General features: G+C 73.4%; 42 protein-coding genes. 22 read left to right on the forward strand and 20 right to left on the reverse strand.

Annotated features, from left to right (window positions below):
* Window positions 1-297 precede the first annotated feature (297 nt).
* The 3 genes from FHS22_RS34735 to FHS22_RS34745 all read left to right on the forward strand — a co-directional run bounded on the left by FHS22_RS34735 (window position 298) and on the right by FHS22_RS34745 (window position 4,016).
* Window positions 298-1,761 (forward strand): GGDEF domain-containing protein, encoded by a 1,464-nt coding sequence (locus FHS22_RS34735; RefSeq protein WP_184948449.1) that lies wholly within the window; start codon window positions 298-300, stop codon window positions 1,759-1,761.
* Between the two features lie 109 nt (window positions 1,762-1,870).
* A complete protein-coding gene (locus FHS22_RS34740; protein ID WP_184948450.1) occupies window positions 1,871-3,442 on the forward strand; it encodes a methyl-accepting chemotaxis protein in 1,572 nt (523 codons plus the stop codon).
* A gap of 94 nt (window positions 3,443-3,536) precedes the next feature.
* Entirely contained in the window at window positions 3,537-4,016 is a 480-nt protein-coding gene (locus FHS22_RS34745) for a DUF1203 domain-containing protein (protein ID WP_184948451.1), read from the forward strand.
* 261 nt (window positions 4,017-4,277) lie between these two features.
* Here the strand turns inward: FHS22_RS34745 and FHS22_RS34750 are convergent, their stop codons facing one another.
* Both FHS22_RS34750 and FHS22_RS34755 read right to left on the reverse strand, forming a co-directional pair.
* Complete coding sequence (locus tag FHS22_RS34750) at window positions 4,278-4,835, reverse strand: dihydrofolate reductase family protein (RefSeq protein WP_184948452.1); 558 nt, start codon at window positions 4,833-4,835, stop codon at window positions 4,278-4,280.
* 67 nt (window positions 4,836-4,902) lie between these two features.
* Window positions 4,903-5,313: a VOC family protein gene (locus FHS22_RS34755; RefSeq protein WP_184948453.1), complete on the reverse strand. Its 411-nt coding sequence runs from the start codon at window positions 5,311-5,313 to the stop codon at window positions 4,903-4,905.
* 205 nt (window positions 5,314-5,518) lie between these two features.
* On the opposite strand from FHS22_RS34755, the gene FHS22_RS34760 reads away from it, so the two are divergent.
* Entirely contained in the window at window positions 5,519-6,208 is a 690-nt protein-coding gene (locus FHS22_RS34760) for a TetR/AcrR family transcriptional regulator (RefSeq protein ID WP_338048095.1), read from the forward strand.
* 113 nt (window positions 6,209-6,321) lie between these two features.
* On the opposite strand, the gene FHS22_RS34765 is transcribed toward FHS22_RS34760, so the two are convergent.
* From FHS22_RS34765 to FHS22_RS34805, 9 genes are all read right to left on the reverse strand, one after another.
* Window positions 6,322-7,242, reverse strand: coding sequence for a type II secretion system F family protein (locus FHS22_RS34765; RefSeq protein WP_184948455.1), 921 nt, complete (start codon window positions 7,240-7,242; stop codon window positions 6,322-6,324).
* Window positions 7,243-7,246: 4 nt separating this feature from the next.
* On the reverse strand, window positions 7,247-9,325 hold the full coding sequence (locus FHS22_RS39080) for a type II secretion system F family protein (RefSeq protein WP_184948456.1): 2,079 nt from the start codon (window positions 9,323-9,325) through the stop codon (window positions 7,247-7,249).
* Window positions 9,326-9,414: 89 nt separating this feature from the next.
* A complete protein-coding gene (locus FHS22_RS34775; RefSeq protein ID WP_184948457.1) occupies window positions 9,415-10,803 on the reverse strand; it encodes a TadA family conjugal transfer-associated ATPase in 1,389 nt (462 codons plus the stop codon).
* Window positions 10,804-10,912: 109 nt separating this feature from the next.
* Complete coding sequence (locus tag FHS22_RS34780; RefSeq protein WP_184948458.1) at window positions 10,913-12,142, reverse strand: CpaE/TadZ family protein; 1,230 nt, start codon at window positions 12,140-12,142, stop codon at window positions 10,913-10,915.
* Window positions 12,143-12,244: 102 nt separating this feature from the next.
* The gene (gene cpaB / locus FHS22_RS34785; protein WP_184948459.1) at window positions 12,245-13,018 is read right to left on the reverse strand and encodes a Flp pilus assembly protein CpaB; all 774 of its coding nucleotides are present in this window, start codon (window positions 13,016-13,018) and stop codon (window positions 12,245-12,247) included.
* Window positions 13,019-13,040: 22 nt separating this feature from the next.
* The gene (locus FHS22_RS34790; protein WP_184948460.1) at window positions 13,041-14,174 is read right to left on the reverse strand and encodes a pilus assembly protein TadG-related protein; all 1,134 of its coding nucleotides are present in this window, start codon (window positions 14,172-14,174) and stop codon (window positions 13,041-13,043) included.
* Window positions 14,175-14,233: 59 nt separating this feature from the next.
* Window positions 14,234-14,671 carry a TadE/TadG family type IV pilus assembly protein gene (locus FHS22_RS34795; RefSeq protein WP_184948461.1) on the reverse strand — a complete coding sequence of 146 codons (438 nt, stop codon included), beginning with the start codon at window positions 14,669-14,671 and terminating at the stop codon, window positions 14,234-14,236.
* Window positions 14,672-14,675: 4 nt separating this feature from the next.
* Window positions 14,676-14,858, reverse strand: a complete 183-nt coding sequence (locus FHS22_RS34800) for a Flp family type IVb pilin (protein ID WP_184948462.1) — start codon at window positions 14,856-14,858, stop codon at window positions 14,676-14,678.
* 187 nt (window positions 14,859-15,045) lie between these two features.
* A complete protein-coding gene (locus tag FHS22_RS34805; protein WP_184948463.1) occupies window positions 15,046-15,420 on the reverse strand; it encodes a response regulator transcription factor in 375 nt (124 codons plus the stop codon).
* A gap of 163 nt (window positions 15,421-15,583) precedes the next feature.
* Between FHS22_RS34805 and FHS22_RS34810 the strand changes: the two genes are divergently transcribed.
* From FHS22_RS34810 to FHS22_RS34830, 5 genes are all read left to right on the forward strand, one after another.
* Entirely contained in the window at window positions 15,584-17,482 is a 1,899-nt protein-coding gene (locus FHS22_RS34810; RefSeq protein ID WP_184948464.1) for a sensor histidine kinase, read from the forward strand.
* A 169-nt stretch (window positions 17,483-17,651) separates the two neighbouring features.
* On the forward strand, window positions 17,652-18,980 hold the full coding sequence (locus FHS22_RS34815) for a GAF domain-containing sensor histidine kinase (protein WP_184948465.1): 1,329 nt from the start codon (window positions 17,652-17,654) through the stop codon (window positions 18,978-18,980).
* A 142-nt stretch (window positions 18,981-19,122) separates the two neighbouring features.
* The gene (locus FHS22_RS34820) at window positions 19,123-19,344 is read left to right on the forward strand and encodes a hypothetical protein (protein WP_184948466.1); all 222 of its coding nucleotides are present in this window, start codon (window positions 19,123-19,125) and stop codon (window positions 19,342-19,344) included.
* Between the two features lie 449 nt (window positions 19,345-19,793).
* Entirely contained in the window at window positions 19,794-21,170 is a 1,377-nt protein-coding gene (locus FHS22_RS34825; RefSeq protein ID WP_184948467.1) for a hypothetical protein, read from the forward strand.
* A gap of 206 nt (window positions 21,171-21,376) precedes the next feature.
* Window positions 21,377-21,619 (forward strand): DUF7455 domain-containing protein, encoded by a 243-nt coding sequence (locus FHS22_RS34830; RefSeq protein WP_184948468.1) that lies wholly within the window; start codon window positions 21,377-21,379, stop codon window positions 21,617-21,619.
* A gap of 178 nt (window positions 21,620-21,797) precedes the next feature.
* Here FHS22_RS34830 and FHS22_RS34835 read toward each other — a convergent pair whose 3' ends face one another.
* Window positions 21,798-23,987, reverse strand: coding sequence for an ATP-binding protein (locus FHS22_RS34835; RefSeq protein ID WP_184948469.1), 2,190 nt, complete (start codon window positions 23,985-23,987; stop codon window positions 21,798-21,800).
* 223 nt (window positions 23,988-24,210) lie between these two features.
* On the opposite strand from FHS22_RS34835, the gene FHS22_RS34840 reads away from it, so the two are divergent.
* Window positions 24,211-25,476: an EAL and HDOD domain-containing protein gene (locus FHS22_RS34840; protein WP_184948470.1), complete on the forward strand. Its 1,266-nt coding sequence runs from the start codon at window positions 24,211-24,213 to the stop codon at window positions 25,474-25,476.
* 254 nt (window positions 25,477-25,730) lie between these two features.
* On the opposite strand, the gene FHS22_RS34845 is transcribed toward FHS22_RS34840, so the two are convergent.
* Window positions 25,731-26,141, reverse strand: coding sequence for a nuclear transport factor 2 family protein (locus tag FHS22_RS34845; RefSeq protein ID WP_184948471.1), 411 nt, complete (start codon window positions 26,139-26,141; stop codon window positions 25,731-25,733).
* Between the two features lie 43 nt (window positions 26,142-26,184).
* On the opposite strand from FHS22_RS34845, the gene FHS22_RS34850 reads away from it, so the two are divergent.
* Window positions 26,185-26,730 (forward strand): TetR/AcrR family transcriptional regulator, encoded by a 546-nt coding sequence (locus FHS22_RS34850; protein ID WP_184948472.1) that lies wholly within the window; start codon window positions 26,185-26,187, stop codon window positions 26,728-26,730.
* Window positions 26,731-26,818: 88 nt separating this feature from the next.
* On the opposite strand, the gene FHS22_RS34855 is transcribed toward FHS22_RS34850, so the two are convergent.
* Together FHS22_RS34855 and FHS22_RS34860 are read right to left on the reverse strand one after the other, a co-directional pair.
* The gene (locus tag FHS22_RS34855) at window positions 26,819-28,105 is read right to left on the reverse strand and encodes an RNA polymerase sigma factor (RefSeq protein ID WP_184948473.1); all 1,287 of its coding nucleotides are present in this window, start codon (window positions 28,103-28,105) and stop codon (window positions 26,819-26,821) included.
* Window positions 28,106-28,120: 15 nt separating this feature from the next.
* Window positions 28,121-28,540 (reverse strand): YciI family protein, encoded by a 420-nt coding sequence (locus tag FHS22_RS34860; protein ID WP_184937668.1) that lies wholly within the window; start codon window positions 28,538-28,540, stop codon window positions 28,121-28,123.
* Between the two features lie 294 nt (window positions 28,541-28,834).
* Between FHS22_RS34860 and FHS22_RS34865 the strand changes: the two genes are divergently transcribed.
* The 6 genes from FHS22_RS34865 (at window position 28,835) to FHS22_RS34890 (ending at window position 35,257) form a co-directional block, all read left to right on the forward strand.
* Entirely contained in the window at window positions 28,835-29,572 is a 738-nt protein-coding gene (locus FHS22_RS34865) for a response regulator transcription factor (RefSeq protein ID WP_184948474.1), read from the forward strand.
* Window positions 29,550-31,115, forward strand: coding sequence for a sensor histidine kinase (locus FHS22_RS34870; RefSeq protein WP_184948475.1), 1,566 nt, complete (start codon window positions 29,550-29,552; stop codon window positions 31,113-31,115). The genes FHS22_RS34865 and FHS22_RS34870 overlap by 23 nt, the downstream gene beginning before the upstream one ends.
* Window positions 31,116-31,219: 104 nt before the next feature.
* Window positions 31,220-31,819 (forward strand): DUF4956 domain-containing protein, encoded by a 600-nt coding sequence (locus FHS22_RS34875; RefSeq protein ID WP_184948476.1) that lies wholly within the window; start codon window positions 31,220-31,222, stop codon window positions 31,817-31,819.
* A complete protein-coding gene (locus FHS22_RS34880; RefSeq protein ID WP_184948477.1) occupies window positions 31,816-32,595 on the forward strand; it encodes a polyphosphate polymerase domain-containing protein in 780 nt (259 codons plus the stop codon). Before FHS22_RS34875 ends, FHS22_RS34880 begins: the two co-directional genes overlap by 4 nt.
* A complete protein-coding gene (locus FHS22_RS34885) occupies window positions 32,592-34,463 on the forward strand; it encodes a carbohydrate-binding domain-containing protein (protein ID WP_184948478.1) in 1,872 nt (623 codons plus the stop codon). Before FHS22_RS34880 ends, FHS22_RS34885 begins: the two co-directional genes overlap by 4 nt.
* 140 nt (window positions 34,464-34,603) lie before the next feature.
* Window positions 34,604-35,257, forward strand: a complete 654-nt coding sequence (locus FHS22_RS34890; RefSeq protein WP_184948479.1) for a class I SAM-dependent DNA methyltransferase — start codon at window positions 34,604-34,606, stop codon at window positions 35,255-35,257.
* 55 nt (window positions 35,258-35,312) lie between these two features.
* Here the strand turns inward: FHS22_RS34890 and FHS22_RS34895 are convergent, their stop codons facing one another.
* Window positions 35,313-35,777, reverse strand: coding sequence for a MarR family winged helix-turn-helix transcriptional regulator (locus tag FHS22_RS34895; protein ID WP_184948480.1), 465 nt, complete (start codon window positions 35,775-35,777; stop codon window positions 35,313-35,315).
* Window positions 35,778-35,897: 120 nt separating this feature from the next.
* Between FHS22_RS34895 and FHS22_RS34900 the strand changes: the two genes are divergently transcribed.
* Together FHS22_RS34900 and FHS22_RS34905 are read left to right on the forward strand one after the other, a co-directional pair.
* The gene (locus FHS22_RS34900) at window positions 35,898-36,458 is read left to right on the forward strand and encodes a YceI family protein (protein ID WP_184948481.1); all 561 of its coding nucleotides are present in this window, start codon (window positions 35,898-35,900) and stop codon (window positions 36,456-36,458) included.
* Between the two features lie 113 nt (window positions 36,459-36,571).
* Window positions 36,572-37,339: a pirin family protein gene (locus FHS22_RS34905; protein ID WP_184948482.1), complete on the forward strand. Its 768-nt coding sequence runs from the start codon at window positions 36,572-36,574 to the stop codon at window positions 37,337-37,339.
* 137 nt (window positions 37,340-37,476) lie between these two features.
* On the opposite strand, the gene FHS22_RS34910 is transcribed toward FHS22_RS34905, so the two are convergent.
* Both FHS22_RS34910 and FHS22_RS34915 read right to left on the reverse strand, forming a co-directional pair.
* Complete coding sequence (locus tag FHS22_RS34910) at window positions 37,477-38,538, reverse strand: BMP family lipoprotein (protein ID WP_184948483.1); 1,062 nt, start codon at window positions 38,536-38,538, stop codon at window positions 37,477-37,479.
* A gap of 148 nt (window positions 38,539-38,686) precedes the next feature.
* Window positions 38,687-40,291, reverse strand: a complete 1,605-nt coding sequence (locus tag FHS22_RS34915) for a methyl-accepting chemotaxis protein (protein WP_184948484.1) — start codon at window positions 40,289-40,291, stop codon at window positions 38,687-38,689.
* 262 nt (window positions 40,292-40,553) lie between these two features.
* Here FHS22_RS34915 and FHS22_RS34920 point away from each other — a divergent pair, with 262 nt between their 5' ends.
* The gene (locus FHS22_RS34920; RefSeq protein WP_184948485.1) at window positions 40,554-41,714 is read left to right on the forward strand and encodes a site-specific integrase; all 1,161 of its coding nucleotides are present in this window, start codon (window positions 40,554-40,556) and stop codon (window positions 41,712-41,714) included.
* A gap of 58 nt (window positions 41,715-41,772) precedes the next feature.
* Here FHS22_RS34920 and FHS22_RS34925 read toward each other — a convergent pair whose 3' ends face one another.
* Together FHS22_RS34925 and FHS22_RS34930 are read right to left on the reverse strand one after the other, a co-directional pair.
* Window positions 41,773-42,012 (reverse strand): type II toxin-antitoxin system RelE family toxin, encoded by a 240-nt coding sequence (locus tag FHS22_RS34925; RefSeq protein WP_184948486.1) that lies wholly within the window; start codon window positions 42,010-42,012, stop codon window positions 41,773-41,775.
* Window positions 42,009-42,305, reverse strand: coding sequence for a type II toxin-antitoxin system Phd/YefM family antitoxin (locus FHS22_RS34930; RefSeq protein WP_184948487.1), 297 nt, complete (start codon window positions 42,303-42,305; stop codon window positions 42,009-42,011). The genes FHS22_RS34925 and FHS22_RS34930 overlap by 4 nt, the downstream gene beginning before the upstream one ends.
* 250 nt (window positions 42,306-42,555) lie before the next feature.
* Between FHS22_RS34930 and FHS22_RS34935 the strand changes: the two genes are divergently transcribed.
* Window positions 42,556-43,275 (forward strand): nucleotide-binding protein, encoded by a 720-nt coding sequence (locus tag FHS22_RS34935; RefSeq protein WP_221474509.1) that lies wholly within the window; start codon window positions 42,556-42,558, stop codon window positions 43,273-43,275.
* The gene (locus tag FHS22_RS34940; RefSeq protein WP_184948488.1) at window positions 43,275-44,180 is read left to right on the forward strand and encodes a ParB/RepB/Spo0J family partition protein; all 906 of its coding nucleotides are present in this window, start codon (window positions 43,275-43,277) and stop codon (window positions 44,178-44,180) included. The genes FHS22_RS34935 and FHS22_RS34940 overlap by 1 nt, the downstream gene beginning before the upstream one ends.
* The last annotated feature ends 556 nt before the right edge of the window (window positions 44,181-44,736 follow it).

Consider the following 44,736-nt stretch of genomic DNA (forward strand, 5'->3'; position numbering starts at 1 on the left):
CGCCTCGCGCCGGGGGGCGCGCCCCCCCCCCCCCCCCCCCCCGCCCCCCCGGCCGCCCCCCCGCCCCCCCCCCCCCCCCCCCCCCGCGGGGGGGGGGGGGGGGGCCCCCCCCCCCCCGCCCCCCACCCCCCTTTCCCCTTCCTCCGGGCGGGGCGCTCCCGGGAAGGGAAAAGGGCCGGCCCGAGCAGGCGGCGCCGTGCTCCGCCCCTCCTTCCCGCCGTACCGCCCTGCCCGCGAGGAGGGCACCGGCAGGGAAAATCGCCTCATCTCCCTCGGTAGTCGGCCGATCACTCGGATATGAGCGCTCTCCGTACCTGGTGGCTGGTGGCGGCCGCGATGGCCGCCGGCGCCGTCATCGCGATGACCGCCGGCACCCTGATCGGCGAGATCGCCTACTTCGGCAGCTACGCCGCCGTGTGCGCCGCCGCCTGGTGGGCGGCGGCGCGTACCACCGGGACCCCGGGGTCGCGCGTCGACCGGCGGCCCTGGCGGCTGATCGCCCTGGGCCAGACGCTCCTGCTGGTCGGCGACGCGACGGCGTCGGCCTTCTGGTACATCTCCCCGGAGACCGACCCGACCGGCTGGATCGACGCGCCCTGGCTCGGCGGGTACGCCGCGATCGGCGCCGCCATCATGATGATGGCCCAGCGGCGGGCCCGCGGGCAGCTGCGCGAGGCGCTGCTGGACATGCTGACCCTGGCCACCGCCGCGACGCTCGGCATGTGGCGCTTCATCGCCGCCCCGGCGCTGGAGAAGAGCGACGGGCAGTACACCGCCGGCGTCCTGCTCGAGGCGTCCTTCATGGTCGCCGATGTGGTGATCATGTCGGCCGTGCTGCTGCTGGTGCTCTCCCCCGGAACGCGCGGCGTGCCCACCCGCCTGATGATCGCTGCGGGCGCCGGCCGGCTCGTCGCCGACATCGGGCGCATGATGTGGACCGTCATGGACCTGACGCCGCTGGTCAACGGGGTGATCCTGGTCGCCAACGCGCTGATGGTGATCGCCGTCATGCACCCGGGGCGGGAAGAGCTGGCCCGGCCCGGCCGCCGGACCCGCACCCTGCACCCGACCCGCATCCTCTTCCTCGGCCTGGCCCTGCTCACCGCCCCGGCCATCGCGGTGGCCGAGAGCTCCGGCTCCCTCGGGGAGCGCCTGACCCTGCTCGCCGCCACCGTCGCCGCCAGCTTCTTCGTGCTCGCCCGCTTCACCGCCGCGGTGCGCCAGCAGGAGCGCGCCGAGCGGCTGCTCACCTACCAGGCCTCCTACGACCCGCTGACCGGCCTGGCCAACCGGCGCACCCTCTTCGACCGCCTGGAGGACTGCGCTCCCGGCGACGCGCTGTTCTACCTGGACCTGGACGGCTTCAAGGCGGTCAACGACACCCACGGCCACGAGGCCGGCGACGCGCTGCTCGTCGAGATCGGCCGTCGGCTGGGCTCCGCCGTACGCGAGGACGACCTGGTGGTACGGCTCGGCGGCGACGAGTTCGCCCTGCTGTGCCCGCAGCCCCACCCCGGCACCGAGATCGCCGAACTCGCCGAGCGGCTGCTGCGGGTCGTCGCCGAGCCCGTCGGCTACCGCGGCCACGAGCTGCGCGTGGGCACCAGCGTCGGCATCGCCGTCTCCCACCGGGGCACCTCCCCCGGCGACCTGGTCCGCAACGCGGACGCCGCCATGTACGAGGCCAAGCGCGGCGGCCGCGGCCGCTGGGTGCTGGCCGACCCCGCCCCGGGCGGGACCGGCCTCGCCCTGGCCGGCTGACCTTCTCCGTACCGGTCCGCCCGCCGCCGCGCCCGCGGGAGTGTGTTCCTCAGCACAATCGTCGCGCTGCCGATGAAGGGGAGACATCCCGGGGAATTCTGGAGAGCACATGGCAGCACGGCTGGCGAACCTGAGCGTCACGCAGCGACTCGCACTGATCGTCGTGACAGGGGCGGTGACGGTCGGCGCCGTGATGGGCATCGGCATGCACTCCCAGAACCAGCTGGTCACCGAGGCCGGGCTGCTGCGCACCCTGGAGCAGGCCAAGGCCGCCCTCAACCACCTCGACACCCGTGAGTCGGAGCTGAAGGTCAACGCCTACCGCTCGGTGATCGAGGAGGACCTGAGCGACGTGGCCGCCGACATGCCCGACGACGTGGCGTCGGTGACCGAGGCCGTGGCGCAGCTGGACGCGCTCGCGCTGCCGCCGGAGGCCCGTACCCGCCTGGACGCGGTGCTCCCGGACATCGAGGAGTTCAGCGTCTTCGTGACGGCGTTCGTGGAGCAGGCCGGGCAGGACAAGGCCGCCGTGCGGGAGCGCCAGCCCGAGATCGCCGAGCGCAACGGCGCGGTCGACGACAAGCTGGAGGCGGTGCACGCCACCGTGGACTCCGCGATCGAGACCGCCCGCACCGGCATGGACGAGACCGTCGCGCAGACCCGGCTGGTCTCGCTGCTGGTCGGCCTGGGCGGCGCGGTGCTGCTGGTGGGGCTGTGCATCCCGCTGGGCCGCTCCATCACCCGGCCGGTCCGCCGGATCGGCCAGGCGCTGGCCGCGGTGGCCCAGGGCGACCTGACCCCGCGGACCGACATCACCACCGGCGACGACCTGGGCCGCATGGCCCAGGCGCTGAACCAGGCCCTCGAGCACATGCGTACGGCCGTGCGCACCATCGGCGCCTCCGCCGACGAGCTGGCCTCGGCCTCCGAGGAGCTGACCGTCACCAGCGGCCAGATCGCCGCCGGCGCCGAGGAGACCAGCACCCAGGTGGGCACGGTCGCCGCCGCCGCCCAGCAGGTCTCGGGCGACGTGCGCACGGTCGCGGCCGGCTCCGGGGAGATGGGCGCGGCGATCCACGAGATCGCCCAGAGCGCCAGCGAGGCGGCGAAGGTCGCCGCGCAGGCGGTCACCGCGGCCGGTACGACCAACGAGACCGTCGCCAAGCTGGGCGCCTCCAGCGCCGAGATCGGCTCGGTCATCAAGACGATCACGAGCATCGCCGAGCAGACCAACCTGCTGGCGCTCAACGCCACCATCGAGGCCGCCCGCGCCGGCGACGCCGGCAAGGGCTTCGCGGTCGTCGCCGGCGAGGTCAAGGACCTGGCCCAGGAGACCGCCAAGGCCACCGAGGACATCGCCAGGCGGGTCGAGGCCATCCAGGCCGACACCGAGAGCGCCGTCGCCGCGATCGCCGAGATCAGCGACATCATCGCGCGGATCAACGACTACCAGCTCACCATCGCCTCGGCGGTGGAGGAGCAGACCGCCACCACCAACGAGATGAACCGCAGCGTGGCCCAGGCGGCCTCCGGCACCGACCGGATCGCCGAGACCGTCTCCGGCGTGGCCGCCGCGGTCCAGCTCACCAGCAGCGGCGTCAGCCAGGCCCAGCAGGCCGCCGAGGACCTCGCCCGCATGTCCGCCGACCTGCAGACCATGGTCTCCAGGTTCCGCACCTGACGATCCCTCCGCCGGAGCCGCCGCGCGGCCCGGATCCCGGTGCCAGGTCCGATGCCCGCCGGTACCGGCGGGCGATCCCGCCGACCATGGGGGCATGGGTTACCAGATCCGGGCCATCGGCCCCGAAACCGTGAGATCCCTGCTGGAGACCGACGACGCGGGCCGCCCGCCCCGGCTGTCGGTCGACGAGGCCGGCGGCAGCCCGCTGCGCTGCTGCCTGTCCAGGGCCCGCCCGGGTGAGCGGATCGCGCTGGTGTCGTACGCGCCGCTGCGGCGCTGGGCGGCGGAGACGGGCGCCGACCCCGGCCCCTACGACGAGCTGGGCCCGATCTTCCTGCACGCCGGCGGCTGCCCCGGCCCCGGATCCGGGCCGGGCTGGCCGCAGGCGCACCGCGGGCCCCGCGTGCTCCGCGCCTACGCCGCCGCCGGGCACATCCTCGAAGGGCGCCACCTGGCCGCCGGGGCCGACGCCGAGACGGCGTTGAAGGAGCTGCTGGACGATCCGGAGGTGGCGGTGGTGCACGTGCGCGCCGTCGCGTTCGGCTGCTTCCAGTTCGAGGTGCGGCGCGCCTGACCGGCTCCGCCCGGCGGCCGGTCCCCCGGCCGGACGCACCCGCCGGGGGACCGGGAACATCGGGCGGCAGGCGGTGGTTACTTCTCTCCGTGGACGGTGTGCCCAGTGTCCCCGGGCCTCACCTATACGCCTTCGCGGACTACCGTACGGCTGGAGCCGCGTTGTGCCTTCCGCCGAGAGGCGACCGGCACACCGCCCACGCGTCGTCGGCCCCGCCGGGATCCCTCCCGGCGGGGCCGGCGGCGTTTCCGGCGGCTGTGCTCAGGGGCGCTGCGGCTCGAAGTGCATCGCGGTGATCCCGCAGCCGAACGGGCGGGCGGCCACGAGGCGGAGCTGCTGCCGGCCGTCGGGGAACACCGGCATCCCGGCACCGATCGCGACCGGGTTGACGAACAGGTGGAGCTCGTCGAGCAGGCCCTCGGCGATCAGGTTCGACACGAGCGTGCCGCCGCCGTAGGCGATCATGTCCCCGCCGGGCCGGGCCTTGAGCTCGCGGATGGTCGCGGCCAGGTCGCCGCCGGCGACGGTGGCGTTCTTCCAGGGCGACTCGGTGAGACTGTTGGAGATCACGACCTTGGGCGTGTTGTTCATCCAGTCGATGGACTCCTGGTCCTCACCCTCGGGGCCGGACTCCCAGGCCGGGATGAACCCCTCGGCGAGCTTGCGGCCCAGCACGATGCAGTCGACCGGTTTGGTGAGCGCGTCGATGTAGGCGCTCACGTCGTCGGTCCACGGGAACGTCATCCAGTCCATCCCGCCGCCCGGACCGGCCATGTAGCCGTCGACGGTGGTCTGGACCTGGAGCTTGAACGTGCGCATGCGGTGCTTCCTTCCAGCGTTCGGTGCGATGGCGGGACATCAGGGCGCGGAGGAGCCGCCCGGCGGCTCAAGCCTCCGGCACGGCCGCGTTCATGTCCATGGAGAACACGTCCCAGTGGTGGCCGTCGAGGTCCAGGAAGCCGCGGCTGTACATGAAGCCCTCGTCCATGGGCGTTCCGGCCGCCGAGCCGCCCGCGGCCAGCGCCGCGTCGGCCAGCTCGTCGACGCGCTCCCGGTTCTCCACGCCCAGCGCGAAGATCGCCTCGGCCGTCTTGTGCGAATCGGCGATCTCCTTGCTGGTGGCACCGGCGAAGAAGTCCTCGGTCAGCAGCATCGCGTAGATGTCGTCGCCGATGACCACGCAGGCGGCCCGCTCGTCGGAGAACCGCTCGTCCAGGGAGAAACCGAGCGCGGAGAAGAAGCCCTTGGACGCGTTCAGGTCCTTGACCGGCAGGTTGACGAACATCTGGGTAGGCATAGGGAGCCTTTCTGTAGGAGCCGGGCACTGCGGTAGTGTCCCTAGGACATGTCAGTTTCTGATGGACACTGTGTCCGTCGGACGCGTGATGTGTACGTTAGACACAATTAGGGGTGCCAGGCAAGCGTCCGATGCGGCGCAGGGTCGGAACGGAGGGTGGATGTCCACCTCGGGCGAAGAGATACGCGCAGCTCAGAAGGGCAGTGTGGAGTTGTTGTGGGGGGCGCGGACAAAATCGGCGCGCGGCCCCCGGCCCGCCCTGAGCCTGGAGTCCATCGCGCGGACCGCCACGGACATCGCCGACGCCGAAGGGCTGGCGGCCATCTCCATGCAGCGGGTCGCCGCCGATCTCGGCTTCACCAAGATGTCGCTGTACCGCTACGTCGCCAGCAAGAACGAGCTCCTCGCGGTCATGATCGACACCGCGGTGGGCGAGCCCCCGGACCTGTCCGCGGTGCCCGGCTGGCGGCCCAGGCTGGAGGAGTTCGCCCGGCAACTGGCCGAGGTGTGGACCCGGCATCCCTGGCTGCCCCAGATCACGCTGGGCGAGCGGTTCATGGGGCCCCGCGAGGTCGGCTGGATCGAGAGCGCCGTGGCGGCCCTGCACGGCACCGGGCTCACCGGCCGCGAGCGGCTGGACGCGGTCTTCCTGCTGTTCGGCCACATGCGCTACACGCAGTCGATGGCGACCGCCGGCACCCAGCCGTGGACGGCCGGCGAGGAGCCCGGCTCGGACATGACAGAGCTGATGACCCGGTACGCCGAGCGCTTCCCCGCCCTCACGGCGGCGATCGACGGCGCCCGCGGCGCGCCCCACGACAACGGGCGGGCATTCGGCCTGCGGTGCCTGCTCGACGGCCTGGGCACCCTCATCGAGGAGCGCGCGGCGCACTGAGACCGGCGGCTCCGGGAGCGTGCGTCCCCGTGGCGCCCGTGTCCTGGCGCCCGTGTCCTGGCGCCCGTGTCCTGGCGCCCGTGTCCTGGCGGCCTCGGACGCGGTGCCGGGCGTCAGGTGCCCAGGAGTTCCGCGATGCGCAGGGCGCCGGGGCCGATGATGATGACGAACAGCGCCGGGAACAGGCAGAACAGCAGCGGGAAGAGGATCTTGATGGGAACCTTCTGGGCCGCCTCCTCGGCGCGCTGGCGGCGGCGCAGCCGCATCTCCCTGGCCTGCTCGCGCAGCACGTTCGCGATCGGGATGCCCAGCTCGCCGGCCTGCACCACCGCCGAGGCGAAACCGCGCAGCTCCGTCACGGTCGTACGGTCGGACATGGCGCGCAGCGCGTCGGCGCGGGGCTTGCCGAGCTGCATCTCGCGCAGCACCCGGGCGAACTCCCCCGCCATCGGCCCCTCGGCGTTGGCCCGGACCTGCGCCACGGCCGCGTCGAAGCCCAGCCCGGCCTCCACGCTGACGGTCAGCATGTCGAGGATGTCAGGCAGTGTCCGGGTGATCTCCTGCTGGCGGCGCACGCCCAGGTTGTAGACCAGCAGGTCCGGCAGGAAGAACCCGGCGGCGCCCATCGCGGCGGCGACGGCCACCAGCGCGCCGCCCAGGCCGGAGCCGTACAGCAGGCCGAGCAGCGCACCGCCCAGCAGCCCCAGGCCTTTCATCTGCATGACCCGCTCGACCGGCCACTTCGGCGGATTGCCCGCGTAGGTGAGCGAGCGGTTCATCCGGGTGACCATCCCGGCGGGGGTGAGCCTGCGCGCGAGCCGGCCGAACCGGCCGGCGAGCGGGCGCAGCACCCGGTCGGCGAACGGCTCGGCCGGCGGCCCGGATCCGGCCCCGCCCGCGCCGTAGACGCGCTCGACGGCCTCCAGCCGCCCCGGCTCCACCCGGGAGACGCGGCCCGGAGCCAGCGCCCGTACGGCGAGCACGGCGGCGCCGGTCAGCGCCCCGATCCCGGCCAGCATCAGCAGCAGTCCCACCGGCTCAGACCTCCACCTTGATCAACCGGCTCATCCAGAAGGATCCGGCGGCCACCAGCAGCACCGCGGCGCCCAGCATCGCGATGCCCAGCGGCTCGGTGTAGAGCGGGCGCACGTACTCGCCGCGGATGAGGAACATCCAGCCGCCGATGCCGATCGGCAGCGCGATCAGGACGTAGGCCGACAGCCGGCCCTCGGCGGTCAGCGCGCGCACGTGCCGGCGGAGCCGGGCGCGCTCGCGCATGGTGTCCACCGCGGTCGCCATGATCTCGGCCAGGTTCCCGCCGACCTCCCGCTGGATGCGGATCGCCATCACCAGCCAGGACAGGTCCCGGCACGCGGTGCGCTCGGCCGCCTTCTCCAGCGCGTCCTCCAGGTCCACGCCGAGCCGGGTCTCGGCCAGGGCCTTGCCGAACTCGGTGCTGACCGGCTCGGCCGACTCCCGCACCAGCGCGGCCAGCGCCTGTCCGAGGGAGAAGCCCGAGCGCAGTGAGCCGACGACGAGCTGCAGCGCGTCCGGGAGCTGCTCGGCGAAGCGGCGGGCCCGCGCCGCGGCACGGTGCCGGCGGTAGAGGCCGCAGCCCGCCCAGCCCAGGCCCGGGCCGAGCAGGATCCCGGCCACCGGCGGCAGCAGCAGGGCGAGCAGGACGGCGCAGGCGAACGCCACGCCCAGCCGCAGCAGCGTCCACTCGTGCGGCAGCAGCCGCATCCCGGCCTGCTCCAGCTCGACGGCGAGGCGCTCGTGGCGGCCCCGGGCGCGCACCACCCTCTCGGTCAGCGCCAGCGCCGCACCCGGCACTCCGAGGCCCCCGGCGATCCCGGCGCCCGCGGGCGCGCCCCCGTGCGCGACGAAGCGCTCCAGCTGGGCGAGCCGCCCGCCGTCCAGGCCGCGGCGGGGCCGTACCAGCGCCGCGGCGGCCAGCGCCACGGCGGCCAGCAGCGCGCCGCCGCCCGCAGGGTAGAGCCAGTCCGGCGGCCCGGCGACCGTGACGGCGGCCGGGGGCGCCCCCGGGCCGCCCGCCCGCGGATCGGCCGCGAAGGTCACCGCCATGGAGGTGCTCACCACCCCGCCCGCATCCGCCGGAGTGGAGGCGGGCCCCGGTGCGGGAACGTCCGCCGCGGGCCCGGCCGGCCGCGCCTCGACCGTCAGGCGCGCCGCCCTCCCGGCCAGCTCCCCCGGCACCCGTACGGTGACCCGCACCGGCGGGGAGAACGCCGCCGCGGCCGACAGGAACGCCGCGGCCAGCTCCCGGCCCCGGGTGGCGCGGCGGACCCGCCCCCCGCCGCCCTCGGCGATGCGCCGCAGCGCGGCGGCGTCGATCCCCTCCCCGAAGGCCACCACGTCGACCGCGGCCCCGGCGCCGCGCAGCCGTACGGCCAGCAGGTCCAGGGAGGTCCGCGAGGAGGTGTCGGCCCCGTCCGACAGCACCAGCAGCCGCCGGTCACCGGCCTCCTCCCCGGCCAGCAGCGCCGCCCCCGCCTCGACCCCGTCGTACAGGGCAGTGCTGCCCTGCGCCCGCACGCCGCGCACCGCCGCGGCGAAGGCCGCCCGGTCGGCGGTGGGCGCCAGCAGGGTCTCGGCCCGGTCGCCGACCCGGACCAGGCCGAGCCGCACGTCGGAGGGGACGGCGCGGGCGTAGTCCAGCGCGGCGTCCTGCGCCTGGGCGAGAGGCGGGCCGGACATCGAGGCGCTGGCGTCGAAGACGATCACGACGGACCGGTCCGGGCCGTCCCCGCCGCCCGCGCCGGCGGTCCCGGCGGGCTCGACGGTCACCGGCAGCACCGCGCCCTCACCCGCGCCCTCACCCGCGCCCGTCTCCCGGGCGCGCACGGTGACCCGCGCGGTCTCCAGGGACATGCCCGGCGGCAGGTTCCTGGCGGTCAGGTAGAACTGCGCCCGCCCCGGCGTCGTCCGCACGGCTCCCGCCGCCAGCGACGGCTCGCCGTCACCCCACGCCGCGGGCGCCGGGGCGCCGAGCAGCAGGGTGAGCAGCAGGGTGAGCAGGACGCCGGGCAGGCCGTGGCGCCCCGGGCGGGGCGGCGCGAGGAGGTCCCGGCCCGGCCCGGCCGGATACCGGAACACCCGGCCGCTCCGGCCGCTCCGGCCGCTCCGGCCGCTCCGGCCGCTCCGGCCGCTCCGGCCGCTCCGGCCGCTCCGGCCGCAGAAGCGTGTCACAACACGCCGCCGAACGTGCCCGGCGGGATGGTGACGCCCGCCTTGGCGATCTCGTCGAGGAAGCGCGGCCGCAGCCCGCTCGGCACCAGCGTGCCGCGGTAGCGGCCGGTCGCGTCCATTCCCGCCCGGTAGTCGAACACGAAGATGTCCTGGAGGGTGACCACGTCGCCCTCCATGCCGGTCACCTCGGTGACGTGGGTGATGCGCCGCACGCCGTCCTTCATCCGGGTGACCTGCACGATCACGTCGACGGCGGAGGCGATCTGCTCCCGGATGGCCCGCGCGGGCAGGTCCACCCCGGCCATCAGCACCATGGTCTCCAGGCGGGCCAGCGTGTCGCGCGGGGTGTTGGCGTGCACGGTGGTCAGCGAGCCGTCGTGGCCGGTGTTCATGGCCTGGAGCATGTCGAGGGCCGCGCCGTCGCGGACCTCGCCGACGACGATGCGGTCCGGGCGCATGCGCAGCGCGTTGCGGACCAGGTCGCGGATGGTGACCTCGCCCCGGCCCTCGGTGTTGGCCGGGCGCGACTCCAGGCGCAAGACGTGCTTCTGGCGCAGCTGCAGCTCGGCGGCGTCCTCGATGGTGACGATGCGGTCGCCGGCCGGCACGAAGCTCGACAGCACGTTGAGAGTGGTGGTCTTGCCGGAGCCGGTGCCGCCGCTGATCACCATGTCGAGGCGGCCGCGCACGCAGGCCGAGAGCACCTCGGCCACCGGACGGGTCAGCGTGCCGAACGCGATCAGGTCGTCGACGGTGTAGGGATCCTTGGAGAACTTGCGGATGGTCAGGATGGAGCCGTCCAGCGCGATGGGGCTGACCACGGCGTTGACCCGGCTGCCGTCGGGCAGGCGGGCGTCGACCATCGGGCTGGCCTCGTCGACGTGCCGGCCGACCCGCGAGACGATGCGGTCGATGACGCGCCGCAGGTGGGCGTCGTCGGCGAAGCGGGTCTCGACCTCCTCGATCCGCCCGGACCGCTCCACGAAGATCAGCTCGGGGCCGTTGACCATGATCTCGCTGACGTCGGGGTCGCGCAGCAGCGGCTCCAGCGGGCCGTGGCCGAGGATGTCGTCGGTGACCTCGTCGGCGATGCGGGCCCGGTCGGCGGCGGTCAGCGGCGTCTCCTCGGCGGCCAGCACCTCGCCGACGGTCTCGCGTACCCGCCGCCGCAGGTCGTCGTCCCCGCCGACGTCGGCGTACATCTGGGGGCCGAGCACGTCCAGCAGCGCCTGGTGCACCCGGCGGCGCACCCCGGCCAGCGGGTCGGCGGCCCGGACCGCGGCGGCCGCCGCGGTCCCGTCCCCGGCGGGGCCCGGCGCCCGTTCGGCGGCGTCCTGCGGTACGGCGGCCGCGCGCCGCCGGGCGATGCGGTCGTTGAGTCCCACCGGCGTCAGCCCTCCTCTCCACGCTCGAATCCCACGACCGGTCCCGCGACCGGTCCCGCGATCGGTCCCGCGTCCGGTGCCTGCCCCGTCCGGCCGCCGGATCGCACGGTCAGCCCCTCACCCGGCGCAGCAGCCCGCGCCGCCCGCGTTCGCGGCGCGGGGGGCCGGCCGGCGCGGCGTGCAGGTGCCGGGTCGCGATCTCGGCGATGGCCCGGCTGACCGGGTGGGCGGGGTCGCCGGCGGTCAGCGGCACCCCCCGGTTCAGCGAGAGCGGCACGTCGGCGCTGGAGGGGATGTGCGCGTGCGGCGGCACCCGCAGCACCCGCTCGACGTCCTGCGGGGTCAGCCCGACGGGTGAGCCGGAGCGGTTGAGCGCCACGATCCGCCGCTCGGCGAGGTGGCCGAGCAGATCGAGGGTCTCCAGCGCGATGCGGGTGTTCTTCAGCGTCAGCACGTCGGGTGCGGCCAGCACCAGGAAGTGGTCGGTGACGTCGAGCGCGGCCAGCAGCGGATCGGAGAAGTGCGGCGGCGTGTCGACGACGACGTAGTCGAACATGTCCCGGGCCAGGCGCAGCACCTCGCCCACCAGCGGCGCGCCGACCTGCTCGCCGTCGGTCGGCCGGACCGGGGCCAGCAGGGTGTCCAGGCCGGGCCGGTACGGCGTCAGCAGCGAGCGCAGCCCGGTCTCGTCGAGCCGGTCGGCCATCGCGACCGCGTCGGCGAGCCCGCGCTCGGGGGTCAGCTGCAGTGCGATCGCCACGTCGCCGAACTCCACGTCCAGGTCCACCAGCAGGACCCGGTGCCGGCCCCCGGCGGCCAGCGCCACCGCCAGGTTGGTGGCCACGGTGGTCTTGCCGCAGCCGCCCTTGGTGGCCAGCACCGTGACGATCCTTCCGGGGCGGGCGTCGGGAACGCCGGGGACGCCGTGGGTGTCGTGGGTGTCGTGGGTGTCGTGGGTGGCGGGCTGCGGGGCCGACATCCGCCGCGACAGCTCCAGCGAGCGCCCGCACGCCTCCAGCACGGCCCCCGCGTCGCGCGGGTCGGCGACCTCCCGGATACCGGCCCGCAGCGCCTCCCGCAGCAGGCCCGCGCCGGCGTGGGCGCACAGCAGCACCACGCCCGTCGCGGGCCCGCGCAGCCGCTGCTCGGCGGCGAAGGCCGCCGCCTCGGCGGATGCGGCGCCGGGGCCGAAGAGCACGAGCGGCTCGCCCGGATCCTCCGCCATCAGCGCGGCCAGCCCGGCGGGGTCCGCCGCGGTCCGTACGGCGTGCCCGGCCTGCCCGAGCAGTGCGGCGAGCTCCGCGGCCGCGGCGGGCTGCGGCTCGTACAGGATCGTCACCGCCCCCTCCCGCCGGTCGTCGCCCCGCCCCGTGCGGTCACGGGCGCGCCCTCCTCCGTCGCGGGCCCGCGGTCCCGTCCGGTCAACGTCGTCTCCTCGTGGTCAGCGGAACAGCGAATGGTTGTCGACGCCGGGGCCGGGGCCGACGTCGGCGGTGTCGGTGAGCAGGCCGAGGTAGAGGGTCCCGGTCTGGGCGGCGTGCACCAGCCGCTCGGCCTCGTCCTGGTTGACCGCCACGGTCACCAGCAGCGTCCGTTCCTGCTGCGGGTCCTGCTCGGCGGCGTCGGCGGGCTCGGCCGCGGAGGCGGCGGCGCGGCGCGGTCCCACGGCGAGCACCTGGACGCGGGGCAGCAGCACCCGGGTGGCCCGGTTGGTCTCGTGGCCCTCGGCGAGCCGGTCGCCCGAGGGCACCCCCGTCCTGCCCTTGAGCACGTTGAAGGTGTCGAAGACGACCACCTGCGTGTCGGGGCGCACGTACCCGGAGACGTCGGCGGCGGCGGTCATCTCCACCGAGACCGCCATCTTTCCCTCGGGGATCGGCAGTCCGCCGGTCGTCCTCTCCGGCGCGGCGAACATGCCGCGCAGCAGCAGCTGGCGCGGCTGGAGCCCGGCGGTGAGCGCCAGTGCGTCCAGGCCGGCGTCCACGGCGCCCAGCGCGTCGGCCGGGACGGTCTCGGCGGGCATGCGCACCTGCTCGACCAGCCCTCCGGCGCGGATCTGCTCGCCGGTGGTCCCGGCCGGGACGGCCTTCTTCGCCACCAGTACGGCGACCGCCTTCTTGCCCGCCAGCGCCCGCTCCTCGGCGCCGGAGACGTAGACCAGCACGGCGGCGGCGCCGGTCAGGGCCAGCGCCAGCGCGGCCAGCAGCGTGAGCATGCGCGACCTCAACCCGTTCCCCCTAACCGATCAGCGTCACGATGGCGGCGCCCAGGTCGGGGCCGCCGATCGTGCCCTTCGCCGGGACGAGGGCGCGGGTGAAGTAGCCGTAGACGCACTTGTCGGACCCCCCGCAGCGGCTCAGGCCGGTCAGCTTCGACGGCTCGGAGGCGCCGGGCAGGGCATAGCCGGTGATCACGAACGGGGCGAACCCCTCGATGGTGTAGCGGGTGTTCTGCCCGCTCCCCCCGACCTGGCGGAAGATCGGCAGGTAGGTGACGACCCGCTCGCCGCGGGCGTCGGCCAGGACCCGCTCGCACGCCTTGGACGGGGACACGCCCGGGTCGCCGCCGTAGGTGCCGTCGGCCTCGACCAGCACCGAGCAGGTGTCGTCGAGGTCGTCCAGCCAGCCGAACCCGCCGGGGCTGTCGCCGCCGGAGCCGCGGGTCGTGCACGTCCGGGCCGTGGTGGTGTGCAGGTGGAGCACGACCTCGGCCGAGCCGGGCACGGCCGCGGGCGGCGCGGGCGCGAACACCGTGCCGCCCGCGGTGGCCTCGCGCCACTCGCACAGCGAGACGGTCAGGCCCAGGCCGCGGGCCCGCAGCGGCGGACCCCAGGCGGCGCGGGCGCAGGCCCGCACCTCGGCCCCGGCGTAGCCGCCCCTGCCGAGCAGGGTCTGGGCGAGGACCGGCGGCAGCAGGGTGCTGCCGCCGGGCAGCCGGGAGCGGGTGCGCGCCTCCACGTACACCGCGGTGGCCGGCGGCTCGCCGATGCAGGCGGTCAGGTTGGCGGCCGGCGGCGGGCAGCCGGGCAGGCCGCCGTTGCCGGTCCGCCCGCACAGCGTCTCCACTCCCGAGGTGCCGTCCTTGGCGTTGGCGTCGGCGTAGCGCTGCGCGGTGGCGGCGGGGGCGGTGCCGCACCGTCCGGCGTCGCGGGCGCACTGCTCGGCCACGGCCATGGCGGCGGAGTCCGCGCCGCTCTGCAGTTCCTCGCGCTCGGCGTAGAGCCGGCCGACGTCGACGGCGAGGGCGCCCATGCCCAGCAGCACCCCGCCGGCGACCAGCACGCAGACGAGGACGGCGATGCCCCCCTCGTCGCCGCCGCGCCGCAGGAGCCCGCCGCGCCGCAGGAGCCCGGCGGGGCGCGGGGCCCGCACACGCCGCGGGGCCCGGGCCGGCGCCGGCGTGCGGGCCCCCGCCCGCGCCTTCGCGGGCCCTAGCCGAGACACGGCATGACCCCCCTGCCGGACAGGGTGATCGGCCCGTCCAGGCCGCCGCCGAACAGCGCCGCGAGCCCGGCCACCGGGGTGACGAACTCGAAGGGGTGCCTGACCTCGACGACGGCGTCGGCGCCGGGGTCAGGAGCCGCGGGGCAGGCGGTGACCGTGCTGGACAGGGGCGAGAGCCCCTGCGCGGCGGACTCCACCCGGGGTCCGGCCGGATGTCCGAGGGCGACGGCCCGCGCGCCTTCGCGGGCGGCCCCGGTGAGGATGATCTGTGCGTTGAACATGCGCCCGAAGTCGATGACCGCGAAGAGGAGGAAGAGGATCACGGGGAGCATGAGCGCCGTCTCCACGGAGGCGGCGCCCAGTTCCATGGGGCGCGCCGTACGGGCGGTGCGGCCCGGCTGCACGGGGACGCCCAGCCGGGGCACGCGATCAGCCGATCTTGTCGAGGACTTCGCTGAACTTCAGGTCCAGGCCCTGACCGAGCAGGATCACGGTGCCGACGATGACGGCCGCGATGAGCGCCACCATGAGGCCGTACTCCACGGCCGTGGCGCCGCGGTCACGACCGGAGTCGTCGAGCAGGGCCTGGAGCTTGAGGTAAAGACCGATCATGGTGCACTCCTCCGTGAGCTGCGCGCCACCGACGGTTTCCATCGGCGATGGCTTTCCGTAACGTGGCTGACACGCTAGGTGCCGATCGGTTGCCGGAAACGGTGCAGAACGGGTGCGAAATCGGTGCGAGTTACCTTTTGTGCTTACATATGCACTTTAAGTTACTCATTACTGACCGGAACAGTACTCAGGGGCGGGCCCGCGCCAGCAGCGCCCCGACGCGCACCGCGAGCTCCCGCGGGCTGAACGGCTTGACCATGTAGTCGTCCGCGCCCGCCCGGAACCCCTCCTCCACGTCGGCCTCCTGCGCCTTCGACGTGAGCATGAGGACCACCACACCCTCCAGTCCGGGCATCGCGCGCAGCCTGCGGCACACCTCCGGTCCCGAGAGCCCCGGCATCATCCAGTCCAGGATCACGATGTCGGGCCGCTGCTGCTCCAGCGCCGTCAGCGCCTCCATCCCGTCGCCCGCCGTACGCACCTCGTGGCCGGCCTGCTCCAGCCGGAACACGGTCAGATCCCGGATGTCGAGATCGTCCTCGACGATCAGAACGCTGCTCATGATCACCCCGTGACGTTTCCCCAGAAAAAGCCCCTTGGCCAGCGTTCATACCCGCTTCCCCGGTTCTAGGCCTCCAGAACGAGGACGGCCCCCGGCCGCCCCGCCGTTCCTCAACTCCGCGGCGCTCCTTCCGATGGGGACAAGGAAGTCCACTCGAGACGGCATGAGACGGGAGACACAGATGCGCAGGCTGGACGGTGACACCGCCGAGGCGGTGAGGACTGCCGCCCGTCCCCGGATGCCCCGGCAGCTCAGCCGTACCGGAGGACTGGCGCTGGCCTGCATCATGCTGGTGGTCGGGCTGATCGTGACCACGGTCGCGGCCGGCGCGCTGGCCGAAGCCCAGCGCAGGGAGGCCGCCGGGCGCATGGACCGCCACCTGGAGGTGGTACGCACCGTGATCGCCGCCGAGGCCCACCGGCGCGTGGAGCTCCTGGGCCACCTGGCGTCCGCGGTGGGCACCCAGGCGAACCTGACCGCGGAGGACTTCGACGCGCTCACCTTCCGGCTCGCCTACCGCGGGCTGGCCGGGGTCAGCGAGGTGGGATTCGTCGTCTCCGCCGACGACGAGAACGTGCAGGCCCTGCAGCAGCTGTGGCGCGACCGGGGAGCGACCGGCCTGACCCTGCGGCCCGTACGCGCCGACGAGCACCGGCTCGTCGTGCTCACCCGCAGCCTGGACGGCCTCTCGACCGCGCTGGGCCTGGACCTGGCGGCCGCCCCCGAACCCTCCCAGGCCATGGACGCCTCCCGGCGCAGCGGCCAGGTCACCGCCAGCCACGCCTACGTGCTGCTGCGGGACCGCGCACTGCCGATCGCCCGCCAGCGGGCCTCGTTCGTCCTGGCCGCGCCGGTCTACGGCTCCGCCGGCACCCCCGACTCGGGCCTCCTGCGCGGCTGGCTGCTGATGGGCGTGCGCGGCAGCGACTTCGTCAACGGCATCCTGCAGCAGGTCTCCCAGGGCCTCCTCAACGTGACGCTGACCGACGTGTCCGTGCCCGGCCAGGAACGGCGGCTCGCCGACATGCACACCGGCGAACCGCTCGCCGACACCCGCCTGCACCGGGAGACGACGATCGACGCCGCCGGCCGGCGCTGGAAACTGGAGATCCGGCCCACCACCCGGTTCGCCTCCGCCGGCGACGACCACCTCCACCAGGTGGTCCTGGGCTTCGGGGCGCTGGCCAGCGTGCTCCTGGCCGGCCTGATCCTGGTCCTGGTCACCTCGCGCAACCGGGCCCTGGCCCGTGTGGAGCAGGCGACCGCGGCGCTCCAGGCCGACATCGAGCAGCGGCGGCAGGTGGAGATCCGGCTGCGGGAGCGGGAGGCCGAGCTGGAGGGCTTCGCCGCGGTCGCGGCCCACGACCTGAAGTCCCCGCTCACCGTGGTGGCGGGATACTGCGAGCTCGTGGAGGACCACCTCTCCGAGCGCTCCGACCCTCAGGTGAACACCTGGCTGTCGCGGGTGCGGGCCGGGACCCGCAGGATGCAGCAGCTCATCGACGACCTGCTGAACTACGCCGCCGCCGGGGACGGCTCCCTGGACCTGGCCGAGATCGACCTCAACACGATGGTCGGCGACATCGTCGCCGAGCGGACCTCCCATCTCGACCACGACCGGCCGCACATCGAGTCAGGACGGCTCCCGGTGGTCGTCGCCGACCCGGCGCGGCTCCGGCAGGTGCTGGACAACCTCATCGGCAACGCGATCAAGTACGTGCGGCACGGCGTCGCCGCCCAGATCGACATCAGCGCCGAGCAGGACGGGCCGATGTGGCGGATCGCCGTCGCCGACCACGGCATCGGGATCGCCCCCGACCAGCGCGACGCCGTCTTCGGCGCCTTCAACCGGGCCCGCGGCAGCGAGGGCTACCCGGGCACCGGCCTCGGCCTCGCCATCTGCCGCCGGATCGTGAACCACCACGGCGGGGAGATCCACGCCGAGGACAACACCGGGGGCGGCTCCCGCTTCGTCTTCACCCTGCCCGTGGCGCCGGCCCCGGCCGGCGGGGCGGGAACCGCGCCGGCCGGGGAGAGGGCGGCGCTCCCGGTGCCGCGGTAGGACGGCGTCCCCGGACCGCCGTCCCGGTGGCGGCCCGTGCGGCGGTTACGCCTGCTCAGCGGGAGGGTAGGAAAGCAGATGGCCCGAAATCCGGACAGCTCGGCTGTAGCGGGACTGAAACCCACCACGACCGTTCCAGAACAACCATGAGCGTGAGTGGGAGGCTCCGATGGCTTCCATCCCCATACCAGCCGATGAGGCCGAGCGCGTGGCGGAACTGTCCACGCTGCAGTCGCTGACGAACGTGCCCGAGCCCGACTTCACCGGCATCGCCCGGCTGGCCGCGACCGTCTGCCAGGCGCCGCTCGCGCTGGTCACCCTCATCGACGCCGAGGGGCAGACCTACAAAGGCCGCTTCGGCGTCACCGTGACCCGCGGCGGCCGGGAGGCGACGGCGTGCTCGTACGTCATCTGCAGCCGTCAGGTGCTGGAGGTACCCGACGCGCTGGCCGACGAGCGCTTCACCGGCAACCCCTGGGTGACCGGTGAGCCGTACGTGCGCTTCTACTGCGGCGCGCCGATCGTCAGCAGCAACGACCACGCCCTGGGCGCGGTGTGCGTGATGGACCACATGCCGCGCCACCTGTCCGAGTCCCAGCACCAGGCGCTGACCACGCTGGCCGCCTCCGTCGCCGGTCAGATGGAGGCCCGCTACTACACCCAGCGGGCCGATGAGATCATCTCCCGGCTGCGGGAGGTGGAGGAGCTGAAGAACCAGTTCCTGCGGACCGTCAACCACGAGCTGCGCACCCCGCTGACCTCGATCTCCAGCTACCTGCAGCTGATCCAGGACGGCGGGCTGGACGAGGTGACCGAGCAGAAGTTCCTGCGGGTGATCGAGCGCAACAGCCACCGCATCCTGACGCTGATCGACGACCTGCTGCTGATGGCCAGCCTCAACGCCCGCACCGCCGCCCACCACCCGGTCGAGGTGGACCTGGCCGGGCTGGCCCGGCGCGCGGTGGACAAGGTCCAGCCCGTCGCCCGCAGCGGCCACCTGGTCGTGGCCGTGCACGCCCCCGTCCCGGTGATGGTGTGGGCCGACAGCGCCCGGCTGGAGCACGCGCTGGCGCAGGTGCTGGACAACGCCATCAAGTTCACCCCGCCCGGCGGGAGCGTCATCGTCGTCGTCGAGAGCGAGCCGGTCCCGACGATCGAGGTGCGCGACACCGGGATCGGCATCACCCCGGCGGATCTGGAGCACGTGCTGGAGGACTTCTACCGCGGCGGCGAGGCGGAGGACCGGGCGATCGGCGGCACCGGTGTGGGGCTGTCCATCACCAACAAGATCGTCCAGTTGCACAGCGGGCACGTGCACATCGACAGCCGGCCCGGCCGCGGCACCCGCGTGCGCATCAGCCTGCCCTCCGCGACCGATGACGCGGCGCCGGCGCAGACACCGGCACCGGCGCCCGACCTCGCGAAGCCGAACGGCCATCCCGTCCCGGCCCGGGCGGGCTCGAAGACCGGCCGTTCCCGGCCGGGACCCGCGCGGTAGACCGGACGGCAGGCGATACGGCAGGCGATTTCGCCTTCGATTACCGGTATGCCGGCAATGAGTGCCATGAATTGTCGGCGTGCGCGCGACACGCCGGGTGAGACGTGGCTTTCCGATTCGGGTTCCAATAGGGTCCTCCGTTATGAGTGGAGGTAAGCCTGGGCGCCCGTCCAAGGGGCCCCGAACCGCGCAGACCATCCGGTTCCCGAACGATCTGCACCAGGCGATGAAGCAGCGCGCCGTCGAACTGGGATATGACAACTTCCAGGACTACGTCGTCGACTTCCTCGTCGCAGCCCACGACCGTTCCGTGAAGGTGCCCGGCCCCCGGCGCAAGCAGGATCCGCTTCCGCTCGCGGGCTGAGCCCCGACCGCAGCCGCGCAGGCCGTACGGCGTGCGCCGAAAGGAGTGACCGAGGGGAAGGCAGACCGCCCAGGATGGCGGACCCTCACAAATAGAGAAGGCCCCCGCGCCGTTCTACCGCCAAGCAGAACGCAGGGGCCCCTCATTGAGGCGAACATCGACCCGGCTCGTGTCGGCTGAGGCTTTCGCGTGCCTGGCCGGTGTCCTGATGTCTGGAGTCCACGATAGACGATGGATCCCGGGCTCTGCCAGTCATGCCCGAAACCGGCGTGTCGCATTCGGGTGATAGTGGCCTAGCCCAACACGTACAACGCAATTGCCGCACATCCCCCGAGGAGCGGCCCGGCCGCCCGCGCCGCCGTCGCGCGCGCCGCCGTACCGCCTGCTACGAGGATCCCGACCGGCTGCCCGCGGTCCCTCCCCGGACCTGGTTCCGGGGGGTCCGCCTGATGCGGGCGCGCGGGACGGTCGTCCACGACTGCGTGCACCGCATGGCGCGTCACCTGTCCCACCACGCGCACGAGAGCGGCCGGCTCGACGACATGCCGGGCATCATCCGCGCCTACGCCGCCTACCACCACCTGAGCGAGCGGACCGGCTGGAAGGACCTGGGGCGGGTGATCGCGCTCGGCCTGGCCCGCCAGGTGCACGCCGCCGCCCCCGGCCGCCCCGCCCGCTACACGCTCTGCATGGACCTGGCCGGGCTGCCCGGAGACTTCCCCAAGAGCCTCGCCCGGGCGATCGGGAAGGTCGCCGACGACCCGGCCCGGCGGGCCGGGGGCAAGCCGACCCTCGCCTCGGCGCACGCCGTGCTCGCCGAGTGCGTGACGGTCCAGTACGGCGGTCCACATGCCCAGAGCAAGATCGTTGAACTCGGCTGTGGAAGAGTTCACACGTCTCCTTATATAGCAAAGGGCCCCACCCCTCCCCCGTCGCGATCTCTCCCGCTGCACGGCCGGGACGATCACCGGCCGGAGCTTTGGGGGGATGAATCCGGCGACGAGGACGAGCGGCCGAGCCCCGTCTGGCGGAAGCACGGCTACGACGAGCTCCGGCGGGCCCGTGACGCGCTGCGGCGGTGCCTGCCGCGCTGGCGAGCGCAGCGAGAGGGCGTCGTCATCCCCGGCACCGAGGTGCCGGGGGCTTCCGAGCTGGCCTCGCTTGAGCACCTCGTGGCGCTTCTGATGCGATATGTCCCGTTCGGTGAGACGGTGGAGCTGCTCACCGTCCAGGTCGCCTCCGCCCAGAGGATCGAGGGCGTCGTCCGCTACCGGATCGGCTCCTGGCTGCGCTCGTTCCGGCGCCGGCGTGACCTCCCCATCGACGAGGACGGGGCCGGTTACCGGAGGATGCAGGAGCGGCTGGCCGCCCGGCGCGCCCGGTCCAGCCCCGAGGTACGGCGGGCGGTGGTCGAGCTGGCGCACGAGCTCTCCGTCCGCCAGGTGTTCAGGGGCGGGCCGCAGTGCGCCCGGGCCCAGCGCATCGAGGAGGCAGCGGAGGAGGCGCTGCGGGCCGCGCGGGAGCGGGAGCGCACGCGGGGGGATGCGGAGCTCGCCCGGACGGAGGCGGTCGTGCTGGCCGAGGAGGCGGCCGAGCTCGCCATGAGGCGGCGGAAGGAGAGGGCGGAGATCCGCGAGCAGGCCATCCTGCGGGCCCGGCGGGAGAAGGCCCGGCGGGACCGCGGCGAGGCGCTTCCCGCCCTCCCCGCCGGTCCCGGGCCGCTCCCCCCGGTCGGGGGCCCGCACCGGTCTGACGGCTCCGGGCTCGTGCGCACCGCGGGGGACCTGCCCGCCGTACGGCCCGCAACCGGCCCGCACCGGTGGTGATCCTCTCCCGCTACGCCCGGTCGGCCCAATGGATACAGGCGGCCGGTTCGGAGGCCGCCGACCCGCGGGCAGGGTGCGCCGCAAGCGCCGCCCCGGAAGCACACGACGGTGTGAAAGCGGGCGGACCTTCTCAGCTGCCGCCCCGGACAGCCGATGGTGTGACGACCGACCGTGGGAACCGGATACGAGCGCATAGAGGTTGATATATGACGATCACGACGGAGAGAGTCCTGCAGAGCGATCCGCTGAAGATCGCCGACCGGTGCGACCAGTGCGGTGCCCAGGCGTTCGTCCGCGTCGTCTTCGGACCGAGCCGCGACCTGCTGTTCTGCGGCCACCACTACCACCGCAACGAGCTCACGCTGGTGACCCGGCACCCCTACATCACCGTGCGCGACGAGCGCCACAAGATCAACGAGAAGCCGAGCCTGTCCGCCAACGCCGACTGAGCACGCGGCTCCTCGGGCCCGTCCGTGCCGAGACGACGCCCGGCCGGCGGGCCGTCGGCCTCCGCCGCCGGTCCACCCGGACCCGCAGCGCACGTCCTTCGCGAGCCCCCGTCCCGGCGCCTCCCCCAGGTGCCGGGACGGGGGCTCACGCATGCCCGCCGCCGGGGGAGCAGGCGGGTCAGGGGTCGGAGGACTCTCCGCGTCCCGCTGGAGTCCTGCCGGTCACGGCGGGCAGGGTGAAGTGGAAGCGGGAGCCTCCGCCGGGATTGTCCTCGACGCCGATGGAGCCGCCGTGGCGCTCGACGATGCGCTTGCAGATGGCCAGGCCCAGCCCGCTGCCGGCGTAGCCGCTCTTGGCATGGGCGCGGTGGAAGTTCTCGAAGATCGCTTCGTGCTGTCCCGCAGGGACGCCGATGCCGCGGTCGGCCACCTCGACGCGGACCATGTCCGGTCCCTCGGGCGCCGAGGTGACGGTGACCTCGGGGGCGACCCCGGGCGCGGTGTACTTGACGGCGTTGCCGATCAGATTGTCCAGCAGCTGGCGCAGGAGCGCCGGGTCGGCGTGCACCTCGTGCAGGTCGCCGACGTGGAAGCGCGGCGTCCGCGTTCCGGTCAGGTGGGCCGGGAGGTCGCCGCGCGCGGTGACGACGTCCTGCACGACGTCCCGGAGGCTGACCCGGACGGGGGCGATGGCCGCGTCCCGGGCGGTGGTGTAGGCGAGCAGGTCCTGGATGAGGTTGCGCATCCGGGCGGTGGCGCGTTTGATCCGGACGATGCTCTGGCCGGCCATGTCCTGCCCGGCCATGTCCTGCCCGGCCATGTCCTGCCCGGCCATGTCCTGCCCGGCCATGTCCTGCCCGGCCATGTCCTGCCCGGCCGCGTCCTGCCCGGGGAGAGCGCCGGGGGCGCCGCCGGGCCGCGCCTCGATGGCCTCGCCGAGGACGTCGACCCAGCCTTCGACGGTGGTCAGCGGGTTGAGCAGGTCGTGGGAGACGATGCCGGCGAACGCGGCGAGCTCGTCGCGGTGCCGGCGTTCCGCGGTGACGTCGTGCAGGACCACGATGGCTCCGCCGCCGGCCGCGGGCAGGGGGATCGCGCCGACGTCGAGCACCCTGCCCTCGGGAACACCGGAGTTGCGCACCACCACGTCCATGCCGCGGATCTCCTGGCCGGCCAGGGCCCGCCGGTGCGGCATCTCCTCGTCGGGGAGCGGCCTGCCGTCGGGGCGGAACAGACCGTAGTGCTCGCTGCCGGCCATGGTGTCGGTGGAGCTGGTCACCCCGCCGAGCAGGCGCCGGGTGGCGGGGTTGCGCATCACGAACCGCCCGTCGGCGTCGATCACGGCCACCCCGTCGTGCATCGAGTCCATGATCGTGGTGAGGAGCCTGGCCTGGGCGGACGCCGACTCCTCGGCGGCGGTGAGCCGCCCCAGGAGCGCCTCGCGCTCGTCGCGGCTGAGCGCCAGCGCGAGCCCGATGATCGCCACCAGCCCGACGAAGATCTGCGCCACGAGAGCCCGGGCGGAGGGCGAGTCGACCGTGGCGAACGGGCCGTACCCGTTCAGCGTGAACAGGATGGCGGCGGCGCCCGCGAGCAGGTCGTGCAGGACCACGAAGGTCGTGCTGAACCGCAGGCCCGCCCAGACCGTCACGGCGAGCAGCGGGAACGCCAGGGGCAGCCCGTGCCGCAGGCCGAACGCCACGACGTAGGCGGTGACCGAGGCCAGCACCAGGGCGGAGCACTCGGCGACCCGCCACCTGCTCAGCCCGTGCACCCAGATCCGGAAGGCCTCCCAGCGGCGGGCCCCGCCGCGGGGGAGGGAGCCGAAGAAGCGGCCCAGGCGGATGCCGACCGCGCCGATCAGCACGATGCTCACGGTGTTGCGCGTCATCCACACCGCCGTGGTCATCCACGACCACTGACCGGTGACCACCCACACCGCGGTCGGGCCGAAGGCTGTGCCGCACAGCGTGCTGACGGCGGCGACGAACAGCAGCCGCCACAGATGGCGCACCCTGGCGAACCGTCCCCATCCCCCGGGATCCCACAGCTCTGGGCATAAACGTTTGAAAAGGTGCACGAAGACCCAGACCTGCACCAGGTTCGCCATGACGAAGCAGACCCCGAGGACCGTGGACGCGCCGGTCAGCACGTTGACGGCGAACGTGACCACCGTCAGCGCCACCACATCCGGCCACCAGGACCGCTCGTGGCGCTGCGCCATGAACCACAGCACCGCCACGCCCGCGGCGGGCCACACCAGACTCAGGCTCGCCCCCTCGATCACGGTCATCCGCCCGGCGACCACCGCGATCAGGTACAGCACGGTGAACATGAGGGTGCGGCGCAGCGCGGCCATTTTGGCCATCAGCGGGCCGTCCGCCGCGCCGTACCGGCGGCCGGGAGCGGTTCCGGCGCGACGGGAAGCGGCCGGGCGATCTCGAACAGGGTCACCGGGGTCTCATCCCCCACCGATGACCGACGGTAACGGTGTCGTCCGCCGGAGGGACGGGTTTTCCGGGTGTTTACCGGTAGCGTCGTCGCTGTCCGTGTGGGTGCAGAAACCGTGTCAGATCCTGGAGATTCCTCACATGCCGCCCTCGGCCGACGATAAATATCACATGTACCCCGCCGACAGGCCGACCGAGAACGGTTGGCACCGCATCCACATCGGCCGCCAGCCGATTCACGATGAGACCGGTGCCCTGGTGGCCTATGAGCTTCTCTTCCGGTCCAACTCGAAGGCCCAAGGGGCGACCGCGCGCGGTGCCGAGGCGACCAGCCAGGTCATCGTCAACGCGTTCAGCGAGTTCGGTTTGGAACGCCTGACCGGCTCGCGTCTGTGCTTCATCAACCTGACGCGTGAGTTCCTCGTCGGCGAGCTGCCGCTGCCGTTCGACTCCGGATCGGTCGTGCTGGAGGTGCTGGAGACCATCGACATCGACGAGCAGGTGGTCTCCGGCGTGCGGAAGCTGGCGGAGCAGGGCTTCGCCATCGCGCTCGACGACTTCGTGCTCGGAAACGACCACGAACGCCTGCTGGAGATCGCCTCCTACGTCAAGCTCGAGGTCTCCGGGGTGGACCCCGACGTCCTGCGGACGCGGGTCGAGGCCTGCCGCGCCTACGCGCACCTGCGCCTGGTGGCCGAACGGCTGGAGACCCAGGAGGACATGGACCTCGCCCGGGAACTCGGGTTCGAGCTGTTCCAGGGATACCTGCTGGGCAGGCCCCGGGTGCTGTCCCTGGACACGCTGGAGCCCAGCCGGCTGCGCCACCTGGAGCTGATCAGCAAACTCGCCGACGACGAGACCGACCTGGACGAGGTGGTGGCGATCGTCACCTCCGACCCCGCCCTGTCCTACCGCATCCTGCGCGCCACGAACTCCGCGGCGGTCGGCAGATGGCAGCGGGTCTCGTCGGTGAACGACGCGGTGGTGGTCCTGGGTACCGAGCGGTTGCGGCACTGGGTGACGCTGATGCTCCTCAGCGACGTGGTCGGCTCGGGCGACGGCGTCGACACCGAGCGCATGTCCCACGTCCTGGCCCGGGCCCGCCTCTGCCAGTTGTTGTCGAAGTCCCTGAGCCTGCCCAGCGACAAGGCGTTCACCGTGGGCCTGCTGACCGGCATCGCCGACCTGCTGGGCGTGCTCCCGGAGGAGCTGATCGCGCACCTGTCGCTCAGCCAGGACGTGTCAGCCGCGATCATCGACGAGCGCGGTCCGCTCGGCTCGGTCGTCATCGCCGCCAGGGCGTACGAGTCGGGCAGGATGCCCGACCAGGACGACGCGCACGGGAACCTGGCGCACGCCTTCCTGAGCGCCGTCGACTGGTCGATGAACATCGTCACCAGTGTCTGACCGGACGTGGGAACCCGCGAGGCCCGGTCAGGCGGTACGGCGCGCCCTGCGGCGACTGTAGCGTTACGCGTAACACGAAAATGAATCGAGCTACGCGTAATCATTTGCTGTCGCCTTCGTGGATTGCGATAACACCCGGTTAACGCAACTCAGGAATCGGATGGCGACGGCCGATCGCGCCCCTGTGTCCCGGTCCGGGAGGGATCGGCCACGCTGCTGCCGGTGCTCCGCCGCGGTCGTCCGCGGGCGGCGGCTCAGGACGCCGCGGTCTCCAGGGCGGAGGCGACCGCGAGCGGGTTCTGATACTCCCGCCAGCGGGCGATCCGCCCCTTGCGGACGGTCAGCACGCCGACGAACGGGGCCGCGGCGGACACTCCCGTCGCGGTCAGCGTCGCGGCCAGCTCGTACTCGACGACGATGGTGCCGGGGTCGGTGGTGTCGTGCACGGCCAGCGCTCGGCAGTCGTCGAAGCGGAAGGGCAGGCCGTCGTGCCCGGCACGGACGAAGGCCAGGACCGCGGCCCGGCCTTCGATCCGGCCGGGCCGTCCGGGTGCGGCGAACGGCATCTCCAGGATGACGTCCTCGGTGAGCGAGTCGTCGTCGAAGACGGTCTCGCCGGCCGTCCAGCGCTCGCGCATGCGGTCGAAGACCTCGCGTGGGGTCATGCCTGCCTCCGGGATAAGATGAGTGGTGACTCGACTTACCATAATGAGTCGAGACTCATTTTCCAAGGGGGTCGGCGTGCGGGCGGACGCGCAGCGCAACCGGGAACGCATCCTCGACGCGGCCGAGGAGGTGTTCACGCACCGCGGTACGGCGGCGTCCACCGAGGAGGTGGCCCGGCTGGCCGGCGTGGCGATCGGCACGGTCTTCCGGCACTTCCCGACCAAGGACGACCTGCTGGCGGCGATCCTGAAACGCCTGCTGGCACGGCTGGCGGGGGACGCGGCCACGCTCGGCGGGGCGGACGGCCTGCACGTCTTCTTCCGCCGGCTGGTCGAGCAGGCGGCGGCCAAGCGCACGGTGGTCGACCTGGCCGGCGTCAGCGTCCCGGCGGCGGTGGGTCAGCTGGGCGAGGCGGTGGGGGAACTGCTGCGCCAGGCACAGGCCGCGGGCACGGTGCGCGATGACGTCCGCCGGCCCGAGGTGATGGCGCTGCTGGTGAGCGTCTGCCAAGGCGCCCTGCAGGGCGGCTGGGACGTGGAGCTGCAGGAACGGACACTCGCCGTCATCTTCGCCGGTCTGGCCGCGTAGGCGTCGTTCGCCGGACCGGGGCGCCGGCGCTCGCAGGACGGGACGGGACACCGGAGGAGTCCGCGAGCGGTCGCCGCCTCCGCTCCGGTCACCCCAGGGCGGCGAGCTTGCGCTCCAGCACCGCCCGCTCGCGCCCGTTGCCGCACAGCCGTACGGCGCGCTCCAGCTCGGTGCGCGCCTCCTCGGCGCGGCCCAGGCGGGTGAGCAGCTCCCCGCGGACGCCCGGCAGCAGGTGCGAGCCCTGCAGCGCCCCGGCGTCCGCCAGCCCGTCCACGATCGGCAGTGCCGCGGCCGGTCCCCGGGCCATGGAGACCGCCACCGCCCGGTTGAGGTCGACCACGGGTGAGGGCGCGAGTCGGCCGAGCGCCTCGTAGACGAGGACGACGCGCTCCCAGTCCGTCGCCTCGACCGACGGGGCGACGGCGTGGCACTCGGCGATCGCGGCCTGCAGGCCGTACGCGCCGAGGCCCCGGCCGGCCCGCTCGGCGCGGGCCAGGGCGGCCCTGCCCCGGCGGATCGCGGCGCGGTCCCAGCGGCGGCGGTCCTGGTGCTCCAGCAGCACCGGCTCGCCGTCCGGCCCGGTGCGGGCGGGAAAACGCGCCGCGGTCAGCTCCAGCAGCGCCAGCAGGCCGTGGACCTCGGGCTCGTCCGGCACCAGCCGGGCCAGCACCCGGGCGAGGCGCTGCGCCTCGCCCGCCAGATCGGGCCGGATCAGATCGTCGCCGGAACTGGCCGAGGAGCCCTCGGTGAAGATCAGATAGATCACGTTGAGCACCGAGCCGAGCCGCTCGGCCCGCTCCCGGGCCGACGGCACCGCGAACGGCACCCGGGCCGCCCCGAGCGTCTTCTTCGCCCGGGTGATCCGGGCCTGCACGGTGGCGGTCGGGACGAGGAACGCCCGGGCGATCTCGTCGCTCGTCAGACCGCCGACCACCCGCAGGGTGAGCGCCACCCTCGCCTCCCGGGACAGGACGGGATGGCAGGAGACGAACATCAGCGCGAGCATGTCGTCGTCGATCTGGTCCGGATCCCACAGCACGTCCTCGGCCTCCCGAGCCGGATCGGCGGGTGCGTTCCCCGAGGAGATGCCGCCCTCCCCCAGCTCGTGGGCGAGGGCGGCGTACCTGTCGTCGAGGGCGGAGCGCCGGCGGAACGCGTCGATCGCGCGGCGCCGGCCGACGGTGAGCAACCACCCCGCGGGGTGGCGGGGAGCACCCTCGCGCGGCCAGGTCACCAGGGCCTCGGCCAGCGCCTCCTGGGCGAGGTCCTCGGCCAGTGCGAAGTCGCCGGTGTAGCGGGCGAGCGCGCCGACGATCCGCGCGGACTCGATCCGCCAGACGGCGGCGACGGCCTCACGGCCGGTGGGGTCTGCCATCTTCCGTCGGTCCGATCAGAGCTGGCCGGTAGCCTCGCGCCACGCCCGCTCCTTCTTGATCCACTCGTTGTCCTGCGGGAACTCGTCGATCGTGGTGACCCGGCGGATCTCGGTCTTGAAGCCCGGACCGGTGATCGGCGAGCGCCTGGCCCACTCCACGGCCTCCTCCCTGGAGGCGACGTTGAGGATGTAGAAGCCGCCGAACAGCTCCTTGGTCTCGCCGTACGGGCCGTCGGTGACCACGGGCGGTTCGCAGGAGTAGTCGACGACCACGCCCTCGGCGGCGTCGGCGAGGCCTTCGGCGGCGAGCAGCACGCCGGCCCGGATCAGCTCCTCGTTGTACCGGCCGACGGTCGCGAGCATCTCGGTGAAGTCGACGTCGCCCATCGCGGTGAAGGCCTCGTCGGTGGCGCGCCAGATCAGCATGTACTTCATGGTCTCTGTCTCCCTGTGTCGTCCGGGCCCTGCGGGCCTTTCTCACGCATAGGTCGAACGGGCGGCGCCGCGGATCGACACGACCGCCGGATTTCTTCTCCGGGGAATCGGCCGGCGTGGTTCCGGCCGCCTCCGGCGGGTGGACCCCGGATCACCTCAAGATCGTTCTTTAGCGTACACGGTCGTTCCCCGCGGGCCGGCGCGGGCGGGCGTGCGGGGAGCGTGCCGCCGTTGCACAGGCGATCCACAGGGTAGGGAAGGAGGACTCACAGTGTCTTTTCCGACGATCGGGCTATGACCGTGACGAATGCGGAGGTTCGTGGGCAGTTGCGTCGGCCGGACGGCGGTCCGCTGCGGGTGCTGGTGGTGGACGACGAGCCCACGCTGGCGGAACTGCTGACGATGGCGCTGCGCTACGAGGGCTGGGAGGCGCGCAGCGCCGGCGACGGCATGAGCGCCGTGCGGGCCGCGCGCGAGCTCCGCCCCGACGCCGTCGTGCTCGACATGATGCTGCCCGACATCGACGGCCTGGAGGTGCTGCGCAGGCTGCGCGGGGAGGCGCCGGACGTGCCGGTGCTGTTCCTGACCGCCAAGGACTCGGTGGAGGACCGGATCGCGGGGCTGACGGCCGGCGGCGACGACTACGTGACCAAGCCGTTCAGCCTGGAGGAGGTCGTGGCGCGGCTGCGCGGCCTGATGCGCCGGGCGGCCCGTTCGGAGCTGCGCCCGGACTCCCGGCTCGTCGTCGGCGATCTGGTCCTGGACGAGGACAGCCGCGAGGTCCGGCGGGACGACGAGCCGATCAGTCTGACGGCCACGGAGTTCGAGCTGCTGCGCTACCTGATGCGCAATCCGCGCCGGGTGCTCAGCAAGGCGCAGATCCTCGACCGGGTGTGGAACTACGACTTCGGCGGACAGGCGAACGTGGTGGAGCTGTACATCTCGTACCTGCGCAAGAAGATCGACGCCGGCCGGACGCCGATGATCCACACGCTGCGCGGCGCCGGTTATGTCCTCAGACCCGCTGACTAAGACGCCGCCGGGCGCGGCGGCCGGGGCGCCGGCTGGCCGGCGGACCGGGCCGCGCCGGTGGCGGGGATGGTCGCTGCGGGCCCGCCTGGTCGCCGCGATGCTCGCCCTGCTGACCCTGGCGTTCCTGGCCGTCGGCGTGACCACCGAGGTCACGCTGGCCGAGGTGCTGTACGGGCGTGTCGACGCCCAGCTGGCGGCGGCCGCGGGCCGGGCGCCGCACGGATACGGGCCCCCGCCCGCCCAGGAGCCGGACGGCCGGGCCCCGGACACCTCCGGACCGACCGGCTGCGCGCAGCCGCAGGACCGGGACTTCCCGCGGGGGCAGGCCATCGGCACGCTGTCGGCGCGGATCTGCGCGGGCGAGGTCGTCAGCGCCGACGTGCTGGTGGAGCAGGGGCAGGCGCAGCCGGAGGTCGGCGCGTCGCACGCGACGCTGCTGACGGTTCCGGTGGACGCCGCGCCGGCCACCTACGACCTCGGCGAGCTGGGCGACTACCGCCTCGTCGCGCGTCCCCTGCCCGACGGCGCGGTGCTGGTCACCGGGCTGCCGCTGGCGGAGACGCAGGAGACGCTCTACCTGGTGGCCGCCGTCGTGGCGGGGGTGACGGCGCTGGTGCTGCTGGCTGCGGGCTACGCCGGGACGGTGATCGTACGGCGGACGCTGCGTCCGCTGTCCCGGGTGGCCGCGACCGCCGCCCGGGTGTCGCAGCTGACCCTCCACCGCGGCGAGGTGGAGCTGCCGCAACGCGTCGCCGAGGCCGACGCCGACACGCGCACCGAGGTCGGGCAGGTCGGCGCGGCGCTGAACCGGATGCTGGACCACGTCGGCAGCGCGCTGGAGGCCCGGCACGCCAGCGAGACGCAGGTCCGCCAGTTCGTCGCCGACGCCAGCCACGAACTGCGCACCCCGCTCGCGGCGATCTGCGGTTACGCCGAGCTGAGCAGGCGCGGCCGTCAGCCCGTGCCGGACGAGGTCGCGCACGTGCTGCGCCGGGTGGAGGCGGAGGCGCGGCGGATGACCGTCCTGGTGGAGGACATGCTGCTGCTGGCCCGCCTGGACGCCGGTCGTCCCCTCGCGTGCGAACCGGTGGACCTGACGATGCTGACGGTGGACGCGGTCAGCGACGCGCACGCCGCCGGCCCGCGCCACGACTGGCACCTGGACGTGCCCGAGGAGCCGATCACCGTGGCCGGCGACGCGGCGCGGCTGCAGCAGGTCCTGGCCAACCTGCTGGCCAACGCCCGCAGCCACACCCCGGAGGGCACCCGTGTCACGGTCGGCGTGGAGGCCCGGGGCGGGCACGCCGTGCTGACCGTCACCGACACCGGCCCCGGCATCCCGCCCGAGCTGCTTCCGCACGTCTTCGAACGCTTCGCCCGCGGCGACACCTCACGCTCCCGGGCGGCCGGCAGCACCGGTCTCGGGCTCGCCATCGTGCACGCCGTGGTGACCGCGCACGGCGGGAGCGTGGAGGCCTGCAGCGTGCCGGGCCGTACGAGCTTCACCGTACGGCTGCCGCGGGCCGCCGACGACGGCGCGTGACGGCCCGCCGGCTCATTCCTCCGGCACAGACCTCTCACAGGCGGCTCATAGGCCCGCCCGGCTCAATGAAGTCGTCCCCGAACCTCCCGGACGAAGGAACAGCCGTGAACCAGCTGGCAATCATCGCCGCCGACCTCGTAGCCATCGCCGTCCTCACCTTCGGTGTCTACTTCCCCCGCCACCACCGCCGCGACCTGGTGGTCGCGTTCCTGGGCGTGAACATCGGCGTGCTGGCGGTCTCGATGGTGCTCGGCTCCTCGACCGTGGGAGCCGGACTGGGGCTCGGCCTGTTCGGCGTGCTGTCGATCATCAGGCTGCGTTCCGACGAGATCGCCCAGCACGAGGTCGCCTACTACTTCGCCGCCCTGGCGCTCGGTCTGCTGGCCGGGCTGAGCGGCTCCCTGGACGCGCTGAACGGCGGCCTGATGCTGCTGATGATCGCCGCGCTGTTCGTCGGCGACCACCCGCACCTGTTCCGCCGCTACCGGCAGCAGACCGTGAACCTGGACGTCGCGCACACCGACGAGGACGCGCTCCGCGCGCACCTGGAGGTACTGCTGGGGGGCCGGGTCGTCAACCTGTCGATCAAGCACGTCGACCTGGTCGACGACACCACGCTGGCCGAGGTCCGCTACCTCGCCGACCGCCGGCAACCCGCCCGCCGGGGACTCGTCGAGCGTGATCGGGCGACGGTGGCCGCATGACCACCGCGACCGCGCTGCTCGACCCCCTGCGCCCGATCACGCTCGACGAGCTCGTGGCGCGGGCGTCCCTGCTGACCCGGCTGGACCGGAAGTACATCCTGCCCGCCGCCGGCCTGCCCGCCGTCCTGGGCGCCCTGCCCGCCGACGTCCGGGTGCTGGAGATCGACCGGCGGCGCGCCTTCGGCTACCGGTCGGCCTACTTCGATACCCCGGACCTGGACGGCTACCTGGCCGCCGCCCACCGCCGGCGCCGCCGATTCAAGATCAGGATCCGCAGCTACGTCGACTCGGGCACGCACTTCGCGGAGGTCAAGACCCGCGGCCGGCGCGGCACGACCGTCAAGCAGCGCATCTCCTACACCGGCGACGGCCTGCACCTGGGCTCCGAGGCCCGCGCGTATGCCGGCGCGGTCCTCGCCGAGGCCGCCATCCCCGCCGACGGGCTGCACTTCGGGCACGTGCTGACCACGCGCTACCGGCGCACGACGCTGTTCGTCCCGTCCACCGGCAGCCGGGTCACCATCGACGCGGACCTGTCCTGGGCGCTGCCGGACGGGACCGCGATCCGCACTCCCGAGCGCGTCATCGTCGAGACGAAATCGGACCGGACGACCTCGCAGATCGACCGGCTGCTGTGGTCGCTGGGACACCGCCCCTGTTCGGTGTCGAAGTACGCCACCGGGCTGGCCGCGCTCCGGCCCGACCTGCCCGCCAACCGCTGGCGGCCCGTACTGCGGCGCCACTTCCCCACCGTCACAGAAGAGAGCCGACCATGAGAATCCGCAGGAAGCTGGCCGCCGCCTTCGCCTCGGGAGCCCTCGCCGTCACCCTGCTGGCCGGATGCACCACCGGCACCGAATCGACCGGCACCCAATCGACCACCACTCAATCGACCGGCACCGGATCGGCCACCACCGCCACCGCGGTCGCCGTGAGCGCCGTCCAGAGCGCCGCGGAGGTGCTGGCCGCCAACGAGGCCGACCACGCCGAGGCCGACGCCGCGGCCTACGAGCCGTCCGAGGTCGTGGACATCGCCCTCGGAGGCGACTCGGCCGAGGCCACCGGTGACGGGGTCACCGTCGACGGCTCCACGGTGACGATCACCGCCGCGGGCTCCTACCGGCTCTCGGGCACCCTGACCGACGGCCGGGTCGTCGTCGACGCGCCCGGCGCCACCGTCCGGCTGATCCTCGACGGCGCCCGCATCTCCAGCTCCTCCACCGCGGCGATCGCCGCGGTGGAGGCCGAGCGGCTCGTCGTCGTCCTGGCCGACGGCAGCAGGAACACCCTCAGCGACGCCTCCTCCTACGCCGACGGAGCCGAGGCCGACGCCGCGCTCTTCAGCGCCGGCGACCTGACCGTCACCGGCGGCGGGGCGCTCGACGTCCACGGCAACGGCAACGACGCGATCGCCGGCAAGGACGGCCTGGTCATCCAGTCCGGCACCGTCACGGTCGTCGAGGCCGCCGACGACGGCATCCGGGGCAAGGACTACGTCGTCATCGACGGCGGGAAGGTCACCGTCACCTCCGGCGGCGACGGGATCAAGGCCGACAACACCGAGGACGCCGACGCCGGCTACGTCTCGGTCACCGGAGGCGGGGTCACGGTGACCGCCGGGGGCGACGGCGTCGACGCCGCCACCGACCTGGTGGTCACCGGAGGCACGCTCGACGTCACCGCCGGCGGTGGCAGCGGCGTGACCCCGGCCGGCGAGACGTCGGCGAAGGGCCTCAAAGCGGGCGTGATCACCGTCCTGGAGGGCGGTGCCGCCGGGATCGACGCATCCGACGACGCCGTCCACAGCGACGGAGCCGTCCGCCTCGCCGGAACCGGGCTCACCGCCGCCACCGGCGGTGACGCCGTCCACGCCGAGGGCGCCCTGGTGATCGACGGCGGCACCGTCGACATCACCCGGTCGGCGGAAGGCCTCGAAGGCGCCGACATCGTGCTGAACTCCGGAAACGTGACCGTCGTCGCCAGCGACGACGGGATCAACGCGGCCGGCGGCACGACCGGCACAGCCGAGGCGCAGGGCGGGCCCGGCGGCGGCGAGCCCGCGGGCGACCACTCCGTCACCGTCACCGGCGGCACCCTCGTCATCGACTCCGCGGGCGACGGCTTCGACTCCAACGGCACCGCCGCGATCTCGGGCGGCACCGTCGTGGTCAACGGACCCACGCAGAGCATGAACGGGGCGCTCGACGTCGACGGGAGCTTCCAGATCAGCGGCGGTGTGCTGCTGGCCTCGGGCAGCGCCGGCATGGTGGTCGCGCCGGACACCGGCTCCGCCCAGGGCTGGGTCTCCGTCACCCTGGACACGGCCGCGCAGGCGGGCACGACCCTGCAGCTCGTCGACGACGGCGGCGCGCTGGTGGCCACCTACGTCACCCCGAAGACGATTCAGAACCTCGTCTTCTCCTCGGCCGATATCACCTCCGGTAAGGAGTACGCCGTCCACACCGGCGGTACGGCCTCCGGCACGAGCACCGGCGGGCTGGCCGCGTCCGGCGAGCTCGGATCGGCGACGCAGGTCGCGACCGCGACGGCCGGCCAGGCGCCGGCCGGAGGCGGCCGGGGCGGCCCCGGCGGCCCTCCCATGGGCGAGCGCCCGGACGCCGCCTCCGCCCGGAGCGACCAGTGACCCGGCCCCGCGCAGGGCGCGGCCCCGGCCGCGTCCTCCGCCGGGCCCGGCACGCGGCCCCGCCTGGGGCAGGGCGGCGGAGCGGACGGAACGGCGGAGTCGGACCCGCCCGCCGGGAGGGTGGACTACGGTGCTCACTCATGATCGAACCCTCCTTCCTGCGCGCCACCCGGACGGCCTACGACGCCCGCGCCGCCGAGTACGCCGCGTTCGTCAGCGGATCGCTGGAGACCCGGCCGCTGGACCGGGCGATGTTCGCCGTGTTCGCCGAGCTCGTGCGGGCCGCCGGGGCGGGGCCGGTGGCCGACCTCGGGTGCGGGCCCGGGCACGTGACGGCGCACCTGCACTCCCTGGGACTGGAGGCCTTCGGCGTCGACCTGTCGCCGCAGATGATCGAGCTGGCCCGGCGGGCGCATCCGCACCTGCGGTTCGAGGAGGGGGCGATGACCGCCCTGGACCTGCCGGACGGCGCGCTCGGCGGCATCGTGGCCTGGTACTCCCTCATCCACACGCCGCCGGAGCGGGTGCCGGAGGTGCTGGCCGGGTTCCACCGGCTGCTGGCCCCGGGCGGCCGCCTGCTGATCGCCTTCCAGTCCGGCGACGAGCGGCTGACCGCGCCGGAGCCGTTCGACCACAAGGTGACGCTCGCCTACCGGTGGCCGCTCGGCCGCGTCGCCGAGCTGCTGCGCCGGGCCGGGTTCGCGGTGGACGCCGAGCTGCGGTGCGACCAGGACGACAGGTTCCCGCAGGGCTGCCTCCTGGTCCGCAAGCCGGCCGGAGCGGGAGGCCGTTGACGCGCCCCCGGCCGGGAGGCCGGGTCGCCGCGGGTGGGTGTGCGCGCGGGCGAGGTCAGCGGGGCAGGGCGTCGAGCCGGTCGAGGAGCTGGTCGGAGAGCCGCCGGAGCGCGGTGACCTGGTCGGGGGTGAGGCCGTCGAAGAACAGGTGCCGGACGGCGCCGACGTGGCCCGGGGCGGCGGCCTCGATGGCCTGCCGCCCGGTCTCGGTGAGCACGATGAACGCGCCCCGGCCGTCCTCGGGGCACTCCTCGCGCCGGACGAGGTCGCGGCGCTGCATCCGGGTCAGGTGGTGCGACAGGCGGCTCTGCTCCCACTGCAGGTCGCGCTGGAGCTCGAACGGCCGCAGCCGCCCCTCGGAGGTGTCGGTGAGGGCGACGAGCACCTCGTAGTCGGCCAGGGACAGGCCGGAGTCGGCCTGCAGCTGCCGGTTGAGCCGGGCGGTCAGCTGTCCCTGCAGCCGCAGGAAGGCCCGCCAGGCCTGCTGCTCGTCCTCGTCGAGCCATCCCGTGTCGCTCATGCGTCCACTCTAGCAAATTGATGACACATCATGAATTTGGGAATGCATGATGCGTCATATAGGTTGAGCCCCATATGGATGACACATCATCCATATGACGACCGGCCGAAGGAGACCACCATGACCACGACCGCCACCGGCTTCGCCCAGCTCACCGGCACCTACACCCTCGACCCCGCGCACACCCGCATCGGGTTCGTCGCCCGGCACGCGATGGTGACCAAGGTCCGCGGCGCGTTCAACGAGTTCGAGGGCACCGCCGTCCTCGACGGCGAGAACCCGGCCGCCTCCACCGCCGCCGTGACCATCAAGACCGCGAGCATCGACACCCGCAACGCCCAGCGCGACGAGCACCTGCGCAGCAACGACTTCCTGGCGATGGAGACCTACCCGGAGATCACCTTCACCTCCACCGCGATCCGCCAGACCGGCACGACCGACTTCGAGGTGACCGGCGACCTCACCATCAAGGGCGTCACCAACTCCGTGACGGTCCCCTTCACCTACGAGGGCGCCGCCACCGACCCGTTCGGCAACGTGCGCGTAGGCTTCGAGGGCTCGGTGACCATCAACCGCAAGGACTACGGCGTCACCTGGAACGCCGCGCTGGAGACCGGCGGCGTCCTGGTCAGCGACAAGATCGTCCTCGAGTTCGAGGTCTCCGCGGTCAAGAACGCCTGACCCGCCGGGCCCTCCCGAGAACACCCGGTCGCCCGCCGCCGGCCGTCCCGTACGGCCGGCCGGCCCGACGGCCGCCCCCGCCCGCTCACCCGCATCCGACGGAAGGACGTCCCATGACCACGACCCTGCCCCGACCCAGCCTGGACGTCCGCCGCGCGGACGAGCGGTTCACCACGGAGATCTCCTGGCTGGACTCCAAGCACTCGTTCTCCTTCGGCCGCCACCACGATCCGGCGAACACCCACCACGGGCTGCTGCTGGTCAACAACGACGACGTCGTGCGCCCCGGCTTCGGGTTCGACACCCACCCGCACCGGGACATGGAGATCGTCACCTGGGTGATGCAGGGCTCCCTGGTCCACCAGGACTCCACCGGCCACAACGGCGTCATCTACCCCGGTCTGGCCCAGCGGATGAGCGCCGGCACCGGCATCCTGCACTCGGAGAAGAACGACTCCTGGCGCCTCGCGGGCGACGTCCACGACGAGCCGGTCCACTTCGTGCAGATGTGGGTCGTGCCCGACGAGAGCGGCATCACCCCCGGCTACGAGCAGCTCGAGATCGACGGCGAACTGCTGTCCGGCGGCCTGGTGACCGTCGCCTCCGGCATGCCCGCGCACGCCGACGCCGCCGCCATCCGCATCGGGAACCGCTACGCAGCGCTCCACGCCGCCCGCCTGCGGCCCGGTCAGAGCGTCGAGCTGCCCGAGGCGCCGTTCCTGCACCTGTTCGTGCCCCGCGGCGCCGTCGCCCTCGAAGGAGCCGGAGCGCTCGGCACCGGCGACGCCGTACGCTTCACCGCCACCGGAGGCCAGCGGGTCACCGCCACCGAGCCCGCCGAGATCCTCGTCTGGGAGATGCACGCCGCCATCGCCGCCTGAGAGCCCAGGCGGGGAGCCACGCCTCATCCGGAGAGGGGCGACGGTGACGTACTCCATGTCGGACAGGCTGTTCGAGGAGGCTTCGCCCGTTTCGACGAGGCGCTCGGCGTAGGCCGCCAGGTATGGATCAACGGTTGTCAGGGCTTGGTGGGGACGGTGACGGTACCGTCGAGGATGAGCCGGCGCAGCCCGTCCACCTTCTTCCGCACCGGGGCGATCGCCTTGTCGTTGGAGACGGAGTAGCCGACGCCGTCGGTCTTGAGGTCGAAGCGCTTGACGCCGCCGGCCCGGTCTCCCTTGATGAACGCCTGGATCTCCTGGAAGACGGCGTTGTCCACCCGCTTGACCATGGACGTCAGAATGGCGGCGCGGACGCCGGGTTCGGCGGTCTGGTACTGGTCGGAGTCCACCCCGACGGCCCAGGTGCCCTTGCGGGCGGCGACCGCCTTCAGGGTGCCCGCGCCGGACCCGCCGGCGGCGGTGTAGACGACGTCGACGCCTTCGGCGAACATCCGCTGGGCGATCTTCTCCGCCTTGTCGGGCACGCCGAAGCCGCTGAAGTCCGGCGGCGCAGAGAGGTAGTCGACGCTGACCTTCACCCCGGGCCGGGCCCTGGTGGCTCCGGCGGTGAAACCGGCCTCGAACTTCTGCAGCAGCGGGATGCGGACTCCGCCGATGAACCCGACCCGGCCGGAGCGGGACTTCAGGGCGGCGGCCGCCCCGGTCAGGTAGGAGCCCTGCTCCTCGGCGAAGACCAGGGAGACCACGTTCGGGGCGCTGAAGGAGTCGTCGTCGACGATGGCGAAGGTGGTCCCGGGGAACTCCGCCGCGACCGTCCGGACGGCCCCGGCGTACAGGAAGCCGACCGCGATGACCGGGTTGCGGCCCTCCTCCGCCAGCTCGCGCAGCCTGGCGGCGCGCTCCTCCTCGGTCTCCTCGGAGAGCGTCACCTCCCGGCCGTCGACCTCGAGCTCCTTCTTCGCCCGGTCCAGGCCCGCGGCCGCCGCGTCGTTGAAGCTCTTGTCGCCCCGCCCGCCCTGGTCGAAGGCGAGCCCGACCCGCACCTGCTCCAGACCCAGCCCGTCGACGCCGGAGGCGGCCAGGCGCACGGGCGGCTCCGCGCCGGCCCCGCATCCGGCCAGGGTCGTGGCGGCCGCCGCGGCCAGTACGGCCAGCGCGGTCCTTCTCCTGTTGCGCACTGTGGTCTTCCTTCTGCCTGGTGGATGCCGAGGGTCTCGGCGCTCTTGGGGTTCTGGGTCTTCGGATCGGGGGTGTTCACGGATGAACACCGACGGGGTCCGCCGGGTGGGCGCTCCGCGGTGGTCACGGCGCGCTCACCTGCCGCGGCTAGTAGCGGAACCGCCCGACCGCCTCGCGCAGCCGCGTCGACACACTGGTGAGTTCGGCGACGGTACGGCGCGAGCGGGCGATGTCGGCGTCGACCGCCGAGGCCGAGGAGGCCACGGCGGTGATGCTCTCGGCGATCCGGGAGGCTCCCCCGGCGGCGTCGGCGACGCTGCGGTTCATCTCGTCGGTGGTGGCGGTCTGCTCCTCCACCGCGCTGGCGATCGTCGTCTGGTAGCCGCTGATCCCCGCGATGACCTCGCCGATCCTGCCGATGGCGCCGACCGCGGCGGTGCTGTCGGACTGGATCGCCTGGACGAGACGGCCGATCTCCTCGGTCGCCGAGGAGGTCTCCTGCGCCAGGTTCTTGACCTCGTGGGCCACCACGGCGAATCCCTTGCCGGAGTCGCCGGCGCGGGCGGCCTCGATGGTGGCGTTGAGCGCCAGCAGGTTGGTCTGCTCGGCGATGCTGGTGATGAGCTTGACCACGTGGTCGATCTCCGAGGAGGACGAGGTGAGCTGGCTCATCGTGGCGTTGGCCGACTCCGCGGCGGCCACGGCCTCCGCGGCGACCCGTGCCGCGTCCGAGGCGTTGCGGGCGATCTCCTCGATGGCTCCGCCCATCTCGCTCGAACCCGCGGCGACCTCGTGCACGCTCTGGCTCACCTCCTGCGAGGCCTGGGCGGCGGCCCCGGCGCGTTCGGAGGCCAGCGCCGCACTGTCGGCGAACGCGCCGGTGACGGTGTCCAGCTCGGCCGACATGTCCGCCAGCGTCCTGGCGTGCTCGGCCACGTCGGCGACGACCGTGCGGATCGCGGTGAGCGCCTCGTTGAGCGCCTCCGCCATCTGCGCCGGCTCGTCGCGGCCCTCGGCGGGCAGTTTCACGTCCAGTTCGCGGCGGGCCACCGTGCGCAGCGCGTCCCTGGCGGCGGTGACCGGCGCGACGATGCTGCGGGTCACCGTGTAGGCGAGGGCGCAACCGAGCAGGAGCGCGAGCGCCGCCCCGATCGTGATCGCCCGCTGGGCGGAGGCGGCCGCGTCGGCGGAGGCCTCCACCGCCGCCTGGCTGCGCTGGTCGACGGAGTGGGCGAGCTGCTGGGAGGCGCGCAGGATCCGGTAGTAGGTGTTCCAGCTGTCGTAGACGGCGAGCTGGTCGCCCTTCCACAAGGCGTCGGGGGTGCCCGGCCGGAACGTTTCGACGATCTTGTCGTTCACCGCGAAGTACGTCTCGGACTCGGCGGCGATCCGGTCGAACAGCGCCCGCTCGGAGGCGTTCATGACGTCGGTGGCGGCCTGCGGGAGGAACTTCTCGAAGCGCTCGCGCTCCTGCTCCCAGGCCTTGTAGTTGACCGAGTCCCCGCCGAAGGCGCGTTCGGCGCCCAGGCGGTGCACGTCGGAGATGTAGGCGCTCTGCCAGCCGCTCATGCTGGCCGCGTAGAACTTGATCTCCTTGGCCTGGCTGGTGAGCACCTGCAGGTCCCGTACCTGCGCGGAGGTGTTCCGCTGGTCCTGGATCGCCGAGAAGGCGATCACCGCGATCCCGGCGAGGAACACCAGCAGGACGGTGAACGCCACTCCCAGCCGTACTCCGATTCTGACCCGACGCATGCTCGTCCTCCGTGACCGACAATTCACCGAACGTCCATCGGCGGAAACGGAACGGACCTGAGGGCGGCCTCCCGCGAAAGCGCACTCCCGGCGCGCCGGCCGGGCTCCTCGTCCCGTGGAGGCGTTCCCGGCGGGGAGGGACGCCTCCGTTCCTCCCCGCCGGGGCGTCCGGAGATCTCCGAGGGCTCCGCCGCCCGGTGTCCGCGGCCTTGATCGCCTGGCAGACTGCGAACACGGGAACAACGGCGGAACAGGAGTCTCCATGGGCGGCGACGAGCGTGCGTACACCTCTCCCGTCCAGGCCGCTCCCGCCCTGGCGCACTCGGCCGTCCCCGTCCCCGTCCCTGCCACTGTCACCGGGACCGTCACCGGGACCGCCCCGGCCGGGGTCCTGACCCCCGGAGCCGTGGTCCACGGCGTCCCCGCCGCAGCGGCCGACGCGGCGGTCTCGGCCTCGACCGCAGCCCGCATCGCGGCCAGCGTCCCGGAGGCCACCCGCCGCGCCTACGCCGGAGACTGGAACCGCTTCACCGCCTGGTGCGCCCGCGCGGGCCGTACGGCGCTGCCCGCCTCCGCCGAGACCCTCGCCGAGTACGTCTCCGCTCTCGCCGACGAGGGCAAGGCCCCCGCCACCATCACCCGGGCCATCGCCGGGATCCGCACCGCCCACCGGGTCAGCGGCCTCGTCCCGCCCGACACCACCGCAGCCCGGGCCGTCCGCAAGGCCTACCGGGGCGAGCGGGCCGCCGCCGGGCTGCCCAACCAGCGCCAGGCCGCCGCGCTGGCCGTACCCCACCTGCGGCGCATCGCCGCCGCCCTCGACACCGGCACCGCGATCGACCTGCGCGACCGCCTGGCCGTCGTGCTCGGCTGGGCCATGATGGCCCGCCGCAGCGAGCTCGCCGGGCTCGATCTGGCCGACATCGCCGAGGCCGAGCAGGGGCTCGTCGTGACCGTGCGCCGGTCCAAGACCGACCAGGCCGCCACCGGACGCCAGGTCGCCGTGCCGTACGGGTCCGATCCCCTGACCTGCCCGGTCCGCGCGCTGCGCGCCTGGCGGGCCCTGCTGTCGGAGCACGGTTCCGCCTCCGGGCCGCTGCTGCGCCGTATCGACCGGCACGGCACGATCGCCGGGGTCCCCGGCGCCCGGCCCTCCGGCAGCGGTTCCGCCGACGGCCGCCTCAGCGGGTACGCCATCGGCAAGATCCTCGTCCGGGCCGCCCGCCGCGCCGGGCTCGCCATCGACGACCTGAGCGCCCACAGCCTGCGCGCCGGCGGCGCGACCGGGGCCTACACCGCCGGGGCCGACCTGGTCTCCATCGGGCGGCACGGGGGCTGGCGCGACGGCTCGTCGGAACTGCTCAAGTACATCCGCGACGTCGACCGCTGGAAGCACAACCCGATGCACGGCGCCGGGCTCTGACAGCGGGACCGGGTGGCGTCCGCGGCGCGGGCGCTTCCGGGTGCGGCGGGGCGTCCGCTCAGGTGTTGATCTGGAGGACCCACACCGACACGTGGTCCACGCTGTGCGTGTAGATCAGGCGGAAGGCGTCCGTGCGCAGCTCGAACGCGGCGGGGATGCCGCCGTAGGGACGAGCGCCCAGAGGTTCGGGCTCCTCGGTGAGGTCGAGCAGGGTTTCGGCGATCATCGCGCGCAGACCGGGGGCCGCCTGGCGCAGAGCCTCGCGAACGGCGTCGGCGAGATTGAGGGGCCGCTTCAAGAGGGCTCGCCGGGGGCCGGAAGGCCGAGATCGGCGTACAGCTCGTCGCGGGTCTCGTAGCCGTGCATGCGCGACTCGCCGCGCTCGCGGGCGGCGATCGCCTCGCGGATGCGGCCGACCTCCAGCTCCTCGCGGGCCCGCAGCAGCTCCTCGTACTCCTTCTCGGAGATGAGGACGGCGCGCTCCTCCTCGGAGCGGGTGATCGTGGTCGGCTGGCGGCCGTGGACGGCGCGGGCCACCAGGGGGCCCAGTCTCCTGCGGGCCTCGACGATGCCGAGCGTTTCGTTCGTCATGCCTTCCACAGTACGGGAATGTGTTCACCCTGTGCATGATGTCCAGGATGGACGGTGAGCCTTCTCCGTACGGCCATGTGCCGTACGGGATCGCGGGCTTCTCCTGTTCCAGGACGCGGGCCGTGACCGTGATGCCGGCCGTACCGCGCCCTCCGGGAGTGTTCACGCCGTGAACACGATGATCATCTGGGATAGTGGGACCCCTGATCCGAAGTACCAACTCGGGAAGCACACGGAACAGGAGCCCCACGTGGCCAGAGTGCACGTTGTCCTCAACCAGAAGGGCGGCGTAGGCAAGTCCACGCTCGCCGTCAACCTCGCCGCCGTCACCGCCGACACCGTCGGGGGAGTGGCAGGGGAGAACCCCCCGGTCGTCACCGTCTCCATCGACCCGCAGGGCTCGGCCGTCTGGTGGTCGGAGCGCGTCGGCGAGGCGCTGCCCTTCGACTTCGTCCAGGCCCACGACGACATCGCCGGGCTGGCGAACCTCCGCCACATCCCGAACGTCACCGACGTCTGGGTGGACACCCCCGGCTGGCTGGACCTGTCGGACGGGGCCTCATCCGACGACCCCCTCGGGGACGGCAAGGCGGCCGACGCGCTGCGCGCGGTGCTCGACAACGCCGATGACGTGATCATCCCCATCGAGCCGGAGCCGCTGTCCTTCCAGCCGACGTTCAACACGGTCGAGAAGGTCGTCAAGCCCCGCAAGCTGCCGTACCTCGTGGTCGCCAACAACTGGGATCCGCGCGACGGCCGCGCCGACCTGGACGACACCCTGCAGTTCGTCCGCAACCAGGGCTGGCCGCTGGCCAACACGGTGATCCGGCACTACAAGATCCACTCCAGGGCGTCGGCCGAGGGCCTGGTCGTCACCCAGTACCCGAAGAACCGGGTCGCGATGGAGGCCCGCGAGGACTTCTACCGGCTCGCGCTGGAGCACGGGCAGATGCGGAACGGGCAGGGCTGATGGCGGGCAAGAGGACGAGTCTCGCGGCGCTGATGGTCGGCCAGCCGGCCGAGCCCGAGGAGGAGACCCCGGTCGCGGCGGAGCCGGCCCCGCCGCGGTGGCCGGAGACCGTGCGACTGGCGGACCTGGCCGACAACCCCGACAACCCCCGCGACAGCCTGCGGGACCTGGAAGGACTCGCCGACACGATCCGCGACGAGGGCGTCCTGCAGGATCTGGTCGTCGTCCCGCGGGCCGTCTGGCTGGCCGCCTACCCGCACCACTCGGAGGCGGTCGGCGACAGGCCGTACGTCATCCAGCACGGGCACCGGCGCCGCCACGCGGCCGCGCTGGCAGGGCTGACCGAGGTGCCGGTCAAGGTGCGCGACTCCGCGGAGTCCGCCGAGGAACGCACCCTGATCGAGAACTTCCAGCGGGACGACCTGACGCCGCTGGAGGAGGCGCGGGCGCTGCAGCGGCTGATGGAGCTGCGCGAGATCTCCCTGCGGGAGGCCTGCCGGAAGGTGGGCAAGTCCCCGGGCTGGGGCTCGCAGCGGATGATCCTGCTCAAGCTCGTCCCCGAGCTGCAGCAGGCCCTGACGGACGGCCTGCTGAAGCTGGAGGACGCCCGGGAGATCGGGAAGCTGCCGCCGGAGGAGCAGACGATGCCGGTCGCCCCGCCGGCGGCGGAGGCCGTACCACCCGCCTGGGGCGGGAGCCGGGGCCCGGACGGCGGGGGCGTCCATGCGGTGGGCACGCCGGGGGAGAGGCTCGCGAGCCGGGAGCGGAGTCCGGGCGGGCGGCGCGACCACGGCGTCATCCCGCTGGGGCCGCCCGCGGCGATCGCGGCGGAGCTGCGGGCGCGGCTCTCCCGGGAAGACCTGGAGACGCTGGTGGAGCTGCTCACGGCGACGGTGGCCCGATGAGGTACGGCATGCGTCCGGGAGAGGCCGCCTCTGGCGGGTGAGTCCGGGGTGTTCACCGACTGGATGTCGAGGGCCGGGAGCGATGCCGCTCCCGGCCCTCGACATGTCGCGAGGCCGTTTCCTTCTGCAGGTCCGGTGGAGGCGGGGTGGTTGCGGCGTGAGCGGTGCCGGGGGTTCCGGTTGCGGATGCCGGGATGGCTGTTTTCCGGTGGCGGGGTGCCGGGGGTGTTTACGGCGTAAACGCTGGCGTGGCCGGTGGTGGGTTGGGAGGTGGTCTTGGGGTGGTCGCGTGGGGTGTTTACGGCGTAAACGCTGTGGTGTGCGCGGTGGGGTGCCGGGTGTTGCTGGGGTGGGTTGGGAGGTGGGTGTGTCGGGGGTTGGGTCGGGAGTGCTGACTGGTCGGGAGTGCTGACCGGTCGGGAAGGTGTGGCGGGGGGTGTGGCGGGGTGGGGGTGGAGATGTGGAAGGCCGCCACCGGGGTTCGGTGGCGGCCTGGGGTGTGCCCTGCCTGGGGTGTGCCCTGCCTGGGGTGTGCCCTGCCTGGGGTGTGCCCTGC

The sequence above is a fragment of the Thiemannella venezuelensis genome (assembly GCF_014203605.1).
In the GTDB taxonomy this organism is placed as follows: domain Bacteria; phylum Actinomycetota; class Actinomycetes; order Streptosporangiales; family Streptosporangiaceae; genus Planomonospora_A; species Planomonospora_A venezuelensis.

Excerpts from the sequence above, each read along its gene's own strand:
- FHS22_RS34735 (WP_184948449.1), top strand. The coding sequence starts at position 298 with ATGAGCGCTCTCCGTACCTGGTGGCTGGTGGCGGCCGCGATGGCCGCC.
- FHS22_RS34740 (WP_184948450.1), top strand. The coding sequence starts at position 1,871 with ATGGCAGCACGGCTGGCGAACCTGAGCGTCACGCAGCGACTCGCACTG.
- FHS22_RS34745 (WP_184948451.1), top strand. The coding sequence starts at position 3,537 with ATGGGTTACCAGATCCGGGCCATCGGCCCCGAAACCGTGAGATCCCTG.
- FHS22_RS34750 (WP_184948452.1), bottom strand. The coding sequence starts at position 4,835 with ATGCGCACGTTCAAGCTCCAGGTCCAGACCACCGTCGACGGCTACATG.
- FHS22_RS34755 (WP_184948453.1), bottom strand. The coding sequence starts at position 5,313 with ATGCCTACCCAGATGTTCGTCAACCTGCCGGTCAAGGACCTGAACGCG.
- cpaB (WP_184948459.1), bottom strand. The coding sequence starts at position 13,018 with ATGCTCACGCTGCTGGCCGCGCTGGCGCTGGCCCTGACCGGCGCCGCC.
- FHS22_RS34800 (WP_184948462.1), bottom strand. The coding sequence starts at position 14,858 with ATGATCGGTCTTTACCTCAAGCTCCAGGCCCTGCTCGACGACTCCGGT.
- FHS22_RS34805 (WP_184948463.1), bottom strand. The coding sequence starts at position 15,420 with ATGAGCAGCGTTCTGATCGTCGAGGACGATCTCGACATCCGGGATCTG.
- FHS22_RS34810 (WP_184948464.1), top strand. The coding sequence starts at position 15,584 with ATGAGACGGGAGACACAGATGCGCAGGCTGGACGGTGACACCGCCGAG.
- FHS22_RS34815 (WP_184948465.1), top strand. The coding sequence starts at position 17,652 with ATGGCTTCCATCCCCATACCAGCCGATGAGGCCGAGCGCGTGGCGGAA.
- FHS22_RS34820 (WP_184948466.1), top strand. The coding sequence starts at position 19,123 with ATGAGTGGAGGTAAGCCTGGGCGCCCGTCCAAGGGGCCCCGAACCGCG.
- FHS22_RS34825 (WP_184948467.1), top strand. The coding sequence starts at position 19,794 with ATGCGGGCGCGCGGGACGGTCGTCCACGACTGCGTGCACCGCATGGCG.
- FHS22_RS34830 (WP_184948468.1), top strand. The coding sequence starts at position 21,377 with ATGACGATCACGACGGAGAGAGTCCTGCAGAGCGATCCGCTGAAGATC.
- FHS22_RS34835 (WP_184948469.1), bottom strand. The coding sequence starts at position 23,987 with ATGGCCAAAATGGCCGCGCTGCGCCGCACCCTCATGTTCACCGTGCTG.
- FHS22_RS34840 (WP_184948470.1), top strand. The coding sequence starts at position 24,211 with ATGCCGCCCTCGGCCGACGATAAATATCACATGTACCCCGCCGACAGG.
- FHS22_RS34845 (WP_184948471.1), bottom strand. The coding sequence starts at position 26,141 with ATGACCCCACGCGAGGTCTTCGACCGCATGCGCGAGCGCTGGACGGCC.
- FHS22_RS34850 (WP_184948472.1), top strand. The coding sequence starts at position 26,185 with ATGAGTCGAGACTCATTTTCCAAGGGGGTCGGCGTGCGGGCGGACGCG.
- FHS22_RS34855 (WP_184948473.1), bottom strand. The coding sequence starts at position 28,105 with ATGGCAGACCCCACCGGCCGTGAGGCCGTCGCCGCCGTCTGGCGGATC.
- FHS22_RS34860 (WP_184937668.1), bottom strand. The coding sequence starts at position 28,540 with ATGAAGTACATGCTGATCTGGCGCGCCACCGACGAGGCCTTCACCGCG.
- FHS22_RS34865 (WP_184948474.1), top strand. The coding sequence starts at position 28,835 with ATGACCGTGACGAATGCGGAGGTTCGTGGGCAGTTGCGTCGGCCGGAC.
- FHS22_RS34870 (WP_184948475.1), top strand. The coding sequence starts at position 29,550 with ATGTCCTCAGACCCGCTGACTAAGACGCCGCCGGGCGCGGCGGCCGGG.
- FHS22_RS34880 (WP_184948477.1), top strand. The coding sequence starts at position 31,816 with ATGACCACCGCGACCGCGCTGCTCGACCCCCTGCGCCCGATCACGCTC.
- FHS22_RS34885 (WP_184948478.1), top strand. The coding sequence starts at position 32,592 with ATGAGAATCCGCAGGAAGCTGGCCGCCGCCTTCGCCTCGGGAGCCCTC.
- FHS22_RS34890 (WP_184948479.1), top strand. The coding sequence starts at position 34,604 with ATGATCGAACCCTCCTTCCTGCGCGCCACCCGGACGGCCTACGACGCC.
- FHS22_RS34895 (WP_184948480.1), bottom strand. The coding sequence starts at position 35,777 with ATGAGCGACACGGGATGGCTCGACGAGGACGAGCAGCAGGCCTGGCGG.
- FHS22_RS34900 (WP_184948481.1), top strand. The coding sequence starts at position 35,898 with ATGACCACGACCGCCACCGGCTTCGCCCAGCTCACCGGCACCTACACC.
- FHS22_RS34905 (WP_184948482.1), top strand. The coding sequence starts at position 36,572 with ATGACCACGACCCTGCCCCGACCCAGCCTGGACGTCCGCCGCGCGGAC.
- FHS22_RS34915 (WP_184948484.1), bottom strand. The coding sequence starts at position 40,291 with ATGCGTCGGGTCAGAATCGGAGTACGGCTGGGAGTGGCGTTCACCGTC.
- FHS22_RS34920 (WP_184948485.1), top strand. The coding sequence starts at position 40,554 with ATGGGCGGCGACGAGCGTGCGTACACCTCTCCCGTCCAGGCCGCTCCC.
- FHS22_RS34930 (WP_184948487.1), bottom strand. The coding sequence starts at position 42,305 with ATGACGAACGAAACGCTCGGCATCGTCGAGGCCCGCAGGAGACTGGGC.
- FHS22_RS34940 (WP_184948488.1), top strand. The coding sequence starts at position 43,275 with ATGGCGGGCAAGAGGACGAGTCTCGCGGCGCTGATGGTCGGCCAGCCG.